Below are 55,463 nucleotides of genomic sequence, written 5' to 3'. Positions count from 1 at the left end.
CTAAAATCTAAAATCGATTGACCGAAAGCATCCAGGATACAAGCCCCCGGATTCATCCGTGGGGTCAATGCTTCAATCTAAAATCTAAAATCTAAAATCTAAAATCGATTGACCGAAAGCATCCAGGATACAAGCCCCCGGATTCATCCGTGGGGTCAATGCTTCAATTCTAAAATCTAAAATCTAAAATCTAAAATCGATTGACCGCCTCCTTTGCTATAATTTGTGAGCATCTTTCGGCTCGCCCGCAGCGAGGGGCAAGACCCCTCACCCAGACAGCGACCGAAAAGCCGAGGATAGATATCAGTTTTCAGAGGAGATTGCAATGGGCGAATTTGTGACAGTCGATGTGTTGGCGAACACGATAGCGGTACTCGGCGCTTTGGGTTTTTTCTTTTTGGGATATCAAGCTTTGCAGATGTTGAAAAAATAAAGTATGTCAGAACTGAGATGTTGCACCATTGTCAAGAACGGGCAAGATGCCCGTTCCACAAAGAATGAGTTTTCTTGTGGAACAGGCATCTTGCCTGTTCCTAAACAATTAATTGAGAATGGTGCAATATCTCAGTCAGAAGTCAGAAGTCAGAAGTCATATCAATTCCGGTTACACCGGAATGATGGGGACTGGGGAGTGGTCCGTGGGGAGTGGGGGAATGTGGAATTGCGCGACCTTGACTTTATCATTCCCATGCAACCGGAAACAATATCAGAAGGAAAGAAGGAAGAGGGAAGAAGGAAGAGGGAAGAAGGAAGAGAGAAAGAAAGAAGAAGGAAAGAAGTCAGAAGGAAAGAAAGAAGAAGGAAAGAAACAACTATTCAGAATACCAAATGCCCAGTTTTGCCCATGCCCAATGCCCAGTTTTGCCCATGCCCAGTTTTGCCCATGCCCAATGTCCTGTTTTGCCAATACCCAGGAACACCTAATTTACCTGAAAAAGTCTATACCACTGACTCAACATTGCGACTGTTTCTTGCGAAAATCAACAAAAAAAAGGCTGGGTTATTATCATGGTGAGCCAACTTTTAGATGGACGCTATCAAATCATTGAAGTCATAGAAACAGGAGAATTTGGGCAAACCTATCTGGCCAAAGATATTCGCCGTCCCGGAGAACCGCAGTGCTTTGTCAAGCACCTGCGTCCCGGTACGACCGAACCGAAATTAATTAATACTACGCGCCGTCTTTTCCAAAAAGAAGCAGAAGTTCTAGAAAGGCTAGGTCAACACGACCAAATTCCTCAGCTATTCGCTTATTTTGAAGAAAACGAAGAATTTTTCTTAGTTGAATCCTTTGTTGCCGGTCACTCGCTATCAACCGAGATTGTACCGGGCAAGCCTCTAACTGAAGAAAAAATGATTCCTTTGCTGAAGGAACTGTTAGAAATTTTAGTGTTTGTACACGGACAGGGAGTAATTCACCGAGATATTAAACCAGGGAATTTAATCCGCCGCTATTCAGACAACAAGTTAGTTTTGATCGACTTTGGCTCGGTGAAAGAAATTCACATCGCTCAAAGACAAGCGCCGGTAACGGTGCGGATTGGCACTCTGGAATATATGCCGATCGAACAATTTCAATACAACCCGCAACTCAACAGCGATATCTACGCTTTGGGAATGATTGGCATCCAAGCAATGACGGGTTTGCCGGCTTACGATTTGCCGAAATTGCGGGATTTGAAAAATTCTAATAAAGGCGAAATTGTTTGGCGGCATTTAGCCACCTGTTCCCAAGCGCTGGCTGATGTTTTAGATAATATGGTGCGCTACGATTTTCGGGAGAGGTACCAGTCGGCGGCGGAAGCTTTAGCCGATTTGAGGAAAATTGGCGATCGCTCGCGGGCGCGGATTCCCAAGCTAACAATATATCGCGAAGAAGTCGATCGGCGTAGCAGCAGCCGGGGTGATATTACCGTCGTCGGTCGGAGAATATTAGATGAACTGCGCGTCAGTTTGGAATTGCTGCCAGAAGAAGCAGAGGCGATCGAAGATGAGGTATTGAACCCTTACCGGAAATACAGGCAAAAAGGCGAACGCTACGAACAATCACTGCAAGAAGCAATGCAGCAAGAATATCCCTTTTCTGTGGAAACTCGCGACGAGTTAAAACGCTTGCAGCAAGTTTTAGGGCTTACCGACGAAGATGCCGCGAAAATCGAAGAATTAGTCATTCCTAAATCTTTATTTGCTAAATTGTACAAGGCGATATCCACAGTTTTGGAGGGACACCGCAACCCCAATCTGCCACCAGCGAGTAGCGCCCCTCACCTCGAATTGCAGGCAAGTCCGGCGGTATCCCCGCAGGTAAATCTGAACGGAAAAACCGATTTTTCGTTAGCGCAGCCCGCCCCTACGGGGGCTACGCCAACGGAGAGGATCGCCAGCCCAGCAGCACTTGTCCCCAAAGAAACTCGCAAATTCAATCCTTATCTCGCCGGGGCAACTATTGCGGCTATCTTAGCTGCGATCGGCGGAATTTACGGATATCTCAAATGGCAAGAATGGCAGCAGCTAGCCCAGAAAGAATCCCAACAGCTCAATCAAATTGAAGCTCTTTATACAGCCAGCAATTATGAAGGCTGCATCAGCCAAATACCAACAATTGCCGACACTTCCAGCACCTATGCGTCAGCTCAGGAGTTACAAGAACAGTGCCAAGCAGGTCTGCGTTGGAAGAACGCCAAAGTCAAAAATTTCGCTCAGCATTCCGATGCAGTTGGGTCTGTTGCTTTCAGTCCAGACGGCTTAATGTTGGCCAGCGGTTCTAAAGACAAAACCATCCAAATTTGGGATTTAGCTACAGGCAAGTCGATCCGCACTTTTCCAGGAGATTCCTCCACTATTTGGTCGGTTGCTTTTGACTCAAACGGTACGAAACTGGCGACTGGCACCGGTTTTTGGCGAGTCATGCTGTGGGATTTGAAAACAGGGCAAGTGATTCGCAGTCTCGACCACACTGCTTCTGTTTGGTCTGTCGCTCTCAGTCCCGACGGACAGCTTGTGGCTAGCGGCAGCGGAGACAAAACCACAAAGATTTCGGATGCAGCAACTGGTCGTTTGATTCAGAGTTTTCCAGACCATACAGATTTTGTTTATTCTGTTGCTTTCACTCCAGATGGAAAAAGTTTGGTTAGCGCTTCTAAGGATAAAAAAATTACAGTTGTTGATGTCACAACAGGGGCGTTGCTCAAAACTATTGAGGGACATGGCGACGCGGTGAGGTCGGTTGCTGTTAGCCCGGACGGCAAGACAATTGTTAGCGGTTCCTACGATGAAAGTATTAAAATTTGGAATATCGAAACAGGCGATTTAATTCGCTCTATCAAGGGACATTCTGACGATATTGTCTCGGTTGCTATCAGCCCGGACGGGAAGTTTATTGCCAGCGGGAGCAAGGATAAAACTATTAAAATTTGGGATTTTGCTACCGGAGAATTGCTGAATACTTTGACGGGACATTCCGATGAGGTTTATGTGGTGACTTTTAGTCCCGATGGCAAAACTATTGCTAGCGGTTCTAAAGACAATACTATTAAGTTGTGGCTGAGATAATTGTCACCTGTCATTTAATTGCTATAATTCAGCTCGTTTTTTAAGGTTTGGGGAAAGTGCCAATAAGGCGTTTCTAATTCGTCCTCAGTTGGAGAATTTTCAGTTGAGTCCTCTCTGATTTGAAAAAAGTGGTAGAGGTTAGCGACAGTTAAATCGGATATTTCTTGCCAATTCGAGGCAGCTAAACCTTGATAGCCAGTAGCGATAGCCTGCTGGCTGACATAAAATTCGTATCTCCGGCGAATTTCCGGCGACACAGCGAAGGTTAGCTGGTCGCGCAAGGATAGAAAGTGAGACTTTTGCTTTAAACTTTCATAAAGTGAAGGTTCCGCAGCTAATACCGTGAATGTAGTGTACACGCTGCTTTTTAAACTCTCGCCGCTGAGTTTATCTAAACTAGCTAACTGGTGCTGCTCTTTTGGAGACAAAGTTTGCATCCAATCAACCTCATTTTGCCAAAATTCTATTACACTTAAATCATGACCGAGAATCCTAGTAACTTCGGGAAATAAAAAATCTAGTTCGGGTTCGGATTGACATCCTTTAACAACAGTTAGAAGATTTTGACAAATTTTTGATTGGAGTTCCAGCAGGCGATCGCTCACCATATCGTAGGCCCGCTGCAAGTGAAACGTGACGCCGATCGCCTGCTCGATCGCCCAGACACATTCCATTTGCCTGAGCTTTCCTGCAGAAGACAGCCCCTCCAACAAACTAGAATTATCATAAATTTTTAAAGCCTCAAACAGCATATCCCGCCCCCTATTAATTTCGGAATTCCGAAGTTTAAGATCGGGAACTGTCAGGGCTGACTGACAGCGTTTTATAGCTTTAGAAAAAATCTCGTAACCGTTAACCAATTTCTGGCGGTGCATTTCAAAACTAGAGTCGTGAGCCACCTTAAAAATCTGCTGGATCACCTCTACTCCCCTATCTTTGAGGATGTGTCTGAGATCGATAAATCCGTCTTTAATTTTTAGCTTTTGGTGCTTTGCCTCTTCTCGGATTTTTAATACTTGGTTGAGGTTTACTGCTGACAAAACTGTGCTCGATACAGTGCCAATACCAATGACAGCAGCAGTCGCTTGCATAACTGCCAAATTAATTTTCAGACAGTTAAGCATTCTGTATATTTTTTGAAACCCCTGATGAGTTTGAGCCACCTGCAACGGCGCCACTGTCACGTACACGGGAGCTACCAGCGGCTGTATGGGGCCACCTGCGGCTAACTGTGCGAGCAATCCTAGAACTCCGCGCGAGGAGCTAGTTCCAGTTGTTGATTGATAAAAGATTTTTGCAAGCTCCACAAACTCCCCTGTCACCGGATCTCTAGCGGCAGGGAGCAATTTTCCTGTTTTGGTAGTAGGCTGTACCAGTTTGCCAGTATTGAGTAGAGCCTGAGTTGCAGGGGTGAATAGATAATCCATGTTGTGACACCAGTTTTAAAAAAATGCAACTGTAGGCCCGTACTCCAAACCACGATAGTCACCAGTCATTCCCAATTCTTCAATTCTTTAATCTAAAATCTAAAATGGTATGACTCAGCTCGTATTCAAAAAGGCAGATGTTTTGTATTGTATGCTATTTAGGGGAACGAGGGATGAAAGGAAATGAATGAGTATCTCAAGGTATTCCAGGCTCTTACCCAGTTTAGCGATCGATTGTTGGCAGACGAATATCAATCCGTGGAGATTAAACAGTCAGCTACCCAACTCAGTTTAGATGTGGAACCTTGTATTGACGAAATTAAGCAATCTGCCATCAGACTCAAGGGGCTACTTCAGGTATGTTTCAAAGATGTATCTCAGGCTGAGGATGTCTGGAATAGCAAGCCGAGAATTGCGCGAGCATCTCCTGTTGATGTCTGGGAGCAAATTGGCGAACTAAGCGGATGCGATGTGAGAATTCGCAGTTTAGGAAAACAGGGCAAATCTGATGCTGTTGCTAAAGTTCGCCAATCTTGGAGCGACAAGGCGACCAAGTTAAAACATCAGTGGTTTTTGTGGGATAAAAACCCTCAAGTCTTTCAAAGAGATACTATTGGTTTTTTTGAAAAAGATAATTTGCACAAAGAGTTGCGGAATGAAGTTGATGCCCAAGCCGAGCGAGTGATGTTAATTATGGAGAATGAACTAAGTTTAATTTTTAAAGAATTACAATCTATTGATATAGAAAAGATTGAATTTTGTATTGAATGCTTCGACCTAAACAGTCAGTCGAAATTTAGAGAGCGACTGCAATCAATAGGCGGGGAGATTGTATCGAAGTTTACGGAGCCACTGAAATATTTGCCTGATTGTTATATGAAGACTTTTAAAGAAACGCTGAAACAACCTGTAGAAAGTTTGGTTCATAAAAGCAAGATGGGAATCAGTTTGGTCGATTTTGAAGAGTCCTGCAAAGGGATTGGACTCATCCTGGATAAGATGATTATAGCAATTTTTGAGGAGCGCATGAAACTGGCAACTCACACAGTGGAAAAAGCGATAAAGTTCTACAATAATTTTTTAGAGAAGCAGGCGCGGTATCAGCAAGAGGCGCCCCAACAGCGAGCGGCGGAAAAAGATTGGATCGAATACCAGCGGCAGCAACTCAGGGAAGTTCAGCAGTATATTGATGCAGTCATTAGTCATTAGTTATTGGTCATTAGTCATTAGTCATTAGTTATTGGTCACTGGTTATTGGTTATTGGTTAGTAGTTATTGGTTATTGGTTATTAGAACGAACAACTAACAATTAACAAATAACCACTGACCACTAAAAACAGTCAACAGTCAACAGTCAACAGTCAACAGATTATTGATATTGACCGCTGATTTCGTAAACTATCGCGCCCAAAGACGCTAAGCTAGCTAAAATTAGCATTCCGGCAGGCATGAATTTTTGAGTTTTAACAAGGCGCACAATAAAGACTATTACTAAAACAGCGGAGATGGCTGCTGCTAATGTTAAACCCCAACTTTGTCCCATGAGTTGTGCGGTGCCGGCAAAAATTAGCAGGGAACCGCTAATCAAGCCCGAAATGAGCGAGGCTTGGCTTTTGGCCTTGATATAACCCATGATGCCGCCAACCAGTGTTAAAATGCCGTAGCCGATCGCCGCTGCTGTACCTAAATTCATTTTTAATCCTCCCGATTTCACTCTTTGCATCTAAATTTATACAGCGCAGCCTGCAATTAATGTCACGAATTGTTAGAAAATTTATTAAAGCCAGTCAGGATATCTAACTGTTATACAATTGCCATTATGTCAGCCCTAACTTCTGGTGCGATCGCCCAAATCCGTTACCTCCAGCGCCTCGCAGCATCCCTGCTGCTGTATCAATCTGTTCTCAAAAGCCCTGCGGGTCAAGCTTTTCTCGACTTGCTGCAAGCCCTCCACCACAGCGAAGTCAGCGGTTTGGAATGTCAGGTAGCTTACGGGAACTGGTTCAAAGTTCAGGCTGCTAAAAATTTAAGCTGGAAAGATTCTCTGATTTCCGAAATTCTCAAAGACGAAAACCCCTTTTCACGCCGAGCACAGCAAACAGATTTTGCAAGTTTGCCCCCCGCTTTGGTGGAGGCAGCCCGACATGATTTAGAAGTGCTGCAAAATATTTACGAATGCAGCAGCGAACAGTTGAGCAAGTGGGTGCGGGTAGCGGGTCAACTTGACGCAGTGCCTCCGATTTGGCATTCAGAAACTGTAGCAGAACAGGAAGATTTGCCGCTGCACGGAAAACTGGAAAAATGGTCGAGCGCGGCGGAATCTTTGGCAGTTTATTACAGACAGTTTGGTACTGGTTTGTTTGCCGAATATCGCGCTTTTGCGTGGCGGGGAAGGCAGTTGGCGAGTATTTCGCATCCCGATGGCATAACTTTAAAAGAGTTGGTTTGCTGCGATTGGCAGCGGGATGCTCTGGTGAAAAATACGGAGTTTTTGCTGGCAGGTTATCCGGCTTTGCACGTCTTGCTGTACGGCAGCCGCGGTTCGGGTAAGTCTTCTTTGGTGAAGTCGCTATTAAATGAGTTTGGATCTCGCAATCTGCGCTTGATTGAAGTATCTAAATCGGATTTGCAAGATTTGCCGCTAATTGTCGAGCAGTTGCGGGGAGTTCCTCAAAAGTTTATTATTTTTGTGGATGACCTTTCCTTTGAGGAAGATGACGATGCTTTTAAAGCTCTGAAAGTTGTCTTGGAGGGGAATGTCACTGCTCGCTCTCAAAATGTGGTAGTTTACGCCACATCTAACAGACGGCATTTAATTCGAGAGTTTTTTGACGACAGACCTCGCCCCCGCGATGGAGATGAAGTTCACGCTTGGGATACTGTGCAGGAAAAACTTTCATTTAGCGATCGATTTGGCTTGACTTTAACTTTTGAACCGGCCGATCAAAACACTTATTTAACAATTGTCCGACATCTGGCAGAACTTGCTGAAATCAAACTCGCTGCTGATGATTTGGAACACCGCGCTAAAGAATGGGCAACTCGTCGCAACGGGCGATCGGGCAGGACTGCGCGGCAGTTTGTTGATTTCCTGAAAGCAGATTTAGCCCTGTTTGACAAGTAGATCGTCTGCGCTGGGAGGGCGGGTTTTACCTGAAATATGGGAAGGCAATTCATGAGCTGATTAAACCCGCCATTGCAGCGCCAAAGGGCGAAATAAAAATTCTTAAGTTTTTCATAATTTTATTGATAATAAATAACTAACAAAATTTGATATAATTATCAAAATCTCCCAAGAAACCTCCAGAGCCAGAACCCATCCTGACTCCATAAATCGACCACTAAATAATGAGGAAAATATCATGGGTTTATTTGATAAAGTATCGCAGACTCGCCAAGAAACAGAAGTAACGTTAGGGCCTGCCGAATCATTTGCGGCGATCGCCCTAATTGCCGTAGCAGCCGACGGTTACATCAATGACAGCGAAAGTAAAGCGATTAGCATGACGCTATCTCGGATGCAACTGTTCCGCAGTTATCCTGATGACGTGATGAGAAAAATGCTCGATCGCCTGCTGATGATTATGCAACGGCAAGGAGTTGAGGTACTGTTTAATGCCGCTTTAGCAACGCTTCCCGACGAACTTAAAGAAACAGTCTTTGCTGTGACAACTGATATCGCTTTAGCAGATGGCGAGGTTTCAGAAGAAGAAGAACAACTTTTGAACGATCTTTACAGTGCATTGGGGATTTCCGAAGATATTGCCCTCAAGATTATAGACGTGATGTTGATTAAGAACAAAGGTTAAGAAAGAAGGGGGAGGAGTGAGGAGGGCGAGTTTTACAATAGAAAAAATTAGTGCCTACTTACTTAGCTGACAACTTCTCCAAAAGTGCGGTTTTACCGATATGATGGTTGGTAAAAGTGCGATCTAATTTGCGATCGCCAGCTACTACCTCAAATGCCTTTCACTTACACCCGTACTGTTCGCTTTCAAGATACCGATGCTGCTGGAGTCGTTTACTTTGCTAACGTTTTGGCGATGTGCCACGAAGCTTACGAGGCATCTCTAGCAGCATCGGGAATCAATCTCAAAGCATTTTTCAGCAATCCCGAGGTTGCTTTTCCCATAATTCATGCTAGTGTAGATTTTTATCGCCCAATGTTTGCGGGCGATCGGCTGATAATTCAATTGACGCCTAAACAAGTTACTGGCGATGAATTTGAAATTGCCTATCAAGTATTTTCTGAGGAAGTTGCAGGAAGAAGCGCTGCTAAAGCTCTTACTAAGCACGTTTGCATTGATGCAGTTAGCCGAACTCGAAAACAGCTATCGGAAGACTTGATGGAGTGGATGAGGAAATTTGAGAGTTGATATCTGTGATTAGCTCTATCTTTAAATAATAGCAGGGTATGACAGTTAAATTTCTGTTTTGTTGATATTATTTCTGACTTTTTGATAGTATGTCAAATCGCAATTATGCCATTGTGGGCACGGGAGCTTTAGGCGGATTCTACGGTGCTAGACTGCAACAAGCAGGTTTAGAAGTCAATTTTTTGCTACGCAGCGATTACGATCACGTCAAAAAACACGGTTTGATTGTCGAGTCTCCCGAAGGCGACTTCACCCTCCCCCAAGTCCGCGCCTACCACGACGCGCACAAAATGCCTCAGTGCGACGTAGTAATTCTAGCGCTGAAAACAACTCAAAATCACTTGTTGCCTAAAATTTTGCCTCCTTTATTAAAGGATAACGGGGCGGTTTTAGTATTGCAAAACGGATTGAATGCCGAACCGGAAGTAGCTAAAATTGTTGGTGCAGAACGAGTGGTTGGCGGGCTGTGTTTTCTCTGCTCTTATAAAGTTGGGCCCGGTCATATCTGCCACTTAGATTACGGCACTATCACCCTGGGAGAATATGCCCAGGACTACAAAGCAATCGGTATTACTGATAGATTGCACCAAATTTCTAAGGATTTTAAACGTGCTCATATTCCTATTAAGATGAGCGAAGATTTGCTATTGTCAAGGTGGAAAAAGCTGGTTTGGAATATTCCTTATAACGGGCTGTCTGTAGTGTTGGATGCGAGAACTGACGAACTGATGACTAATCCTGATACTCTGATTTTAGTGGAGGAAATCATGGGGGAAGTGGTAGCGGGAGCCAAAAGTTGCGATCGCATTATTCCCGATGACTTTATCCCACAAATGCTTGAATACACTCAGAAAATGAAGCCTTACCGCACCAGCATGAAAATCGATTATGATGAATCGCGGCCCCTGGAAGTTGAGGCGATTTTTGGTAATCCGATACGGGTGGCGCAGCAAGCAGGTATTAAGTTGCCCCAAATAGAGGTACTTTACCGAATGTTGAAGTTTGTGGATTTTCAAAGACAAGAAGCGGAGAGGACGAGAAGGCTATTAGGTTTGTCGTAATTAGTCAGTTGACTGTTGACTGTTGACAGTTGACAGTTGACAGTTGACAGTTGACAGTTGACAGGAGTCGGAAATAAGCCTGAGAAATTCTGCCTTCTGCATTGATTGCGATCGCCTAATAATTATTGATATTTTATCGCCATTTCTTGCAATTGTTCTCGATTGACTTTGCCTTGAGAATTGCGCGGCAATTGTTCGACGACTACCCAATATTTCGGTCGCTTAAACTTGCTCAACTTATCTTCTATTGCCGCTTGCATATTTTTGACAGTAACTTCGGAATTAGCGGGAACGTAGATAGCCGTAACGACTTGACCCCAATCTTTGTCTGGCAAGCCAATTACAGCAATATCCGCAACTAAATTAGTCGATCGCAAAACGGCTTCGACTTCCGCCGGAAAAACATTTTCTCCGCCTGTGATAATTTTGTCGCTGCTGCGTCCGACGATATTTAAGTAGTTATTTTTATCAAAAAATCCCAAATCGTCTAATTGAAAGTATTGGTCATCGGCAAAATTTTTCGGATAATAACCCAACGCCAAAGATTTAGCATTTACCACAATATTTCCGATTTGATTGTCGCACAAAATCTCGCCATTGGTACTGCGAATAGTTATTTTAGCGTGCGGTAAAATCTCACCCGAACTGTTATTGCCAGCGAGAAAATCTTGGGGTTTTAGTGTAGCAATTTGCGAGGCAGTTTCGGTCATGCCGTAACTAGGCGCTAATTTAATTTGATAGTTTCTAGCTGTTTCTAAAAGTTCCGGCCAAGCGGGAGCACCGCCCAAAAGTACGGCACGAAAGCGTCCAAGCCAATTAGCTGTATCTGGATTTTGCAGCAGCCGTTGCAGTTGAGTTGGAACTAAAGAAATGAAAAATTCTTCGGACTCAATCTGACATATTTTACCATTTTCTAATTCTTTAAAGGGCTGAATAGCCAGTTTTCCTCCGGTAGTAAAGGAACGCATGAATTGCATTAAACCGCTGACGTGGTATAATGGTAAAACGCAAAATGAGTTGATTTGGTCAACTTGAAAATATTGTTGAAAACCTTGTACTGATGCGGTTAGCGTTTCCCAAGTGTGGATGGCAAAACGAATTTTTCCCGACGAACCGCCGGTGGGAATCATAATCTTATCAGCACCGTTTTTAGTCGGCGAATGGAATTCGCGGCTATACAAACGAAGTCCGCCTTCGCCGACTGGGATATGGGGAGTGATGGCAAGCGGGCATTGTCCCAAAATTAAGTCGGGTTGAACTAAATCAAAGACTTGTTGCCATTCTTGTTTTACCCAGTTGGGATTGCACAGAAAAATCGGGCATTTGGCGGCGCGGGCGGCGATGAAACTGGCCAGAAATTGCACGGGTTCTGGTTCGGCGATGCAAATTTTTGGGGGTGTTTTTTGTGCGGGATTTTGGGTGAATTGTTGAAATAGCCGATCGACAATTTGGGCAAATTCGCGACTGTCACAACCGATAAGCCAATTATCGGGCAAGCTAGCCGCGATATCCAGGATATTTACTGTTAGATTTGTTGCCATAGATGCTTTCACCAAGTTTCTCGATCCAAAACAATTACAGGAGTTACTCACTCCGACAAAGAAACCGGGTTTTTTACCGAATTTGTCGGCTGCAACGCGTCTTTTCGTAAAAAACCCGGTTTCTGAGCCCCAGGAGTAATCTAAAATCTAAAATCTAAAATCGAATGATTGTCGTCGAACCAGCAATCGGTGCCGAAGCCCTGTGCTCTCTTATTTACAGATAATTCGGTTGCTAAATTTAATGCTGCTTCTCGGCCGATTTCGGTTTCAAATACTGATGAAAAAACAGCGTCTATATTGTGAGTTTGACAAAATTTTCGCAGTTGAGATGGAGAACCAGCAATCGCAGGTTTAATGACGAAAATTCCCCGCCAGCCTTGGCTGTAGCACTCTTGGATGCGATCGAGGTTGGCGGCAGATTCATCAAGGGCGATCGGAGTTGCATAAATAGCATTCAATTCTACCATTTCCTGAAACTGTGTTACTGGCAGCGGCTGTTCCAAAAATTCAATGCTTGCGGAAAAGTCACTTGCTTTTACCTTGTCGCAAGCTTCCAGCCATGTTTTAGCCTGCGAGTAACTGAGTCCCCCGTTGGCATCTAACCGCAAAAATGCTTTTTCGCGATCGCACAAATTGTGCATTGCTTCGATTAGCTGCTGAAAAATCTTTAATTCTTGTTCAATTGCAGCCACCCCAATTTTCCATTTAAACGTGCGATATCCCTCTAACCAAAGTATTGGTAAAGCCTGCAAAGCTGTTTCTCCTGCTGGCAATAAACCGCTGAACCGATTTTTTTCTTCCTCATTCCCAGCCTCTATCGATTGTTGACTGCTTAATACTGAACCCGCAATCAATGTCGATTTTAGGCGAAGTCTAGATCCCCCTAAATCCCCCTTAATAAGGGGGACTTTGAGACTATTTCTTGTCCCCCCCTTAGTAGGGGCGGTGCCCCCGTGCCCGTCCTTGGTTAGGGGGGATCTAGAGTTTGATAGTGCCGACTCAAAGCCAAATTGACAAGCCGGCAATTCAGCCGAAATAGCAAAAATCATCTCTGATGAAATATTACCTGGCAACTGGCGACAAAAATCTAAAGATTGCTCAAAACTTTCGGAACCAAACCAACTCAAAGGCGCAATTTCTCCCCAACCAATTTGATTGTTTTCGTCCACAATTCGCAGGATAATTCCTTCGCGAATATCCCAAATGCCGTGACTTGTTTGCAGTGGACGCTTAAATTTTCGCTGATAAGTGCGAAACTGGAATTGATAAAGCATTGGTTTTTTAATTAATCATAAAATTCTCTCACAACTGATCCAAAATGATCAATATTTTCAAAATGAATATTGTGACCAGCTTTTGGTACAATTTCCAGACGGGCGGCTGGACACAAGCTGGCAATTTCGGTATTTATAGTTGTAAATTTATCATCATATTCTCCCGCTAGCAAGAGGATGGGGATTTGATTTTGTGCGATTTTTTCCCAGAGAGAGGGCTGGTTGCCGGTTCCCATGTTGCGGAGGGATTTGGCTAATTCTAAGGGATTGTTTGCTAAGCGGGTTTCTATGAGTTTGTCGAAGTTGGGAGAGTTTTTTAAAGATTTGAATAAAGGGCGATCGTACCAGTTGAATAAAAAATCTTTAATGTTGCTATTTTCCAGCTTTTGTGCTAGCTGTAAATCGGCTTCCCGGCGGTGCGATCGCTCTTTTTCTGTCTTCAATCCCGGAGAAGCTGACTCTACCACTACTTTCTCGAATCTTTCAGGAAAATGTAATGTCATGTAAAGTGCCAATCGCCCACCCATTGAATAGCCCAACAACAAACATTTGTCTATTTGTAAATCATCTAATAACTCTATCAATGCTTGGGCTGTATTTGATATATTGTAGCAACTTTCGTCGCCGCTGACTCTGGTTTTTCCGTGCCCCGGAAGGTCAACTGCTAGACAGCAATAACTGTTAGAAAGTAAGGGAATGACATTGCTAAAGTCTTGACTGCTGCCCGTGAATCCATGCAAAAATAGAATTGTCTGCTGATTATTGTTGCCCGTTAAGGAATAGTGAAAGTTATAGTTATTAACTTTGTCCATATACAAATATATGATTCAATATGAGGTACGGATTGCTGAATTAAAGAAGATTGTGAGAAGTCGCCCAACTCTGCCAACTCCACCAACTCCCTCAACTTAGCAAACCATACCTCAATTTTACCGGAATTATCGATCGCCCGCTCTACAAAACAAACCCCAACGCCAGCAGCAATCCGCTCGAAAAATGCAGCGTGACTGCGATAAACTTAGAGTTGCTGACCTTTCCCGGTTGGTCGTGATAGTCTGTGACATGGCGGCAAAGGTCGATCGCAAATGGCAAACTCCCAAAAATTAACAACGTCCAACTTGGGAACATTCCCAAAGCCACAAATAGCACAGTCAAAGCATAAACGCTGCCGCATAACCACTGCAACGACTGAGCACCTTTTTTCGTACCGAGTCGCACAATTGGCGACTTTTTCCCCGCCGCCAAATCATCCTCAACTTGGTGAAAGTGAGAACAAAATAAAATGATACTCGTAGTAATTCCCACGATTACCGAAGCCGCAAAATTAGTGGCAGACCAAGTTTGAGTCTGACTGTAATAAGCAGCGGCTAAGGCTAGCGGCCCGAAGGTGAAAAAGCAGATTATTTCCCCCAAACCTTGATAGCCAAGACGAAACGGAGGCCCTTGATAAGTGTAGCCCAGAGCACAGCACAAAACTACTAGCAAAATTACTGTTGGGTCTTTTTGCCACCAGCTTATGGCAAAGATTCCCGACACTCCGACTGCTAAAAACAGGTTTGCCAGCCCGAAAATTAAAGCTTTATTTCCGGTTAAATTAACTAGGGAATGCGCTTTGTTTTTATCGATGCCTGTTTCCGAGTCAAATACATCATTGCTGAGATTCAGCCATGCTATAATCAAAATGGCTGACATTAAAAATGTCGAAAAGATTGACGAATTAATCGTTTGAGTTTCGGCAAAAGCAACTGCTGTTCCTACTGAAATAGGAATCACCGCAACGCTGTACATGGGCGGCTTGATTGCCGCCAGCCACAATTTACTATTTGGACGTTCAATTAACTTTGTTGTCATCACACAAACTTGATTCAATTGATAGCAGTTTAGTAATTTTACAATTTTATTGGTGAACAACGTCTACTCTGTATCGGGTTGAGTGCGCGGCTGACATCCACACAGAGGCTGTGGCGGCACTCAAACAGCGCAAGTAGCCCGTCTGTAAACCTCTGCGGGGGGCGATCGACTTTTGGGAAATTTAGCCGATCGATCTTAAAGTTTTGTGTCTAAATGTTTCGATCAATCGCCCGACGGTCGGTTTTTTTCCCCAACCGAGCCCAAACAGGGAGGGAAACTCAAAAGGTCGTGTTTTGCGATCGCCCTCCCGTGCTTAGATCGAAATAGGGGTTTTAGCCGGACAAACCCACACTCTATCTGACAAATCTGCTATTCTCGCTTTCATGACAGTAATACCGCACCGCGCTAATCTCTTGCAAGACCGCAATCAACTGCATCAGTTTCTGTTAAATTGCCAGCAGTCTTTAACCGAGAAAGAACGCACAAAAATAGTTAGTATTTCTCAGGAAATTTATCCCCTCGATCCGCTAGCTGTACTGCAAGAGATTTCCGAACCTTGTCAGCGGCACTTTTACTTTGAAAAAAGAGACCCCATTGCCGGCAAAAGTTTTGCAATTGCCGCCCTTGATTCGGCAATCCATCTCACCGTAGCAGGAACAGATCGCTTTGCTAAAGCTCAAAACTTTATTCGCTCAACACTTGCGAGTACAATTACCATTGGTGCGGAACGCTTGCCCTTCAGCGGGCCTCACTTTTTTTGTAGCTTTGCTTTTTTTGATGAGAACATTGCCACTAATTCTTACTTTCCGCCCGCCACCATATTTTTACCAAAATGGCAAATTACTAGACAAAAAGATAGCTGCATTCTCGTCGCAAACACTATAATAGAAAAAGAGCTAAACGTTAAAAACATAGCAGAAAATATTTGGCAAACCTTCGATAAAATTGCAGCTCGTAAATACCCTAAATTAACTACTGCGATCGACAGTTCAATATCTTTGAAACAAATCCCCGTCAATGATGCCAATCAATTCAAAGCATCAGTCAAGTCTGCTTTAGAATTGATCGCATCTAAATATTTTAGTAAAATTGTTTTATCTCAAGCAATTAATGTGATTGCTCAAACCCCTTTCAGTTTAATAGATTCATTAAACAACTTGCGCCTCAGCTATCCAGATTGCTATGTATTTTCAACCAGTAACGGCAAAGGACAAAATTTTATCGGTGCCAGTCCAGAACGCTTAATTAGCATTCACAACAATCAGTTATTAACAGATGCTTTAGCAGGTTCGGCACCGAGGGGAAAAACTGAGGCGGGAGATGCGAAATTAGCCCAAGGATTGCTAGAGAGTGAGAAGGATATTCGCGAACATCAAGTTGTCATTGACTTTATTGTCGATCGCCTGTCTAAACTCGGCATAACTCCCAAATTTTCCCCAGTGCCCAGACTGCTGCAACTATCAAACATTCAGCATTTGTGGACACCCATCACAGCTCAAATTCCCCCTGATATTCATTTATTAAAGATTTTAGCTCAACTGCATCCAACCCCAGCGGTAGCGGGCGTGCCGAGAGATATTGCCCTAGAACAAATTCGCCGCTGCGAAAGCTGCGATCGCTCTTTGTACGCAGCACCCCTCGGCTGGATCGATCGCAGTGGCAACGGCGAATTTGCTGTGGGAATTCGATCGGCTTTAATCGACGGCGATCGGGCTATACTTTATGCTGGTGCTGGTATTGTTGCCGGTTCGGAACCGGAAAAAGAACTAGCAGAAATTCAGCTCAAATTACAACCACTTTTAAATGCTTTAGTTTAATTCAGCTAATGTGCAGAATGTAGAGTTTTCTGGCTAATTGATTGAGTCTGTGTTAATGTTTAATTTTCACCTCCTCAAAATGTTCTACTATGGGAAAAGGATCGTAAAAATGGTGAAGCATTCTTTTCCACTCTTGATATTCAGCGGAATTCCTAAATCTAATTGTATGAGCTTCTAAATTTTCCCATCTCACCAATAATAAATATTTTCCTTGAACTTCTGTGCAGCGATGAAGTTCATGAGATAAATATCCATCTATAGACGATATCAAACTGGATGCTTCTGTAAAAGCTATCTCAAAATCACCCTCACAGCCAGATTTTACATTAAGCACAACCGCCTCAAGAATCATAAAAATGTATCCTGACAATTATTTGGGTATAATATCCTAGCACAATACAGAGTTGAGCTACTCAGATTTAGCAATGCCAATAGATTTTCGCAACACAAATACCGTCTGGGCTTCCGTATTAGCAGAAACTTTGCAGCGGTTGGGATTAACTACAGCCGTGATTTGTCCCGGTTCGCGATCGGCACCCTTAACAATAGCTTTTGCCCAGAACAACAAAATAGAAACTATTCCCATACTTGACGAACGCTCAGCCAGCTTTTTTGCATTAGGAATTGCCAAAAAATCCGGTTTCCCAACCGCACTAATTTGCACATCGGGAACCGCCGCCGCCAACTTTTATCCTGCAATAATAGAAGCCAGAGAAAGTCGAATTCCCCTGCTAATATTCACCGCCGATCGACCTCCAGAATTGCGGGACTGTCACGCCGGACAAGCGATCGACCAAGTGAAAATATACGGCAATTATCCGCACTGGCAAGCCGAATTAGCGATACCTTCTGCGTCCAGAGGACTGCTAGAGTATCTGCGGCAGACGGTAATGTATGCTATTGAGCGATCGCAATTTCCAACTCCCGGCCCCGTCCACCTCAACATCCCCTTTCGCGACCCGCTTGTACCCGTTCCCGATCCTGCTGTAGAAGCTTTAGAAACCGAATTTAATTCAGAAGATTTCTTTGCAGGATTAGAACCGATTGTTGTAGCAGAAACTTCTACCCCCCCCAGCCCCCCCTTGCTAAGGGGGGGAGTAGGAAGTGCAATGGAACAATGGCAGAAGTGCAGCAGAGGGATAATTATTGCAGGTGTAGCCCAGCCTCAAGATGCAGAAAAGTATTGTAGTGCGATCGGCCAAATTTCCAAATCCTTAAACTGGCCAGTTTTAGCAGAAGGACTATCTCCAGCTAGAAACTATGCCCAACTAAACCCCCATCTAATTTCCACCTACGATTTAATCCTGCGAAACCGCGAACTAGCAGATAAATTAACCCCAGAAATCGCCATTCAAATCGGAGACTTACCCACAAGCAAAGAACTGCGAAACTGGCTAAACAAAACCCAACCAAAACGCTACATAATCGACCCCAGCCACCACAACTTCGATCCCCTACACGGCCAAACAATTCACCTGCGAACCTCCGTAGAAAACCTCGCAACTATATTAACTCTCGTCCCCCCCCTTATTAAGGGGGGGTTAGGGGGGGATCGAGCCCCTGCTACCACTGCTATTTCCCCTCAAATCCCCCCCCTGACCAATGGGGAATCAACTCAAGTCCCCCCCCTTAGCAAGGGGGGGTTAGGGGGGGTTCTAACCTCTCCCTCAAACGAATACCTCGAACTTTGGCGCAACACAGAAATCCAAGTCAGACAAACAATAGACCACAAAATATCAGAAATTAACAACATCATCGAACCCAAAGTTTCCTGGCTGCTTTCCCAAATTTTGCCGCCAGCAACACCGATATTTATTGCCAACAGTATGCCCGTCCGAGATGTAGAGTTTTTCTGGAAGCCGAACAACTTAGAAATAAAACCGTTTTTCAATCGTGGCGCTAACGGCATAGACGGCACATTATCAACAGCTTTGGGAGTTGCTCACCGCAATCAAAGCAGCATCATGCTAACAGGCGATTTAACACTTTTGCACGATACAAACGGTTTTTTAATTAAAAATAAATTTGTTGGTTCTCTGACAATCATATTAATTAATAACAACGGCGGCGGAATTTTTGAAATGTTGCCCGTTGCCAAATTTGACCCGCCCTTTGAAGAGTTTTTTGCCACGCCGCAGCAGATAAATTTTGCTCAGTTGTGTGCAACTTACGGCGTGGAACACGAGGTAATTGAGGATTGGGAACAGTTAAAACAAAAATTAAGTTTTTTGCCAAATAGCGGGATTCGCGTCTTAGAATTGCAAACAAACAGGCGATCGGATGCTAAATGGCGGCAAGATAATCTAAGTAAATTTGCCAAAGATTTGTAGTCAAGACGTTTGTCAATAAGCCTTTCGGGGGCGGGCAAGATGCCCAACCCCTACTCCCCACAAGCAGAAAATTCACACTTTGTGGAACAGGCATCTTGCCTGTTCTTGGGAAGGCTGCAATATCTCAGTTTAAACTGCTGGTTGAGCTAGCAGCGAATCTAACTCTCCTTCTGCATCAAGTTTGTGAATGTCATCGCAGCCGCCTACGTGTTGGTTATTAATGAAAATTTGGGGTACGCTGCGGCGTCCGTTAGCGCGATCGGCCATTGCTTTTCTAGCCGCTTCGTCGCCATCAATTTTGTATTCCGTGAAATTTACGCCTTTCCACCACAGCAAAGTTTTGGCGCGGATGCAGTAGGGACAGGTTTGCCAAGTATAGATTTCCACATTGGCTTTGATGCGATCGGGCTTGCGGCCCAAGATGGGATTTAGAAAATCAAGCATTTTCGGTACAGGGGTAAAAATTAAACTGGTTGAGGGATTAACGATCATTTTAGCGAAACGCCGTCAGTCCACGCCCTACCCAAAGGTTAGGGTGGGATGGAATTACCCGCCGCACCTGTGGGACTGTGACCCAAGTCACACATTTACTCTACTCCGATCACTTGCTTTCACCCCTGACAATCACCTTCGCGGCCTCATTAATATCACCGATCTTTTGAGGAAATCAGAAGATGATAAATATATCGAATTCAACCGCACTGCCATGCACCCCGTACAACTCCTCCCCGGCGCTATCTCTGAAATCCTCGCTTCTGTAACCGATACAGGCGTTTTGACTCTGGCGGATCGCTACGGTTTGATGGCCGCCACCTTCGACGACTCTCTGAATGACGAAGACAGAGGCTGTGTCAACCGCTTGTTGCGGGCGGTGCTCAGAGGCCGAGTGAAAGTAGTCAACGAACTTTCAGCAGCATTCTAATCGGGATTTGAAGTTTTGTTCTGAAGGCAAGGTGAGTCAGCGGTAGATAAAAATAGTGGAAACTCAGGCAGGAGTGGAAACAGCGGTAATTTGAATTCGATTTAAAAGTTTTCTCCTCTAACTCAACAACGGTTTTTTTGTCAAAGCAGCCTTTACCGGCTGCTTTTTTTTTTGATTTAATCGCGGATTTCCAGGTTGTACTGGCGGCAGAGGTCGATCAGTTCTTGTTGGAAGCGATCGCGCACATTCTGGGGCGAGACAATCACGCAGTCTTTGCCGTACCGCAGGACATCTCGGAACAGCCAGAATCGGCTGGATACCCGCTTCACTACATGGCGCACGTCTCCCACCATTTCATTTGCCACATCTTCATCCGGTTTGGATTCATAGTTTCCAGCCAATCCCCTTAAAAAGTGTAAGTGTACTTCTAGATAGTCTATGGTTTCGCGCCAATTTTCACTGGCAGGTAGCAAGTTAACAATCTTGTCCAAACGCAAACACCGATTGTGAGCTAATTCCGGGATTTCTCTGTGGTCAGCATCGTCGCACCAGATTTCTAGGTACAGGCGCTTGTCGTAGAGGCGAATTTTGGCACTGCGGGCAGTAAATTCGCTCACTTTGTCTTTGCCTGACTGGTAAAACAGCCTGAACGGTTGGCGATCGTCAATCAGTTGATTGAGTCGAAGCCGCCACGCTTCGGCAGTTTGGTTGACTTGTTCGAGCAACTTTTGCCGGAAAGGGGTTTCCAGATTGGCTTTGTCCAAAAGTAATGCCATGACGATCTGGGCGGCTTCGACTTCGCCAGAGTCGTTGAGGAATTTGACGGCTTTGTTCAAGGATTGTACCTGCACTGAATTGAGGGTAAAGGGTTCGCCCACTTCGATTTTTTGTTGGGCGATCGCGACCAGTAACCCAGACACACTGGGACTTTTGCCCCATAAGATACCGAGGCGAAGGGCGATCGCCTCTAGCTGTTCCTTGGTTCCGGTCGGAATTGAAAGTGTAATTGTCTCTTTTTTGCGGGGCATTAAACAAATTGTAATTGCACACTTGACAGATTGGGTTTTCAATGTAAATATAATTTTAGTGCAAGTACAAACATCCCAGAGATAACGAAGGCTATAAATTTCAGTCCTGGACGCATGGTAGTCAGAAACCGGGTTTTTTTACGAAAAGACGCGTTCTACCCGACAGTTAGAGTATAAAAACCCGGTTTCTTTGGTTTTATGCGTTCAGGACTGAATTTGAGAAACGTCGCCTGAGCCTGCAGTAGCACGAAACCGATTGTTGCTGAACGTCAATAATAGGGTGTAAGGCTATTTTGTCAGGGGATTGGAGGGAATTTTTCTCTTTCTACCCCTGTAAAGATAGAGTGCTAGAGACAATTTATTATGACTAGAAAAATTTATCTGTCCTAGTCGTCGAATTTGTTTACCCTACAAAAGTTAACCATGCTCCAAATTTACCCAACGCTGACTGAACTTCAGGAAATTGCTTCACAACTTCCCGAACAAATTCCTTACCTCAAAATGCTCGTTCTCTTTGGTTCTCGTGCCAGAGGTGATACTCACGCAAAAAGTGATTGGGATTTTGCCGCACTTTACGATGAAAAGCTTAGGGAAGAATATTGCCAAAACCGGGGATTTTCTTGGTTTGAAGTTCCAGGAATTTTGGGTGAAGCTTTTAGAATAAATAGTGACGAGATTGATGTGGTGGAATTACATCGCTGTTCGTCGCTAATTGCTCATTTTGTAGCGCGAGATGGAATTTTAGTATACGAAAGAGAATCAGATCAATTTGAAGCTTTTAAACAACGATGTTTGATGACTGATGCAGCACTAGAAGTGCTGCGCCAGAATCTGCGACAAAAAATCGAGGTTGCGTTGCAAAGGAGGGGAGTATGAAGGAGATTGAGCCTGCCATCGTACTAGCTAAGCTGGATTTTATGACAGACTATCTAGAGAGTTTAAGTTCTTTTGAGTCAATTTCTTTAGAAGAATATCTCAGAAATCGAGGAAACCAGTTAATTGTAGAACGATTGTTGCAACTGATTATTCAAGTTGCGATTGATGTCAATAGATATTTGCTCAAGCGCTTAGAAGTCCAGCAACCGAATAGCAACTTTGATGTTTTTATAGAAGTTAGCAACTGTGGCATTATAACAGCGGAGTTAGCTAGCATCTTATCTCAATCAGGTGTTTTGCGTAACCGCCTGGTACATCTGTATGACGAAATCGATCCTGTCAAAGTGCATCAAGCCATCGATCTTGTATTGCAGAAATACCCGATTTATCAACGGCAAGTCACTAATTATCTAGATTCTCTTCGAGACAATAATAGATAAATAGTAATTAATCTAAAAAATGATGAACTTATGAGGGCGAATTATGTCACTAAAAAGTCTGCTTTTTGACGAAGAACCTCAAACTTTAGACCACCGCTACTTTAGGGAAGTTCGTCCCAAACTTTACCAACTGCATACCAATCACGGACAGTACGGCACTCGCCAAGGACGCACCCTTGCCGAACACCTCGATTCGGCTTGTCAGTTCGTTTTAACGGTTAGCAAAATTGCCGGAGTTCCCGATGACAAACGCGCTTGTATTCTGGCCGCGACTGCCGTTCACGATTTGAATAAGCTGGCAGACGACGGACGCAATGTTAAGGCGTTGGCACGCGATCGCCCTTTTTTGCTACAACAACTTGATCGCGCCTGCGTTGCCCAATTCGCCCAAACCGACGAAGAACTCGAACTCGTCCGCCGCCTAATAGAACGCCATTCCGGCCACAGCGCCAGCGATGGAATGCGTTTTTTGCCGGAAGACCCCAATATTAAACGTTGGGCCGCGATGTTGATTGGGGGTGACTTATTCGACTTGGGAATTGAAGAACACAAACGCATTGCCAAAGTCGAAACCGAGTTAACAGTTGCCTTACAGCGTCCCAGTAAGTTATTTAATGTCACTCTTTCCGAAGACCGAGGTTATTTAACTTCGCTGTTGCTGTCAGCTTGTGAAGAGGTTTTGCACGATCGCCATTTGCATACTCTCGCGATCGATCCCAACGGTCAAATTTTTGTCGGAGAAGCCTTTCCCGACGGTGATTTAAGCTTAATCATCGCTCAAAAATGGCAAAAAAAGATCGATCGCGTCTTTAGCAGCAACGTCGAACAACTCGTGAACGCCACCAAAGACGGCATCAAAATCGACGCGCAAGCCATCCAACAAAACCCCGAAGCAACTTTAGACGAAGTAGATAAATTACTGGTAAAAAAAGCCAGCGGTTACAAAGTAGAAAAAGTCGCCAAGGATATTGAAAAATATGGCGGCGATGCTGGAGAAACCGCCGTTAATGCTGCCGCTGCTGTCGGCTTGCATCCAGTTTCCAATGCCGATGAATTTGCCATTTCTGAAGGGCTAAAAACCGCTTACCTCAGCTATCGGGCCGCCGAACTCAGCCCCAAGGAGGTTTGGGATCGAATTGCAACGCAAGTCGGATTATCCCCAGAACAGCGATCGGCATTGGAACCGTTTAACGCGCAGTACGGACGCTGTTTGTTTGCGGCTAAATCCATCGAGGGCGATCGCGAACAGAAGCTAGAAAAGGTATTTGCCGCCTTAGAAGACTCATTTCAACTGCGTGGCAAAGCCGAAGAGATAGACGTATCTGAAGAATTGGTAAATGCCGTTCGGCAACTACTCAACTTTTCTACACCTGCGAACTGGCAAGGCTTTAACGAACTCACAGCCTACATTGAAGCCAACCCGCGCCAGCGCTGTTCCTTGGGGACGACATCGCTACAAATCGGCGAATTGAGTTCCCCGAAAATGCCACCGGGAACCAAAGTCCAAGCTTTTTCCAATCGTCTTCCCGGCGGCATGATTGCTGAACCCAAACGGCGGGCAGATAACTTATCGGCATTGGGTTATCAGTTGATGGCGGTTGGTGCAAATTTCCCGAACTCTGTCAAACAAGACCCCCTATATCTTCACTTTGCCCTGCCAAAAGGATCGAGTATTGAACTCAGAACAATTTGGCAAAATTTTCTGAAAAATACCGCAACCCACAATGAAGATGGGACAGTAACAGTTGACGAAATTAAACTTTACCGCGAAAACGAGATGGTTTTTCAATCCAACAAAATGGTTGGATTTGCACTGCCAAAACGTCCTGATTTTGTCAACTCAACGGTGACAATTCCCGTGCTGTGGGGAGAAGTTAATAACTCCGTGGCGTTGCTAAAATCGCTCAGATTGGCATTGGAAATGAGTTTGGCATTTGAGTTGGGATTTCCCTTTGTTTTGGGTGCAAATCTGGAAGTCGAACCAACTTGGGATTTTTTCGGAAAAGTTGAGGGAATCCCGTCATCTTTGCAGCCACTATTAGGCAGCGGCCAGTATCGGCGAAACGGTCATTTATCCAAGGAAGAACGGCGCACGACAGTCACGGCAGAGCAAGTTTTAGAACGGCTGCGCTGTATCGGAAAGCTAGCTATTTCGGTGGCAAGTATTCAGAAAAAAGATGACTGTTTGTATGACTTAGCGCGGGCAGCAACTCGTCCGCTGAGTTTCTATTACGTCCTGCTGCGCTGGCTGCTGCGGGAACAAGATGACCCCAATTTGGAGGCAGTTTGGTCGCGCATACAAGAACCTTTGAATACTTTACTGAGGAGTCTCATGTCAGAAGAACACGATCGCGTTTCTAGCTATCTCAAGCAAGCCGCACACATTGCACAAGTTGCAAATTTGTGTGGTCGTTCCTCTCGCCGCACTGCCCAAACTGAACCGTTTTCAGCATTTATCAAAGCCGTGCGATCGCGAAAATCTCATATGGATTGGGACACGGTATTTGCCGCCCTAGTGCAGCAATATCACAACCGTCTCGATCGCATTCGAGAACACGGAGTTGGTAGACCGAAACACGAACAAATTAAGCAGTTTTATCAAGCTTTACAACAACTATTTGAGCAGGTTTATCACTCGCGTGCTGAACGACTGCTAACTGATAGTAAAACCCTTGAAGCTGCCTACTTGTTCTTTTTTAAAGAAGCGGGTCAAGAACTCAAGTCTAAAACCGAATCTGCAACCACGTCTAAAACCGAATCTGAATCCACATCTGCAAACAACTAGGAGAATACAAAATGTCGATCGCAAAATTGCAACCCTTCCTCGCACCTAGCTACGAAAACTTCCCCAAAGGCCGCACCATTGGGATTGTTGTCCTTCGTACCACGCAATCGGAAACCATTTTTCGGACAGAGGGAACAGGCGAACCGATGTGTAGTGAATACGTGCAAGCTGGCATTGAAGATACCGAATCAATTCCTCGGTTGGTGATGACAAAACGCAAACAAGTTGCACCGGAAAGGCGCAAAGGACGAGAGTTTTTGCGATCGCACAATCTCCTTCATACCGCGAAAACAAATGAAATCTGTGCTCTCAATACCAATGCGCCTTGCGAAATGTGCGTTGATTGCTTCCTCTACGGCTTCGCAGCGGGGGGAGAAGGGGCGCAAAAAAGCCGGGTGTGGACAGAGGATGCGTTTAGCGTGTTGCATTCGACAGAACTGATTGGCGATCGCACGATCAATGCTATTTTTGAAACCGGAACTATGCGCGACGAAAAAGGTAACGCTTCCACCGCCCTGAACACCAGCGAATACATCAAGCCTGGGGTTCATTTCCTCGATATTCTCACCCTCAAAGATGTCACCGCCGACGAACTGCGCTACACCCTCGGCAACATTTTGTTAACGACTCGTTACGGTGCTGTTTCCAGCCGCGTGGGACGCATGGACAATCAAATTCTTGGTGTATTTGGTGGTATTGCTGAACTGCCGAGTTCTCTGGAATTAGTACAAGGGGTTTATGACAAGCTGAAAGCCCAAAATACCGCCCTCGAACATCCTTTAAAAACCGCATCTTTAGTAGATGCAACTCAGGAAATAATCGGCAGTTGGACAAATAAACGAGGTATTTCTATGCAGTTGTCCGCCGCCGAACGTGACGCGCTGATTGCGGATGTCGATCGCCATTGGTCATTACCCGAACAAGAAACCTTCCTCAAACGCCTCGATGAATCCTATGCCCCGTGGCGCAAGGTGAAGAGTGAAAACAAGAAAAAGGGAAAAAATAAGGATTAAAGAAGAGTAATTCCTATAGTCCTGGACGCAAGGGTGGCCAGAAACCGGGTTTTTTCACGAGAATTATTCGCTGTACCTACGAGATTAGGTAAAAAACCCGGTTTCTTTGGTATTTATGCCTCTAGGAATGTTGAAATCATCTGCGTTCATCTGCGTTAATCTGCGGTTTCCCTTTTCTATCAAAGATTGATGGAATTCAAGTCTACTCTTCAATCCGCAAGCTACGTTCCTCAATGAATCTCAACCATGACGCAATTAGAACTTGCTTTAAATTTTTCCACTGACAAGATTTCCTATTCAACTGCACGCTTAATCGAACTTTGGTGCGCGGAACCCGTGTTCTTTGCCTCGCGGGAATTGTCCGATACTTACTATACCGAAGGGGCGATCGGCAATTATGCACTAGCCTATGCTTTAGGTTGGGCGCGATCGCCCTATCGCCTCACCGGACAAGACACCAGCAGACCTCGGTATATAGAAGATTTAACGCCCCTTTCCGGTAATAGCTACATCCTCCCCGCATGGCCGGCTGGCGGCACTTTATCGTTCCGATTTGAGCGGTTTAACGCCCTTTCTGACTCCTATTGGTATGCGATGACAAATAACCGAGTAGCAACGGCGCGCGAAGATTTACCCCTCAGTAGAACGGGGAAAAAACCAAGTACCTATCGCCCTAGCAACTTCCCCCAAACCGGGCGATTGCGAGTAATTGAACGGGGAAATCGGTTTCAAACTTTGGTATTTGGCGATCGCGAATTGCCCGAATACATTCGCGTCGGCAAATTTACCAGCAAAGTCCGCGTTGAAATCGTGAAAAAACTCGATGTTGTGCAACTTCCGAGGGGCGATTATCGCTGCAATACCTATCTCAGTGCCGCCGACTTACCTGCAAATATTGAACTCCTCGCTTTCGACTTAATTTCGATGCCTCCCGCATCGTTATTGAAAAATCTTTTGTTTCGTAGTGAGGCGCTGCAAGCCGGCGATTTTATTCTCCCAGCTAACCTTGAATTTTGTGGTGGAAATAACAATGGATAATCTGAAAATTAAACTCGAACCAGCAAGCATTTCTGCCTGTCCCCAATTGCCTCAACCATTGGAATTTATGGGACAAGCCTTGCAGCATCAAGTCGATGTTTATGCAGCATCAGAAAATCATGACATCATTCTCGATACCGCGCCGACGGGAACGGGGAAAACGCAAGCAGGATTGAATGTTTTGCTGCACAATCCTGACCGAAATGCGATTTATATTGCGCCGACAAATGCTTTGATTGACCAACAAACAAAAACTGCAAAACAGTTTATTTTGGATACAAATTTGCCGCATCTCGTCAAAGCAGCTTCTGCTAAGGAAGTGAATTTGTGGCCGGACGATCGCGTTGGAAAACGTTCTGGGGAAAAAATTTATAATGTTTTGCGAGAACCTGCGACAATCTTTCCCGAATGTGGCGGCGGTAGACCGATTTTGTTGGTGACGAACCCGGATATTTTCTACTACGCTGCATTTTTTCAATACAATCCACTCGATCGCAGCAACATTGCTAGCGAATTTTACAGCAGTTTTTCGACGGTAATTTTCGATGAATTTCACCTTTACGATGCCAAACAGTTAGTCAGCTTGTTTTTCTATCTCGCTTTATCCAAAGAATTTGGTTATTTCCAGCACAACCGCAAAATTGTTTTGTTGACAGCAACGCCGGAACCTGCTTGCGATGAAGCCTTAAATGTTTTGGGAAAAAATGGTGTCAGAATTTATCGAACCGACACCAAAAATCAAATAGAACGCCTGCTTCCTTCTCAAACTCAAGTCAATCTCGAAATTCGGAAACAACCAGAAAAAGAAAATCTAATTACAGAAATCGTCGAAGAAGTTGTGCGGCGGCTGCGCGAATTTCCTGACGAAAACGGGGCGGTGATTCTCGATGCTAAGGATACATTAGGGCGGATTTCCAATCGACTGGGCGATCGCGGATTTGCCGATTTCTGCGGGCGGATTACAGGCGATACACGCAAGGAAGAACGCCCGCAGGCGGCCCAAAAACAAGTGATTCTGGCTACGAGTACCGTCGATGTGGGCTTCAACTTTGAACGGGATAATCCGCCACCCAGACAGAATCTCGATTGGTTGATTTTTTCAACGCGCGATCGCTTTTCATTTTGGCAGCGGATCGGGCGTGTGGGGCGGGTTTTGGGGAAAACGCAAACCGAAATTCCTTCAGAGGCGATCGCCTATTTGCCAGATCGGGCGTGGGAACAAGGAATCGCACAACTTGACTGTAGCGGCGGGCGCAATTCCCTAACAGAAATGTTAGCAAGTTTAGACTGCATGAAACGTCCGTTTCTAGAAATTTATTGGCGGTCTGAAGCATTTCTAGAAATTGCCAAACCCTTACTCGAACTAGAAATTTTGCTAGACAAATTGCCCGAAGCCACTTTAGTCACGCAGTTGTATCAAACCCTGCAAATTGTGTTAGGAGGTAAGCGAGATTGGAGTTATTACCGCCAGCGGATGAAAGTATTACAAGGTGCGGAAAATGTAGCTAAATCTACAATCAAACAAATTCAAAAAGAGTGGCAGTATGTTAAAGGCGGTCAAAACTGCGTCAAGAGTTTTATGCAAGCCAACTATCCCGAAGATTGGGAAGAAATTCATGCTGGGAGAAGTGCGATCGCATCGATAGAGGAAAAAATTTGCAAAAACCCAAAAATCGCCGAACAGTTGAAAGAGTATGCAACGATTCTCAAAGCCAGCTATGCGCCGCTGTTTAAATTCCGAGAAAGCTTGTTTGAAAATGTCAAAATTTACGATCCGCACAACTTCTTACTCGATGAAGTCGGCGAAACCAATCTCGATCCGATTCACCTGCTGAGATTTTATGAATTTGCCTCCGATGACAATGGAATTGTACTCACCCATCGCGCCACCCAAACCTACGGACTCAAATTCGCCTTGCAAGTTCCAAATTTAGAAGAATTTGCCAACAACTATCTCTGCAAACTCTATGCGTTTAAAAATTGTACGATCGAACGGACGATCGACAACTGCGTTCGTCCCACAGCGCTAATTTCTCAACTTTCACCGCCATTAATGCCCGGTGTGATTGTCCAAGAACATCGCAAAAATCGCTGGGCAATTCTCAAACTCCGAAAACAAGGAATCGAATGCTATCCGATTACGGTCAAAGATAGCTTTGCTAACGAACAAGAATATACATTTTTTCCAAGTTTATCCGGCATTTTGGCGATCGCCTCCGCTGGCGTTACCTTAAGATGTCCTGACAATCAAGAATTCTGGGTAGTTTAAATTATGCCACACAGCCTAGTCCTGAACATCCTTCCCCTGGCCCCAATTCCCCCCGGATACCTCACCGGCAGACACCTGCACGCCCTCTTCCTCACCCTCGTGAGCTCCGTTGACAAAAAACTCGGCGACTACCTCCACGATGCCACCGCCCAAAAATCCTTCACCCTCAGCCCTTTGCAAACTAAAAAATGCCCTTTCAAAAAACACCATTCCCTGCAATGGGAACACACAGAACCGATTCCAGAACACACCCTCTGTTGGTGGCGGATTACTCTGCTTGATGACACTTTATTCGGCAAGTTAACTAATCTTTGGCTGAACCTAAATCCGTCGAAACCGTGGCATCTGGGGCCCGCCGATTTGATGATTACTAAGATTCTCGGAACGCCCCAAGTAGATCAGCCTTGGGCTAATGCTTGCGATTACTCTCAATTGTACGATCGCGCTTCGGAAACTAATCGCTTAATTGCCTTCAGTTTTGCGACTCCTACTACCTTTCGACAGGGAAAATTTGATTCGGTGATTCCTACTAGAGATTGCGTTTTTAATAGTCTCCTCAGTCGCTGGAATAAATACAGCCCGATCGCACTTCCCGATCTTTCCTTCGATCCACTTTTTTCGACATTTGTCAATATCCGAAGTGAAAGATTGACTAACTATGAAAGCGATTTTGTTGGCATGGTTGGGGAGGTTAGTTATCGGATTTTGGGAGACGTGGAGCCTTTAGCGATTAAGCAAGTTAATGCTTTAGCTGATTTTGCTGTTTACTGCGGGGTGGGGAGAAAAACTCCGATGGGGATGGGAATGACTAGGCGAATAATTGTTAATAAGAGTTCTTGATAACTTAACGTAAAACCCATAGTCCGGCAGGGGTTGAAACCCCTGCCTAATAGCTAAAGTCCTCTGAAGAGGACTGCAAGTATGAATGATTAAATTACTTCTTCAGTCGGTTTTAACCGACTTTAGCTATGAGACAGGGGTTTCAACCCCTGGCGGACTGGGGCATCACTAATTAATTACCATTACAAATCTCTTACAAACCCTCAAAATTATGAACAATTCTGAGTACATTTCCATTGCATCTCTCAACCAATATTCCTATTGCGCTCACCGCTGCTGGCGGATGTTTTGTGCGGGGGAATTTGCGGATAATCAGTATACCATAGAAGGCACGAGTTTGCACGATCGCGTTCACACGATGGGCGAGATTAACCGCGATGAAACTTGGCAGGTTCGGGCGATTTGGCTGAAGTCTGAGAAGTATAAACTTATCGGTAAATCGGATTTGATTGAGTCGGCTGAGGGTGAGATTTATCCGGTGGAATACAAGCGGGGACGGAAGGGGGAATGGGATAATGATGAGTTGCAGGTTTGCGCTCAAGCGCTTTGTTTGGAGGAGATGACGGGGAAAACTATTGCGACTGGATATGTGTATTACGCGCAATCGCATCAGCGGCAATTAGTGGATATTTCTGATGGGTTGAGACAGGAGGCGATCGCAACTATCACCGCTATCCAATTTTTGCTGCAAACTGGCCAAATGCCTCCAGCCCATTATAGCAAACGCTGTCAAGGTTGCAGCCTTTATCAGCAATGTTTGCCGCAAGCTGCTGAGAAAGTCATGCGCTATCAAGAAGTTAGCTGATCCCAAATTGCCAGGGGTTTCAACCCCTGTCTCACAGCGAAAGTCCTCGCTATGAGGATTGAATATTTTACCGATCAAGCTTGCGAAAATTAACCGGGTTTTTGCGATAACTTTTGGGCGAGTAGACAGAAAATTCATGAAGAAAACGGGTTTTCATGCTTCCGCCTGTAACTGCTGATTAACTTACTTATTCAGTCGGTTTCAACCGACTTTAGCTTTGAGACAGGGGTTTTAACCCCTGGCGGACTGGCGGACAAATCGAAACACAATCAATACATAAATTTAGGAGTCAATCATGGGAACACTTTATATCAATCAAGATGATGTGTTTATTGGCAAAACAGATGAACGCCTCAATGTCAAGGCAAAGAATCAAATGTTACAAGATGTGCCTTTAATTCATTTAGATGGAGTGGTGATTTTGGGACGGGCGACTATTTCTCCGGCGGCGATCGCAGAATTGCTACAACGAAAAATTCCTCTGACTTTTATCACCGATACGGGTCACTATTTGGGTAAGCTGGAACCGGAATTAAGTAAAAACATTTTCGTTCGCAATGCTCAGTGGAAAGCGGCGGGGGAAACTCCCCAAGCTATTCATGTTGTCCGGGGTTTTATTCGCGGGAAATTGAAGAATTATCGCACGAGTTTATCTCAAACTCAGCGGGAACATTCGGAAATCAATTTAGCTGCTGCTATTATGCAGATTTCCAATGCGATCGCCAAACTTGACAAAACTGACAATATTGACTCTTTGCGCGCACAGGAAGGTGCTGGAAGTGCGGCATATTTCAGGGTTTTCAACCAATTAATTCGCGCGGAAGGCTTTGTGTTTCAACCGCGACACCGCCCTGCTACCGATCCGGTGAATTCTTTGATGAATTTTGCTTACACGCTGCTGCGTCACGATGTGCAAAGCGCGATTAATATTGTGGGATTTGACCCTTATTTAGGATACCTTCATATGCAGCGCTACGGCCGCGTGGGTTTAGCGTTTGATTTGATGGAAGAGTTCCGCCCTTTGGTAGCAGACAGTATCATTTTGAACGCGATTAACCGCCGGATTCTGACGCCGAATGATTTTACTGTGGAACCTCTGAGTAATGTGGTGCGACTGTCGGAAGCGGGACGGAAAGAGTTTCTGAAGTTGTATGAAAAGAAAAAGCAGTCTGAGTTTAAGCATCCAGTTTTGAAACGCAAGTGCACTTATCAAGAAGCTTTTGAAATTCAAGGGCGGCTGTTGGCGAAATATTTGATGGGCGAAATTGACAAATATCCACCTTTAGTTTTGTACTAGATATGCACATTCTGATTTCTTACGATATTTCCGAAGACAAGCGCCGGACAAAGATTCACAAAATGCTGAAATCCTATGGGCAGTGGATGCAGTACAGTGTGTTTGAGTGTGCTGATTTGACTGAGACTCAGTACGCTAAGTTGCGATCGCGCCTGAACAAAGTCATCAAACCAAACGAAGACAGTATTTTGTTTTTCCCGCTGTGCGCCTGCTGTCAGGGTAAGATCGAACGCATTGGTGGGGTAGAGCCAGTCGATCGCACAATATTTTTTGCTTAGTTTCCGTGAATGGGTAGGTGTTAAAATCGGGGTATCAAATTTTTCGGCTCAAACTCATGTTCCGCAAGAGTTTGATGCCCCTCTTCTGAAAAAACGATTCACGGAAAGTCTGAAAGCTTTACAGGATAAGGTTTGGGGGTGAATATGGAAAATTGGGTATTGACAAGTCAAAGGCTGGGATGGTACTTTTGTTTTAGATTCACGGAACTGCACCTTGAAAACCAAATACAGCAAGGCTTCTGGAACGGGCTGCCGGAAACAACCTAAAACCCTATCAGGGATTGAAACATTTGAGATTGAATCAAGCCGTTGCCGTTCCATAATTGGCCGGAAACAACCTAAAACCCTATCAGGGATTGAAACTTCTGATGGCGGTTGGTTTCTTAGCTTAGGTCGGCGGCCGGAAACAACCTAAAACCCTATCAGGGATTGAAACAGAAAACTCAGAGATTCCCCAAGGATAAGAATAAGGCCGGAAACAACCTAAAACCCTATCAGGGATTGAAACGTGAAAAGTGACAGCAAAACCTACGCACCTAAATGCCGGAAACAACCTAAAACCCTATCAGGGATTGAAACATGACAAAGTATCGCTTGATAAGAGTTTTGGCTATCGCCGGAAACAACCTAAAACCCTATCAGGGATTGAAACTGATAAGAAGTTCCTTGAAAGGGTTTATGCCGCTGCGCCGGAAACAACCTAAAACCCTATCAGGGATTGAAACTTGCCAGCATCCTGGCGGCGGTTGACTTGAGAATGCCGGAAACAACCTAAAACCCTATCAGGGATTGAAACGCGGATAGAAGTAATAAAAAAACTTTTTTTCTACAGCCGGAAACAACCTAAAACCCTATCAGGGATTGAAACTGACTTATGCTCTACAGCTCGCTCAGTGCATTTTTGGCCGGAAACAACCTAAAACCCTATCAGGGATTGAAACTGATTTGGAATAAATTAGACAAACAGATTAAAGAGCCGGAAACAACCTAAAACCCTATCAGGGATTGAAACTTGTGTTCGAGCTCTACGGCAGTGTAGGTGTACAGCCGGAAACAACCTAAAACCCTATCAGGGATTGAAACGAAGGAAAAATTGATGACACCGGAAACAAGAATGATTACGCCGGAAACAACCTAAAACCCTATCAGGGATTGAAACGCGACTGATTCTGCTTGATGATAGTTTCTGCGATCGAGCGCCGGAAACAACCTAAAACCCTATCAGGGATTGAAACTTGATTCATTGTGGTTTTAGTAAAAATTGCTGAGCTTCGAGCCGGAAACAACCTAAAACCCTATCAGGGATTGAAACAAGGCGATCGCTTCTATCTTTAAGTGCGATCGCCGCCGGAAACAACCTAAAACCCTATCAGGGATTGAAACATTCGGAGCCCTTACGATGGCACAGTACGACGTATCAAAGCCGGAAACAACCTAAAACCCTATCAGGGATTGAAACTCCTCCCAAATCACTTCTTCGCTTTCATTGAGTGCCGGAAACAACCTAAAACCCTATCAGGGATTGAAACGACAAAAAACCTGATCAATTCGGGTTTAATGTGGTAGGCCGGAAACAACCTAAAACCCTATCAGGGATTGAAACAACCCGTGGTACTGGGGGAGTCTCTAAAGCTTCTGCGCCGGAAACAACCTAAAACCCTATCAGGGATTGAAACCAATAAATTATTTTCTTTTCTTCAAAAAATGCTCATCGCCGGAAACAACCTAAAACCCTATCAGGGATTGAAACAAGCTGGTTGATGAGCATTTTTTGAAGAAAAGAAAAGCCGGAAACAACCTAAAACCCTATCAGGGATTGAAACCAGATTTCCCAAAATTTCAATCTCTAAAAGCGCTTCGCCGGAAACAACCTAAAACCCTATCAGGGATTGAAACGCGGGCGATTGGGGCTATTTAGCAGATGAACGCCTAGCCGGAAACAACCTAAAACCCTATCAGGGATTGAAACTGAATGTTGCTAAGCAACATACTTTCCCGGTAATCACGCCGGAAACAACCTAAAACCCTATCAGGGATTGAAACTTTTATTCTTTATGTTTGGTTCAGATATTTGCTTTTGCCGGAAACAACCTAAAACCCTATCAGGGATTGAAACTAAACTGCTAAGCGTAATGCCGTTGTTAACGGTTCGGCCGGAAACAACCTAAAACCCTATCAGGGATTGAAACTTACAAGGAATAGGCGAATTAATACCGGAAACCATTTTAAGCCGGAAACAACCTAAAACCCTATCAGGGATTGAAACTTCAAGCGGGAGTGGTTTGAAGTTGTCGATCACGTGCCGGAAACAACCTAAAACCCTATCAGGGATTGAAACAATTGTTGGCAAAAAAGGGGTGCGCCGTTACTTGCCGGAAACAACCTAAAACCCTATCAGGGATTGAAACCTTTTGAGTTAACTCTTCTAGTGTTAGAATATGAGCCGGAAACAACCTAAAACCCTATCAGGGATTGAAACAAAAAGCCACGCTCGATCGGATAATTGATTCTAGAGTTGCGCCGGAAACAACCTAAAACCCTATCAGGGATTGAAACTACCCTCTATCCGGCAGACCGGGCAATATGTCGGTGCCGGAAACAACCTAAAACCCTATCAGGGATTGAAACCAGCCACAGTTGCCCTTCAGGAGCCATGACCGCGCCGGAAACAACCTAAAACCCTATCAGGGATTGAAACACACCAGCCAATTACCGTAGCCACCACCCATCGAGCCGGAAACAACCTAAAACCCTATCAGGGATTGAAACTGTCTCCAAAATCTCCGATCACAAAAGCTAGAGAGCCGGAAACAACCTAAAACCCTATCAGGGATTGAAACCGAGTTACAGGCAGAGAATCGACAATTAAGGCAAGCCGGAAACAACCTAAAACCCTATCAGGGATTGAAACCCGATGGCTTGGAACGCACAAGAGAGCTAAAACCCCAAGCCGGAAACAACCTAAAACCCTATCAGGGATTGAAACTTAAGATATCTCTGAGAGAATATATGCACCGCTTCCGCCGGAAACAACCTAAAACCCTATCAGGGATTGAAACTGAACTATTAGGAGTGAAATCTATAGATTCTTGTAATGCCGGAAACAACCTAAAACCCTATCAGGGATTGAAACGTTATTAATCAATTCATCACATCTTTCATTCGAGCCGGAAACAACCTAAAACCCTATCAGGGATTGAAACCAGTGATGTTGATGGTGTCGGGGTTAGGTAATACTACCGCCGGAAACAACCTAAAACCCTATCAGGGATTGAAACCTATTTGAGCGATAGCAGAGGGTGCGAACTTGGCTGCGCCGGAAACAACCTAAAACCCTATCAGGGATTGAAACTATCAGTGTCGTAACCGACTAGGCACACGATGTGGCCACCAGAGGCCGGAAACAACCTAAAACCCTATCAGGGATTGAAACATAAAATCGTGATTGATCGTGAATTAGCAGAAAAAGCCGGAAACAACCTAAAACCCTATCAGGGATTGAAACTCAATCAACCAGGAAGAATGTATGGCTCAATCTTACAGCCGGAAACAACCTAAAACCCTATCAGGGATTGAAACATTAATCTACTCATCAGTGGAATCGACAAAACCACCTTAGAGCCGGAAACAACCTAAAACCCTATCAGGGATTGAAACTTTTCGTTTCACTTAGAGACTTCTCATCTTTGTTGCGCCGGAAACAACCTAAAACCCTATCAGGGATTGAAACGAAACTCTTAGAGTTGTAGGTGGTGGCAGTTTTTCGCCTGGGCCGGAAACAACCTAAAACCCTATCAGGGATTGAAACGATTTGCCACAGAGTCTCCCGATTGATTTGGGCCGCCGGAAACAACCTAAAACCCTATCAGGGATTGAAACTGAGCAAGTCAGTCACGCGAGAAATTGCATTAGGGTCAATCAAGCCGGAAACAACCTAAAACCCTATCAGGGATTGAAACCAAACGGCAATATGCGGACTTTGCCGAATACTGCGCCGGAAACAACCTAAAACCCTATCAGGGATTGAAACAAAGGCTCGGTTAGCGTAGCGGGAGCTAAAACCGAGGTAGGCCGGAAACAACCTAAAACCCTATCAGGGATTGAAACAGCCGCCATCTTTCTAATTCATATAGATTAGCCGCCGGAAACAACCTAAAACCCTATCAGGGATTGAAACTCCTCTAACCAAATTTATCAATGTACTAATGTAAAGGCTGGGCCGGAAACAACCTAAAACCCTATCAGGGATTGAAACAGCAAAGGCTTCTTTCAAGTTGACGACTTAGAAGACGCCGGAAACAACCTAAAACCCTATCAGGGATTGAAACTGCTTTAACTAATCTCAGCGCTCAGTGCCAGCGGGAGCTTGCCGGAAACAACCTAAAACCCTATCAGGGATTGAAACGCACAGAAAGAGCCAACCAAACTGCAACAACTGCTAAGCCGGAAACAACCTAAAACCCTATCAGGGATTGAAACCGGTGTGTGATACTATTAGTTAATAAGAGCAAGTGCCGGAAACAACCTAAAACCCTATCAGGGATTGAAACTTTGTTCCATATTCCCAAAAGAGCCTCGCCGCTCGCCGGAAACAACCTAAAACCCTATCAGGGATTGAAACATTTTTGGGGCTTTCGCAACGATTCCTCTCGCTGGCCGGAAACAACCTAAAACCCTATCAGGGATTGAAACCCACTTACGTGAGAAGTTAATCCTATTTTTCCATAACGCCGGAAACAACCTAAAACCCTATCAGGGATTGAAACCTCCAGTCTCGATCGCCTATCTCGGCTTTTATCAGCGATTTAGGCCGGAAACAACCTAAAACCCTATCAGGGATTGAAACTGAATACTCAATCAAGGATTTTGCCGTTCCCGATCGCCGGAAACAACCTAAAACCCTATCAGGGATTGAAACAGCAATCATCATCAGCCACACTCGCACTCTAGCAGGGCCGGAAACAACCTAAAACCCTATCAGGGATTGAAACTAGATGCGATCGTAACAATCGGCAGAATTGAAGTCACCGCCGGAAACAACCTAAAACCCTATCAGGGATTGAAACTAGCGGTGACTTTTTACCATCAACTATCTGAGCTTTTTTGCCGGAAACAACCTAAAACCCTATCAGGGATTGAAACTGGCAAGAGCCGATAGATCCAACCGCTCCGACCGCACCGCCGGAAACAACCTAAAACCCTATCAGGGATTGAAACGTTGAACCCCCGGCTGGCGCTTGCCAATCTTGAGCGCCGGAAACAACCTAAAACCCTATCAGGGATTGAAACTCGATATTGCCTCAGATGCCAACAGAAACTAAAGATTGCCGGAAACAACCTAAAACCCTATCAGGGATTGAAACGTAGTTGAAAGCAAGATTTCGATCGAGGGGTTGCGCCGGAAACAACCTAAAACCCTATCAGGGATTGAAACGGCAAGACAAAGCAAGCGATGCACAAAGCGCAAGCAGCCGGAAACAACCTAAAACCCTATCAGGGATTGAAACCTAGATTTTTAATCGGTTTGAGCTGGCGCTGTGAGCCGGAAACAACCTAAAACCCTATCAGGGATTGAAACTAGATTTTGCAGTTCCTATTGATTCAATTTTTGTAGCCGGAAACAACCTAAAACCCTATCAGGGATTGAAACGAAGCAACATACAGTTTATCCTTTGATTTATATACGCCGGAAACAACCTAAAACCCTATCAGGGATTGAAACAAAGACTCACAATTGACAGAGGAAGAAACAGCAGCAGGCCGGAAACAACCTAAAACCCTATCAGGGATTGAAACGCCAAAGACTCATTGCCAGAGCAAACGCTCCCGCGCCGGAAACAACCTAAAACCCTATCAGGGATTGAAACAGCCAAAAACCCGACCTTAACCCTCGGAATTTTACGCCGGAAACAACCTAAAACCCTATCAGGGATTGAAACAAGGTTCCCTCATAGGAATACTCTCCCATCTCCGCCGGAAACAACCTAAAACCCTATCAGGGATTGAAACGCAATCTCACATACCTAGTCGAGAAGGGCGGCCCTTTAGCCGGAAACAACCTAAAACCCTATCAGGGATTGAAACTTCTGCAATATTAACACTAGACCTTGGGTTCAAATGGCCGGAAACAACCTAAAACCCTATCAGGGATTGAAACATAGCTATTTAGCTTCATTACTTTTGTCAACAATTTTCGCCGGAAACAACCTAAAACCCTATCAGGGATTGAAACTTCAATGGTTGCGATCGTCCCGCGTCCTCCAAAAGGCCGGAAACAACCTAAAACCCTATCAGGGATTGAAACGAGCGTTCCCCTCGATATCGATCGCCCAGCCACGAGCCGGAAACAACCTAAAACCCTATCAGGGATTGAAACGAGCAAGCTTGCCAGAGTGCATTAAGCCAAATTGAGCCGGAAACAACCTAAAACCCTATCAGGGATTGAAACTTACCCAAGACACCGAAAAACTGACTATTTTCAGCCGGAAACAACCTAAAACCCTATCAGGGATTGAAACATGATTATGGCTTACGAAATCCAGGTGATGTATTTCGCCGGAAACAACCTAAAACCCTATCAGGGATTGAAACCAGAATCACTAGCCCAGGGCTGCCATGCTCGCGCTCGCCGGAAACAACCTAAAACCCTATCAGGGATTGAAACTGTGAAAAATTGCCTTAAGCCAGTTTTAGAAGAAAAGCTCAAGCCGGAAACAACCTAAAACCCTATCAGGGATTGAAACTTGTTCACCGCGCCCAAGCCAATCATTCCGGCACTGAGCCGGAAACAACCTAAAACCCTATCAGGGATTGAAACAATGATGGCTAGAATCTTAAGCATTTTCTTGGCGCTGGCCGGAAACAACCTAAAACCCTATCAGGGATTGAAACTGAGTAACTAAACTATCGGGTATGGTGAGAGCGATCGCAAGCCGGAAACAACCTAAAACCCTATCAGGGATTGAAACTCACCTACGAAAATCGGTTTGTTGCTGCATATCAAGCCGGAAACAACCTAAAACCCTATCAGGGATTGAAACTTTGCGTGGCTCCTGGACTACTCTTTGAGCCAGTTTCTGAGCCGGAAACAACCTAAAACCCTATCAGGGATTGAAACAATTTGCAATCCCGGTGTACCTTCATCGTCATAAAGCCGGAAACAACCTAAAACCCTATCAGGGATTGAAACTGATTCCAATGAGCGATTGAACCTCAGAGCTCGGCCGGAAACAACCTAAAACCCTATCAGGGATTGAAACACGAATCCCGGAGCTTGACATCCATCCCCAACGCCGGAAACAACCTAAAACCCTATCAGGGATTGAAACTCTATCCGTAGTAAATTTGCAAGAAGCATTACCAAAGGAATGTAAAGCCGGAAACAACCTAAAACCCTATCAGGGATTGAAACATGATGGCAAAATTCACGCCAGGGATAACTGAGATTGCCGCCGGAAACAACCTAAAACCCTATCAGGGATTGAAACTTTAAAAGCTTTTGGCTCTAAACCAAGATTGGTAGAGCCGGAAACAACCTAAAACCCTATCAGGGATTGAAACTCGTCATCATCACGAGCATAGATAATCACCTTTGAGCCGGAAACAACCTAAAACCCTATCAGGGATTGAAACTGAGGAGTTAGAGAGCGATCGAATTCGCCTGCTTGCCGGAAACAACCTAAAACCCTATCAGGGATTGAAACCTATGGCAATAGCTGCTGCATTCGGAATCGCTATTAGGCCGGAAACAACCTAAAACCCTATCAGGGATTGAAACCGAACGGCTGCATCTCGCGGCGCTGTTGATGTTGCCGGAAACAACCTAAAACCCTATCAGGGATTGAAACGTCTCAGACGAGGGAGCAATAGGACGATGGTGTCACAGCCGGAAACAACCTAAAACCCTATCAGGGATTGAAACCCCTAGCAGGCATGGCTAGCTTTGTGAGCTATAGCCGGAAACAACCTAAAACCCTATCAGGGATTGAAACTAGCTAACTGATTGTAGATCCGTATAGAGACATCTGTCAACGCCGGAAACAACCTAAAACCCTATCAGGGATTGAAACGCAATGAATATGTCCTCTGGTAAATCCTTTCTAAGCCGGAAACAACCTAAAACCCTATCAGGGATTGAAACGTGAATGCTTGTAGCTTTAGCAGGGATGGTTAATGTGCCGGAAACAACCTAAAACCCTATCAGGGATTGAAACAACCAGGGAAACCTTGAAAGTTTTACTGTTAAAGGGCCGGAAACAACCTAAAACCCTATCAGGGATTGAAACTACACTGACCGAAATAACTATCGGACTGGATGCGCCGGAAACAACCTAAAACCCTATCAGGGATTGAAACCAGTATTGCCAAAGCTACTTATAAGGGTTCGGGTAGCCGGAAACAACCTAAAACCCTATCAGGGATTGAAACTTTATGCGGAGCTGTAAAACTAGCAGCTTGCCCGATCGCAGGCCGGAAACAACCTAAAACCCTATCAGGGATTGAAACTTGGTAGTAGGTTATTAATCACCAGTCGTCAGTCCGCCGGAAACAACCTAAAACCCTATCAGGGATTGAAACTGTGTGCTTCTTTGTACTGTTGCGCGTCAGCATGCCGGAAACAACCTAAAACCCTATCAGGGATTGAAACAGCCACTGCTTCGGTAGTATAAAGCACTTCTATTTGCCGGAAACAACCTAAAACCCTATCAGGGATTGAAACATAGGACTGTTTAAAGCGCTGTGAGTGTTGAGTGCGGCCGGAAACAACCTAAAACCCTATCAGGGATTGAAACGAAATGGGCCCTTGAAGCTGTACGGGATGAGAAGAAAGCCGGAAACAACCTAAAACCCTATCAGGGATTGAAACGAAAGTGAAGCGGGCGATCGAATTTTGGAGACGAGCGCCGGAAACAACCTAAAACCCTATCAGGGATTGAAACCGATATCCCAACAACTTGCCCAAAGCTGAATGCTGACGCCGGAAACAACCTAAAACCCTATCAGGGATTGAAACTGGGTACTGGTAAATTGTAGCTTTGATTGATCCGCCGGAAACAACCTAAAACCCTATCAGGGATTGAAACATCAGAGAGTGTGAGTATCCCCTGCCGCTCGCCGCCGGAAACAACCTAAAACCCTATCAGGGATTGAAACGAAAAAAGCAAAGCTCTTAATCATTCTTACCAGAGCCGGAAACAACCTAAAACCCTATCAGGGATTGAAACGGTGACGCTCAAATCATTAAGTCTTGTAATCCTTTGCCGGAAACAACCTAAAACCCTATCAGGGATTGAAACCTGCGTGTACTCTACCGCTTGATGGGTGCGCTCAACGCCGGAAACAACCTAAAACCCTATCAGGGATTGAAACATGCTTGACCACGATGACATCTTACATCCAGACGCTTTGTGCCGGAAACAACCTAAAACCCTATCAGGGATTGAAACTTAGCGATGCTCCAAATCTGCCTTTACGCAGTTCGAGCCGGAAACAACCTAAAACCCTATCAGGGATTGAAACAAATTGACACCACGATCGACACCACAACCGCGCAAAGCCGGAAACAACCTAAAACCCTATCAGGGATTGAAACTCGCTTTCTGTAACCGAATCGATTCTAACGAATGCTCCTTTGCCGGAAACAACCTAAAACCCTATCAGGGATTGAAACAGAGTACCGCGCTAGACCGACTTCTAGAAGGCTGTTCACGCCGGAAACAACCTAAAACCCTATCAGGGATTGAAACTTAAAATTATTTTATCACTATCTTTCATTTTCTCTGGGCCGGAAACAACCTAAAACCCTATCAGGGATTGAAACGACCGTTAAAGATGGCTATGCCTATCTTGTCGGAATTAGCCGGAAACAACCTAAAACCCTATCAGGGATTGAAACCTGAAATCGATAATGCAATTGACAATGCAATCAAGCCGGAAACAACCTAAAACCCTATCAGGGATTGAAACTTCACAATTGCGCTTGGGAGATTGGAATTCACGGGCCGGAAACAACCTAAAACCCTATCAGGGATTGAAACAGTGGCGAAAAATCAAGGGAGAGGAAATTAGAAGCTTGCAGCCGGAAACAACCTAAAACCCTATCAGGGATTGAAACTGCAGAGGGCGGTATGTGCAGGAGCGTGGCAGAGGGGCCGGAAACAACCTAAAACCCTATCAGGGATTGAAACAATCATCAAGCACCCCTGCAAACTAGATCAAAAGCCGGAAACAACCTAAAACCCTATCAGGGATTGAAACACAAAGGAACCTTATATAAGCCTTTATGAAAAAGCCGGAAACAACCTAAAACCCTATCAGGGATTGAAACGTCAGATATGGACAAAGCTGTCCAATCGCGGACAAGCCGGAAACAACCTAAAACCCTATCAGGGATTGAAACAGTGCCACACCCGCCACCACTGCCATCTGATTCATCTTGCCGGAAACAACCTAAAACCCTATCAGGGATTGAAACAATCATTCAAGAGTTTACCGTACTGATTGACAATCACAGCCGGAAACAACCTAAAACCCTATCAGGGATTGAAACGTAATTAAAACCCATCCAGATATTTGTACCAGAAGTGAAGCCGGAAACAACCTAAAACCCTATCAGGGATTGAAACGATGTACTGTACGAAGATTTCTTGAAACATAATGCCGGAAACAACCTAAAACCCTATCAGGGATTGAAACCGAGGTATCGCTTATCGAGTATACTTGCCCAATAATGCCGGAAACAACCTAAAACCCTATCAGGGATTGAAACTAAGCCTCCCGTTAAAGCGCCTAAAATAGGAATTATACCGCCGGAAACAACCTAAAACCCTATCAGGGATTGAAACTTGGAATTTGAGCGGAAATAGAAAAACTCCGTCGGCCGGAAACAACCTAAAACCCTATCAGGGATTGAAACTTTGGGATGTTGATGAATTAGCTAAAACTTTTGAGCCGGAAACAACCTAAAACCCTATCAGGGATTGAAACCATCGAAATGATGGCTGACATCAGGCAATATCAAGCCGGAAACAACCTAAAACCCTATCAGGGATTGAAACTTCGCTCAATCAACGTCAAACACCCTTTCTCCGAAAGGATTGCCGGAAACAACCTAAAACCCTATCAGGGATTGAAACGTTTCAGGTTTCCAACCAAAAGCTGCTGGGGATTTAGGCCGGAAACAACCTAAAACCCTATCAGGGATTGAAACATGGGTAGGACTCCCCCACATTCCAACACCGAGAGTGGGCCGGAAACAACCTAAAACCCTATCAGGGATTGAAACTTAATAATTTCTTCCCGCCTTTCGGCGAAAATTTTGCCGGAAACAACCTAAAACCCTATCAGGGATTGAAACTGCTGAAAAAGCAATGCACGCAGAAAGTCCCCATTTATGCCGGAAACAACCTAAAACCCTATCAGGGATTGAAACGCTAACAATGATAGTTTATTCACTCTTTCACCGGCCGGAAACAACCTAAAACCCTATCAGGGATTGAAACCATTTACTCGCCATCTAGTACCGATCGCACAGACGCCGGAAACAACCTAAAACCCTATCAGGGATTGAAACGCAAAATACAGGCGAGACTACTGTACGAAAGTAAGCCGGAAACAACCTAAAACCCTATCAGGGATTGAAACGCGCAATTAGATGATAGATTCCTAGCCTATCCTTATGCCGGAAACAACCTAAAACCCTATCAGGGATTGAAACGGCCCTGAATCTGGGTACCAGGGTAAAGCAACAGCCGGAAACAACCTAAAACCCTATCAGGGATTGAAACTTACATACTCAATCGGGTTTTGTAAGACATCTTAAGCCGGAAACAACCTAAAACCCTATCAGGGATTGAAACTTACAGCCAATAATTCTTATTTTAATTCTTGGCTAAAGCCGGAAACAACCTAAAACCCTATCAGGGATTGAAACCCAATCCATATTACCCCTGATGTTGCTGTTGTTGAGGCCGGAAACAACCTAAAACCCTATCAGGGATTGAAACTATCCACCTTGACAGATAAGGTAATTTGCTAGCAGGCCGGAAACAACCTAAAACCCTATCAGGGATTGAAACATTACTCCGGGCGCGGTTGCTGCGAGTACCTTTGATGCCGGAAACAACCTAAAACCCTATCAGGGATTGAAACTATCCCCTTAAAAAAGGGCATTTGAGGCACTTTTGAGCCGGAAACAACCTAAAACCCTATCAGGGATTGAAACTTTACTTCGCACTTGAAAGCGATCGCAAAATGCCGAGCCGGAAACAACCTAAAACCCTATCAGGGATTGAAACTCTAAGTGGGGGGATTATAAAATATTAAGTAAGCGCCGGAAACAACCTAAAACCCTATCAGGGATTGAAACCCCCAATCTGGGAGGTAGTTATTGCCTCGAAATGTAAGCCGGAAACAACCTAAAACCCTATCAGGGATTGAAACAAAAAAATACCCGCCGATTTCTCAGCGAGTAACAAAAGCCGGAAACAACCTAAAACCCTATCAGGGATTGAAACAAGGAGTACCCTTGGCGCAAGGTGCCTGGGGCGACACCTAGCCGGAAACAACCTAAAACCCTATCAGGGATTGAAACTGGAGAAATTTTTGGATTCCAGCAAGGACTGGAGCCGGAAACAACCTAAAACCCTATCAGGGATTGAAACAATATTCGGGCGCGCCTCGGCTGAGGGCTGTCGGGCCGGAAACAACCTAAAACCCTATCAGGGATTGAAACGGTGTACCAACTACCCGGCTCGCAAGTTGCCTGCCAGCCGGAAACAACCTAAAACCCTATCAGGGATTGAAACGCGGCGGCTAACCCGCACCCTACTTATTTAACTCAGCCGGAAACAACCTAAAACCCTATCAGGGATTGAAACCCTAAAAACATAATATCGGTGTCTGTGTCGATTTTGCGCCGGAAACAACCTAAAACCCTATCAGGGATTGAAACGAATCATTACTCGCCATTCGTGACACTGGGAAAACCAACACAAGCCGGAAACAACCTAAAACCCTATCAGGGATTGAAACGTATCAGAAAAATCAGCCAAAAATTGCGGTGGGGCGAGCCGGAAACAACCTAAAACCCTATCAGGGATTGAAACAATAGGGGCGGTTTTAGTGCCATATTCATCATTGCCGGAAACAACCTAAAACCCTATCAGGGATTGAAACTGAGCTAGCTGCACAACAGGGGATAAGTGACTGGGCCGGAAACAACCTAAAACCCTATCAGGGATTGAAACCTTCATCCTTCGCAATGATGGCTAATTCAGTCAGTGAGCCGGAAACAACCTAAAACCCTATCAGGGATTGAAACTTAGGAAGTTCTACCTCTCTGAGTTCACCATCAGGCCGGAAACAACCTAAAACCCTATCAGGGATTGAAACGTGTTTCAGATGATGATGATGTAGATTCTTTAATCGCCGGAAACAACCTAAAACCCTATCAGGGATTGAAACTGTTAAACTCCCATTTTGGCTCGGTTCCGTGCAGTGCGCCGGAAACAACCTAAAACCCTATCAGGGATTGAAACATCCCCCCAGTGCCACATGGGGGATTGCTTCTTAGCCGCCGGAAACAACCTAAAACCCTATCAGGGATTGAAACAGTGCTTTGATTAATTTCTGCATTTTGTTTGCGCCGGAAACAACCTAAAACCCTATCAGGGATTGAAACGCTGCGCTACCAGCAGAAGTGGAACCGGGACAACAGGCCGGAAACAACCTAAAACCCTATCAGGGATTGAAACTCACCGACGGAAGGTTTATTTAGAGAGCATCGATCAAGGCCGGAAACAACCTAAAACCCTATCAGGGATTGAAACTCAATTTTGCTAAGATTGCCAAAATGCCTAACAGCCGGAAACAACCTAAAACCCTATCAGGGATTGAAACATTTCAGTCTAAAACTCCATAGAATTCCACAACACGCGCCGGAAACAACCTAAAACCCTATCAGGGATTGAAACTTATTTTAAGAGGGAGTCGTCGAAAACCGCCGCTAAAGCCGGAAACAACCTAAAACCCTATCAGGGATTGAAACGATCCTGGCTATGGAATTGCCGAGCTTTGCAATTATGGCCGGAAACAACCTAAAACCCTATCAGGGATTGAAACTTTGCGAGGGTGGCTTCTGCGGTGGAGCCGCCTTTTTGCCGGAAACAACCTAAAACCCTATCAGGGATTGAAACTAACCTCATCGTATTGAAGATAACGTGATTGAGCATCAAGCCGGAAACAACCTAAAACCCTATCAGGGATTGAAACGTTTCTTAAGCACTATAGAATTAACCCTCTAAGCCGGAAACAACCTAAAACCCTATCAGGGATTGAAACTTTCCCATTGACTCCACTGTGCCGGATGCCTCCTCCAGGCATGCCGGAAACAACCTAAAACCCTATCAGGGATTGAAACTTGGGCGGCCGCGCGATTGGCATCCCTGCCAAAGCCGGAAACAACCTAAAACCCTATCAGGGATTGAAACAGCGTACCCTTCATCTAAATCCCCTCCCGATAATGAGCCGGAAACAACCTAAAACCCTATCAGGGATTGAAACTGGGTATGTAGTCTAATCGAGTGTTGTGAGAGTCATGCCGGAAACAACCTAAAACCCTATCAGGGATTGAAACTAAACAATACAGCCAATACCATCGCCAACACCCGGCCGGAAACAACCTAAAACCCTATCAGGGATTGAAACTATGGAATCATCACACGGTGTCAATATGCTTGCGCCGGAAACAACCTAAAACCCTATCAGGGATTGAAACTTACTTAGTATGTTACCAACAGTGTCAGGTATGTTACCAGCCGGAAACAACCTAAAACCCTATCAGGGATTGAAACTTACTTAGTATGTTACCAACAGTGTCAGGTATGTTACCAGCCGGAAACAACCTAAAACCCTATCAGGGATTGAAACTGCATAATCATAGACCCGCGCAAAATTTACCCCGATGCCGGAAACAACCTAAAACCCTATCAGGGATTGAAACAAGCAAAATTATGCGACTAGCAGAACTTAGGAGCCGTGTGGCCGGAAACAACCTAAAACCCTATCAGGGATTGAAACAAACTTGTAAAAGCCCAAACTCAGAAAAAAGGTCGCCGGAAACAACCTAAAACCCTATCAGGGATTGAAACTCCAATGAAGCTTACATTCAAAGATTTGATTGTAAGCCGGAAACAACCTAAAACCCTATCAGGGATTGAAACACAGCTCGGACAAATATCTCTACCAGAATACTGAGGCCGGAAACAACCTAAAACCCTATCAGGGATTGAAACTTGAATTATACCAGAAAGAAGCTCAAGAATCGCCGGAAACAACCTAAAACCCTATCAGGGATTGAAACCAGATGTGTTTGCACAGTCGGCTCCAAGATGGAGCGTCCGGCCGGAAACAACCTAAAACCCTATCAGGGATTGAAACTTACGGATTCAGCTTTATTCCAGAGTGGCTGCCGGCCGGAAACAACCTAAAACCCTATCAGGGATTGAAACGGGATGCGGTAGGGCGATCGCATCGTAGGGATGCCCCTTGCCGGAAACAACCTAAAACCCTATCAGGGATTGAAACGCGAGAGTAAAGGCTTGATATCCAAGAAAGGCCGGAAACAACCTAAAACCCTATCAGGGATTGAAACTCACTTAATTTAATCTGTAACTCGCTAACCTCTTGGCTAGGGCCGGAAACAACCTAAAACCCTATCAGGGATTGAAACAATAAATTCATCGGGCTTAACTGAATATTTTGCGCCGGAAACAACCTAAAACCCTATCAGGGATTGAAACTAAAAATTACCATAGTTTTGATAAGTGGCGAGCTGTGGCCGGAAACAACCTAAAACCCTATCAGGGATTGAAACAAACCACCCCACGAATTCACTCCCCGACTAAGCGCGCCGGAAACAACCTAAAACCCTATCAGGGATTGAAACAAGCCTTACACCCACTTCTGAGCCTGCCGATGATGGGTGTGCCGGAAACAACCTAAAACCCTATCAGGGATTGAAACTAGCAGCGCCGACATAAACGCTCGGATAGTTGAGCCGGAAACAACCTAAAACCCTATCAGGGATTGAAACAGGCAAAGCACGAGATACTAAAAAAGATTGAGGCAATTTAAGCCGGAAACAACCTAAAACCCTATCAGGGATTGAAACCAAGATACTGGTCCTCAAATTATTAATACAATGCAAGCGCCGGAAACAACCTAAAACCCTATCAGGGATTGAAACAAGCTTTTAGTAGAATTCCCAAAATTCTTAGGGACAGCCGGAAACAACCTAAAACCCTATCAGGGATTGAAACTTACACTGTCTACACTTTGTCTTACACTGTCTAAGCCGGAAACAACCTAAAACCCTATCAGGGATTGAAACCTATCCCGTACCAGCACCGGGGGAATGATGAAGCCAGGCCGGAAACAACCTAAAACCCTATCAGGGATTGAAACTCGGTACACCCGCGCTGGGCCTCTGCCTTCTTCCTGGGCCACAAGCCGGAAACAACCTAAAACCCTATCAGGGATTGAAACACTAACCCTGATAGTCGTCACGATATCCCTGATAACGCCGGAAACAACCTAAAACCCTATCAGGGATTGAAACTTACACTTGTGCCTGCACAAAAAATTATTGAGGCACAGCCGGAAACAACCTAAAACCCTATCAGGGATTGAAACTTCTAAAATGCGGGCTAAGCTTTTTAAGGCATTTGGCCGGAAACAACCTAAAACCCTATCAGGGATTGAAACGTAGATTCATAATCCCTCCTCCTGAACCACAGCGCCGGAAACAACCTAAAACCCTATCAGGGATTGAAACACTGGAAGGGTGAGCGGCAAGGCATAATTACCCTTAGCGCCGGAAACAACCTAAAACCCTATCAGGGATTGAAACCTTTTTGATGAAGCTGCTATATTTCTTGGTGATGCGCCGGAAACAACCTAAAACCCTATCAGGGATTGAAACATTGATATGGTTGAGTTTGCTATCACTTTTGCTATCACTGCCGGAAACAACCTAAAACCCTATCAGGGATTGAAACAGTTAATTCGCCATTTTCATCATATTTTGAAATATGGCGCCGGAAACAACCTAAAACCCTATCAGGGATTGAAACCGGAGTAATGCTGGACTGGCGAAAAAACTACACGGGAGCCGGAAACAACCTAAAACCCTATCAGGGATTGAAACCGGATAGTTGCCGAATGTTTCAATGTTGGGGAGCGGAGCCGGAAACAACCTAAAACCCTATCAGGGATTGAAACTCAATGTTGGGGAGCGGAATGTTCGCACCTGGTTTGGCCGGAAACAACCTAAAACCCTATCAGGGATTGAAACCCAAACCATGTCGTTACCACGGTCTAGGGGCTTTATGCCGGAAACAACCTAAAACCCTATCAGGGATTGAAACATTTGCTAGCAGTGTGCCTGAATCAAATCATATCTGGCCGGAAACAACCTAAAACCCTATCAGGGATTGAAACAAACTCTAGACTGTTTTGAGTTAGTGTTCGTCTGGCCGGAAACAACCTAAAACCCTATCAGGGATTGAAACCTTTATAGGTTGATGGGGGCGTTAAATTTTAATGTAAAGCCGGAAACAACCTAAAACCCTATCAGGGATTGAAACTTGAAGCTCGACGTTATGCCCTAAAAGTAGCCAAAGGCCGGAAACAACCTAAAACCCTATCAGGGATTGAAACGAGAAAATTGACGGCACAAAATACCCAAAAGCAACGGGCCGGAAACAACCTAAAACCCTATCAGGGATTGAAACGAAATATTTTGCCCGCTAGTGACTGTGCGAGTATGGGCCGGAAACAACCTAAAACCCTATCAGGGATTGAAACTTTATTTCCTAATAATTACTTAGGATTAAACACGGCTGAGGCCGGAAACAACCTAAAACCCTATCAGGGATTGAAACTCGGGATGCAAACTTGGCGGCAGAACACTCTGGCGAGCCGGAAACAACCTAAAACCCTATCAGGGATTGAAACCTTTTTTGGATTAATGGCAATCTGAGAACCTACGCCGGAAACAACCTAAAACCCTATCAGGGATTGAAACTGGTAGACCGCAAGAATAGGCACGTAACCTATTACGCCGGAAACAACCTAAAACCCTATCAGGGATTGAAACACTAAGATATCATTCATTTGTTGGTAATGTCAAGCCGGAAACAACCTAAAACCCTATCAGGGATTGAAACGGCAAGGAGTATTGGTTTGCATACACTTCTGAGCCGGAAACAACCTAAAACCCTATCAGGGATTGAAACGAACCATTTTAGTCCAGGCATGATTCATGTGAGGCCGGAAACAACCTAAAACCCTATCAGGGATTGAAACTTTGCTCTTCCTGAGTGTTACCAAACTCTGGGATTTCGGCCGGAAACAACCTAAAACCCTATCAGGGATTGAAACGCTGGCACAACTACTTAACCTACAGCTTTTTTAGCCGGAAACAACCTAAAACCCTATCAGGGATTGAAACATAGTGGTTTCCATTGCCTGATAAAGTGCTTCTCGTGCCGGAAACAACCTAAAACCCTATCAGGGATTGAAACTCAACAGAACCAGAATCGGATGCAGAGATAAACTGCCGGAAACAACCTAAAACCCTATCAGGGATTGAAACGATTACCTGGTAATGATTGCCTTCCCAGAGGCTATGGCCGGAAACAACCTAAAACCCTATCAGGGATTGAAACAAAGAAGCCTACGACAAAGGTGCAGGTAGAGCAAGACGCCGGAAACAACCTAAAACCCTATCAGGGATTGAAACTAATCACTTCCCATTGTAGAGGTATCTAGACCGCAGTAATGCCGGAAACAACCTAAAACCCTATCAGGGATTGAAACTCAACTTTCACATCGTAGCTAGTCAACCAATCTCGCAAGCCGGAAACAACCTAAAACCCTATCAGGGATTGAAACTTAATTCTTGCAATTGACTCTCTAATCTGGTTTGGCCGGAAACAACCTAAAACCCTATCAGGGATTGAAACAATCTTCAGGCTTTGATTGAATATCTAAAGCTTGCGCCGGAAACAACCTAAAACCCTATCAGGGATTGAAACAAGCCACACGGCGATCGATTCCAGCGCGGCAGTTTCAGCCGGAAACAACCTAAAACCCTATCAGGGATTGAAACTTGACTTGGGTAATGATTTCCTCCATCCAGTCAGCCGGAAACAACCTAAAACCCTATCAGGGATTGAAACGAAGAAATTGGAATTGATGCAAGATGGGGAAGTAGTGCCGGAAACAACCTAAAACCCTATCAGGGATTGAAACTCCCCGACGTATTCCGAGCAATCCGAGAACTCCGCCGGAAACAACCTAAAACCCTATCAGGGATTGAAACCTTCGGAAGTATTCACCAGAGGAGGAGACAGGAGGAAAGAGCGTATTCTTCTCCTGACTCCTGACTCCTGACTCCTTCTTCGCCGGAAACAAGTTTACGTCCAACACTTGCCACAGCACAGGTAGTGGTGATGGAGAATCTCACATTTGATAAAAGTCGTCAGATTCAGGAATTGATTCAAACAGCAGGGTGTAGACTATTATATTTACCGCAATACTCTCCAGAGTTTAACAAAATTGAACAAAGAAGAGTCTTGGCTAAAAAGTCAAATTCGTAAACAGCTTGATGAGTTTGATTGCTGACGTTTTGGCGACCCTTGGATATCTTGCACCTTGCATCCTAACACGGGCAGTTGCTATATGTGATTTCCCAGATTATTCAGTTGAAAAAATACCAAAATTATGACCAATCAAACAACTTCTCCACTCCTACTCAGTCCCTTCAAAATCGGAGATTTACCCTTAAAAAACCGGGTAGTCATGGCACCCCTAACGAGAGCCAGAGCCGGTGAAGCGCGGATGCCCAACGCCTTGATGGCAGAGTATTACACTCAGCGATCCTCCGCTGGTTTAATCATTACAGAAGCCACAGTGGTTTCTACTCAAGCTAATGGTTGGCTCAATACACCCGGTATTTATTCAGACGAGCAAGGCGCAGCTTGGAAACAAATTGTAACTGCGGTTCATGCTCACGAAACACCGATTTTCATGCAGCTTTGGCACACCGGGCGAGCTTCCCACAGCAGTTTTCATCAAAACAACCAATTGCCAGTTGCACCCTCTGCCATCAAAATAAACGGAGAAGGCATTCATACCCCTATAGGCAAACAACCTTACGAAACTCCCCGTGCTTTAGAAACCGATGAAATCTCCCTGGTTGTAGAAGATTATCGCAAGGCGGCCGAACGGGCAAAAATGGCAGGTTTTGACGGTGTAGAAATTCACGCGGCAAACGGCTATCTCATTGACACATTTCTGCAAACCAAAACCAACCACCGCACTGATTCCTATGGCGGATCAGTTGAAAATCGCTACCGTTTTCTTAAGGAAATTGTCGAGGCGATTCTCACAGTATTTCCCGCCAACAGAGTGGGAGTTAGGCTTTCTCCCAACGGTGTTTACAATGACATGGGTTCTCCAGAATATCGAGGAGATTTTCTGTATTTCGCAGGGCAGTTAAATGCCTATGATTTAGCTTACCTTCACTTGGTAGACGGTTTGGCTTTTGGCTTTCATGAATTGGGAACGCCGATGATGATAGGAGAGTTTCGCGATGTGTTTTCAGGGCCACTGGTCGGCAACTGCGGATATACTCAAGAACAGGCTGAAACGGCCCTCAACAGCAAAGTTGCGGATTTAATAGCTTTTGGTCGAGATTTTATCAGCAATCCCGATTTGGTAGAGCGTTTTACTAATGGTTGGCCACTCAATCCGCCTGCTGAAGTCGGCGTCTGGTATTCTTTTGGGCCTGAAGGTTATATCGATTTCCCTACGTATCAGGAACCTGCAGCTATTTCTTAGTTGAGTTGGTTGGGGCGGGTTTATCAATAAATACCGAGTATGTGCATCATAGATAATGGTGAACCCGCCCCTAAAAGATGTATGGTTAATTTCTCAAAATAGGAGGAGGAGGAGTTAGAGTCATATTTAATTTTCATCGTCAGTTGAGATGGAGCATCTCCTATTTGTAAAAACACTTCTTCTGCCTCCTTCCTTCTTCCTCCTGTCTCCTGCCTCCTGCCTCCCGTCTCGGGCCTCCAATTTCTAGCTTGGCTGCAAAAGTGAGAGGCTCCCAGTTGAGATCGAGAACGTTTCCCCATATCCTAATAACCATAGGGTACTTGAAAACATCCAAGCTGCTAGCTCAGCGTTTGAGTGCCTGAAAAAAATCAATAGCGGAAGCGCTTTTAACAAGATGGCACAAAATCACAAATCAACGGTTATCATTACCGGCGCTTCCTCCGGCGTCGGTTTGTACGGCGCGAAAGCTCTCGCAGACAAGGGATGGCACGTAGTCATGGCCTGTCGGGACGTGCGGAAAGCCGGAGATGCCGCCCGAGAGTTGGGTATACCTGAAGGCAGTTTCTCCATCATGGAGATTGACTTGGGCGATTTGGAGAGTGTGCGCCGATTTGCTCGCGCATTTAAGGCCAGCGGCAGGCCTCTGGACGCTTTGGTGTGTAACGCTGCCATTTATATGCCTTTGATTAAGGAACCGCTGCGAAGCCCGGAGGGTTACGAGTTGACAATGACTACCAATCACCTGGGTCATTTCCTGCTGTGCAACCTGATGATGGAAAATATGAAGCCTTCCTATTATTCCGATGCGAGAATCGTGATTTTGGGAACTGTGACTCACAATCCAGACGAGTTGGGCGGGAAGATTCCGCCGCGCCCGGATTTAGGCAAGTTTGAGGGTTTTGAAGCGGGTTTCAAAGACCCGATTTCGATGGTTGATGGCAAGAAGTTTGAACCTGTCAAGGCTTATAAAGATAGCAAAGTTTGCAACGTGCTGACGATGCGGGAGTTGCACCGGCGCTTTCACGAATCCACCGGGATTACTTTCACTTCGCTTTATCCGGGATGCGTTGCGGATACGCCGCTTTTCCGCAATCACTATCCCCTATTTCAGAAGCTGTTCCCGCTGTTTCAGAAGAATATCACCGGGGGTTACGTGTCGCAGGAGTTGGCGGGGGAAAGGCTGGCGATGGTGGTTGCTGATCCAGAGTACAAGCAATCTGGGGCTTATTGGAGTTGGGGAAATCGCCAGAAAAAAGATGGTAAGTCTTTTGTGCAGAAGGTTTCTCCGCAGGCCCGCGATGATGAAAAAGGCGAGCGGATGTGGGAGTTGAGTGCTAAGTTGGTGGGATTGACTGACGGGGCTCAAATGGGTGCTGCGGCTGGTGCGGGCCGGTCTGCATAATTCAGAGTTACAAATCCCCTTGATCAGGCTTGGCTGTTGAAACGGCGTCTACGCACAGGATGTGGGTAGACGCTGACTCAATAATAAAGGGGTTATTAAACTCGGATTTTGTATGATGCACCAAAATCAAAGAAACCGGGTTTTTTAGTGGCTCTGCGGGTTGTAACTCACATTTTGCACTATTCTTCAGAACAGGCAAGATGCCTGTTCCACAAGAAAATTTATCTCTTGTGGAACAGGCGTAACTCACATCTTCCACCATTCTTCAGAACAGGCAAGATGCCTGTTCCACAAGAAAATTTATCTCTTGTGGAACAGGCGTAACTCACATCTTCCA

The 55,463-nt window shown here is 45.0% G+C and carries 32 protein-coding genes and 1 CRISPR repeat array; of the genes, 23 read left to right on the top strand and 9 right to left on the bottom strand.

Going from position 1 to position 55,463, the window contains the following annotated elements; genetic code table 11:
• Positions 1 to 436: 436 nt before the first annotated feature.
• Together QUB08_RS00785 and QUB08_RS00780 are read left to right on the top strand one after the other, a co-directional pair.
• Positions 437 to 1,015, top strand: a complete 579-nt coding sequence (locus QUB08_RS00785) for a hypothetical protein (RefSeq protein ID WP_333222609.1) — start codon at positions 437 to 439, stop codon at positions 1,013 to 1,015.
• Positions 1,009 to 3,552 (top strand): protein kinase domain-containing protein, encoded by a 2,544-nt coding sequence (locus tag QUB08_RS00780; protein ID WP_333222606.1) that lies wholly within the window; start codon positions 1,009 to 1,011, stop codon positions 3,550 to 3,552. Before QUB08_RS00785 ends, QUB08_RS00780 begins: the two co-directional genes overlap by 7 nt.
• 14 nt (positions 3,553 to 3,566) lie before the next feature.
• Here QUB08_RS00780 and QUB08_RS00775 read toward each other — a convergent pair whose 3' ends face one another.
• Positions 3,567 to 4,979, bottom strand: a complete 1,413-nt coding sequence (locus tag QUB08_RS00775) for a hypothetical protein (RefSeq protein ID WP_333222604.1) — start codon at positions 4,977 to 4,979, stop codon at positions 3,567 to 3,569.
• A gap of 183 nt (positions 4,980 to 5,162) precedes the next feature.
• Here QUB08_RS00775 and QUB08_RS00770 point away from each other — a divergent pair, with 183 nt between their 5' ends.
• Positions 5,163 to 6,188, top strand: coding sequence for a hypothetical protein (locus QUB08_RS00770; protein ID WP_333222602.1), 1,026 nt, complete (start codon positions 5,163 to 5,165; stop codon positions 6,186 to 6,188).
• A gap of 160 nt (positions 6,189 to 6,348) precedes the next feature.
• Here the strand turns inward: QUB08_RS00770 and QUB08_RS00765 are convergent, their stop codons facing one another.
• Positions 6,349 to 6,672, bottom strand: a complete 324-nt coding sequence (locus QUB08_RS00765; protein WP_190735279.1) for a TMEM14 family protein — start codon at positions 6,670 to 6,672, stop codon at positions 6,349 to 6,351.
• Positions 6,673 to 6,798: 126 nt separating this feature from the next.
• Between QUB08_RS00765 and QUB08_RS00760 the strand changes: the two genes are divergently transcribed.
• The 4 genes from QUB08_RS00760 to QUB08_RS00745 all read left to right on the top strand — a co-directional run bounded on the left by QUB08_RS00760 (position 6,799) and on the right by QUB08_RS00745 (position 10,416).
• Positions 6,799 to 8,103: an ATP-binding protein gene (locus QUB08_RS00760; protein ID WP_333222600.1), complete on the top strand. Its 1,305-nt coding sequence runs from the start codon at positions 6,799 to 6,801 to the stop codon at positions 8,101 to 8,103.
• Between the two features lie 238 nt (positions 8,104 to 8,341).
• Entirely contained in the window at positions 8,342 to 8,788 is a 447-nt protein-coding gene (locus QUB08_RS00755) for a tellurite resistance TerB family protein (protein ID WP_015178926.1), read from the top strand.
• Between the two features lie 153 nt (positions 8,789 to 8,941).
• Positions 8,942 to 9,355 (top strand): thioesterase family protein, encoded by a 414-nt coding sequence (locus QUB08_RS00750; protein ID WP_333222597.1) that lies wholly within the window; start codon positions 8,942 to 8,944, stop codon positions 9,353 to 9,355.
• A gap of 89 nt (positions 9,356 to 9,444) precedes the next feature.
• Positions 9,445 to 10,416 carry a putative 2-dehydropantoate 2-reductase gene (locus tag QUB08_RS00745; protein WP_333222595.1) on the top strand — a complete coding sequence of 324 codons (972 nt, stop codon included), beginning with the start codon at positions 9,445 to 9,447 and terminating at the stop codon, positions 10,414 to 10,416.
• Positions 10,417 to 10,538: 122 nt separating this feature from the next.
• On the opposite strand, the gene QUB08_RS00740 is transcribed toward QUB08_RS00745, so the two are convergent.
• The 4 genes from QUB08_RS00740 to menA form a co-directional block, all read right to left on the bottom strand.
• The gene (locus QUB08_RS00740; protein ID WP_333222593.1) at positions 10,539 to 11,957 is read right to left on the bottom strand and encodes a 2-succinylbenzoate--CoA ligase; all 1,419 of its coding nucleotides are present in this window, start codon (positions 11,955 to 11,957) and stop codon (positions 10,539 to 10,541) included.
• A gap of 140 nt (positions 11,958 to 12,097) precedes the next feature.
• Positions 12,098 to 13,231: an o-succinylbenzoate synthase gene (locus QUB08_RS00735; RefSeq protein WP_333222591.1), complete on the bottom strand. Its 1,134-nt coding sequence runs from the start codon at positions 13,229 to 13,231 to the stop codon at positions 12,098 to 12,100.
• Positions 13,232 to 13,242: 11 nt separating this feature from the next.
• A complete protein-coding gene (gene menH, locus QUB08_RS00730) occupies positions 13,243 to 14,043 on the bottom strand; it encodes a 2-succinyl-6-hydroxy-2,4-cyclohexadiene-1-carboxylate synthase (RefSeq protein ID WP_333222589.1) in 801 nt (266 codons plus the stop codon).
• Between the two features lie 142 nt (positions 14,044 to 14,185).
• On the bottom strand, positions 14,186 to 15,082 hold the full coding sequence (gene menA, locus QUB08_RS00725) for a 2-carboxy-1,4-naphthoquinone phytyltransferase (RefSeq protein WP_333222587.1): 897 nt from the start codon (positions 15,080 to 15,082) through the stop codon (positions 14,186 to 14,188).
• A gap of 383 nt (positions 15,083 to 15,465) precedes the next feature.
• Between menA and QUB08_RS00720 the strand changes: the two genes are divergently transcribed.
• On the top strand, positions 15,466 to 16,899 hold the full coding sequence (locus QUB08_RS00720; protein WP_333222585.1) for an isochorismate synthase: 1,434 nt from the start codon (positions 15,466 to 15,468) through the stop codon (positions 16,897 to 16,899).
• Positions 16,900 to 16,951: 52 nt separating this feature from the next.
• Here the strand turns inward: QUB08_RS00720 and QUB08_RS00715 are convergent, their stop codons facing one another.
• Entirely contained in the window at positions 16,952 to 17,251 is a 300-nt protein-coding gene (locus QUB08_RS00715) for an antibiotic biosynthesis monooxygenase (protein WP_333222583.1), read from the bottom strand.
• Positions 17,252 to 17,324: 73 nt separating this feature from the next.
• On the opposite strand from QUB08_RS00715, the gene menD reads away from it, so the two are divergent.
• Positions 17,325 to 19,229 (top strand): 2-succinyl-5-enolpyruvyl-6-hydroxy-3-cyclohexene-1-carboxylic-acid synthase, encoded by a 1,905-nt coding sequence (gene menD, locus QUB08_RS00710; protein ID WP_333222581.1) that lies wholly within the window; start codon positions 17,325 to 17,327, stop codon positions 19,227 to 19,229.
• 129 nt (positions 19,230 to 19,358) lie between these two features.
• Here menD and grxC read toward each other — a convergent pair whose 3' ends face one another.
• Positions 19,359 to 19,673 (bottom strand): glutaredoxin 3, encoded by a 315-nt coding sequence (gene grxC, locus QUB08_RS00705; RefSeq protein ID WP_333048639.1) that lies wholly within the window; start codon positions 19,671 to 19,673, stop codon positions 19,359 to 19,361.
• A gap of 262 nt (positions 19,674 to 19,935) precedes the next feature.
• On the opposite strand from grxC, the gene QUB08_RS00700 reads away from it, so the two are divergent.
• Complete coding sequence (locus tag QUB08_RS00700) at positions 19,936 to 20,151, top strand: hypothetical protein (RefSeq protein ID WP_190731630.1); 216 nt, start codon at positions 19,936 to 19,938, stop codon at positions 20,149 to 20,151.
• Between the two features lie 176 nt (positions 20,152 to 20,327).
• On the opposite strand, the gene QUB08_RS00695 is transcribed toward QUB08_RS00700, so the two are convergent.
• Positions 20,328 to 21,179 (bottom strand): WYL domain-containing protein, encoded by an 852-nt coding sequence (locus QUB08_RS00695; protein ID WP_333222578.1) that lies wholly within the window; start codon positions 21,177 to 21,179, stop codon positions 20,328 to 20,330.
• Between the two features lie 423 nt (positions 21,180 to 21,602).
• Here QUB08_RS00695 and mntA point away from each other — a divergent pair, with 423 nt between their 5' ends.
• The 13 genes from mntA to QUB08_RS00635 all read left to right on the top strand — a co-directional run bounded on the left by mntA (position 21,603) and on the right by QUB08_RS00635 (position 55,126).
• Positions 21,603 to 22,055 carry a type VII toxin-antitoxin system MntA family adenylyltransferase antitoxin gene (gene mntA / locus QUB08_RS00690; RefSeq protein WP_333222576.1) on the top strand — a complete coding sequence of 151 codons (453 nt, stop codon included), beginning with the start codon at positions 21,603 to 21,605 and terminating at the stop codon, positions 22,053 to 22,055.
• The gene (gene hepT, locus QUB08_RS00685; protein ID WP_333222574.1) at positions 22,052 to 22,495 is read left to right on the top strand and encodes a type VII toxin-antitoxin system HepT family RNase toxin; all 444 of its coding nucleotides are present in this window, start codon (positions 22,052 to 22,054) and stop codon (positions 22,493 to 22,495) included. The genes mntA and hepT overlap by 4 nt, the downstream gene beginning before the upstream one ends.
• 43 nt (positions 22,496 to 22,538) lie before the next feature.
• Positions 22,539 to 25,280 (top strand): CRISPR-associated protein Csc3, encoded by a 2,742-nt coding sequence (locus tag QUB08_RS00680; RefSeq protein ID WP_333222572.1) that lies wholly within the window; start codon positions 22,539 to 22,541, stop codon positions 25,278 to 25,280.
• A gap of 11 nt (positions 25,281 to 25,291) precedes the next feature.
• Positions 25,292 to 26,293: a type I-D CRISPR-associated protein Cas7/Csc2 gene (gene cas7d / locus QUB08_RS00675; protein WP_333222570.1), complete on the top strand. Its 1,002-nt coding sequence runs from the start codon at positions 25,292 to 25,294 to the stop codon at positions 26,291 to 26,293.
• A gap of 246 nt (positions 26,294 to 26,539) precedes the next feature.
• Positions 26,540 to 27,331 (top strand): type I-D CRISPR-associated protein Cas5/Csc1, encoded by a 792-nt coding sequence (gene cas5d / locus QUB08_RS00670; protein WP_333222568.1) that lies wholly within the window; start codon positions 26,540 to 26,542, stop codon positions 27,329 to 27,331.
• Complete coding sequence (cas3, locus tag QUB08_RS00665) at positions 27,324 to 29,600, top strand: type I-D CRISPR-associated helicase Cas3' (RefSeq protein ID WP_333222566.1); 2,277 nt, start codon at positions 27,324 to 27,326, stop codon at positions 29,598 to 29,600. Before cas5d ends, cas3 begins: the two co-directional genes overlap by 8 nt.
• Before the next feature lie 3 nt (positions 29,601 to 29,603).
• Positions 29,604 to 30,440, top strand: a complete 837-nt coding sequence (cas6, locus tag QUB08_RS00660) for a CRISPR-associated endoribonuclease Cas6 (RefSeq protein WP_333222564.1) — start codon at positions 29,604 to 29,606, stop codon at positions 30,438 to 30,440.
• Between the two features lie 211 nt (positions 30,441 to 30,651).
• The gene (gene cas4, locus QUB08_RS00655) at positions 30,652 to 31,245 is read left to right on the top strand and encodes a CRISPR-associated protein Cas4 (RefSeq protein WP_333222562.1); all 594 of its coding nucleotides are present in this window, start codon (positions 30,652 to 30,654) and stop codon (positions 31,243 to 31,245) included.
• Positions 31,246 to 31,540: 295 nt separating this feature from the next.
• Positions 31,541 to 32,542: a type I-D CRISPR-associated endonuclease Cas1d gene (gene cas1d / locus QUB08_RS00650; protein ID WP_333222560.1), complete on the top strand. Its 1,002-nt coding sequence runs from the start codon at positions 31,541 to 31,543 to the stop codon at positions 32,540 to 32,542.
• A 2-nt stretch (positions 32,543 to 32,544) separates the two neighbouring features.
• Entirely contained in the window at positions 32,545 to 32,820 is a 276-nt protein-coding gene (gene cas2, locus QUB08_RS00645; RefSeq protein ID WP_190745568.1) for a CRISPR-associated endonuclease Cas2, read from the top strand.
• Between the two features lie 251 nt (positions 32,821 to 33,071).
• Positions 33,072 to 52,204: direct repeats of the CRISPR family, unit length 37 nt; unit sequence GCCGGAAACAACCTAAAACCCTATCAGGGATTGAAAC.
• 67 nt (positions 52,205 to 52,271) lie between these two features.
• The gene (locus QUB08_RS32070) at positions 52,272 to 52,481 is read left to right on the top strand and encodes a transposase (RefSeq protein ID WP_445300875.1); all 210 of its coding nucleotides are present in this window, start codon (positions 52,272 to 52,274) and stop codon (positions 52,479 to 52,481) included.
• A gap of 124 nt (positions 52,482 to 52,605) precedes the next feature.
• Positions 52,606 to 53,724, top strand: coding sequence for an alkene reductase (locus QUB08_RS00640; RefSeq protein WP_333222557.1), 1,119 nt, complete (start codon positions 52,606 to 52,608; stop codon positions 53,722 to 53,724).
• Between the two features lie 394 nt (positions 53,725 to 54,118).
• Positions 54,119 to 55,126 (top strand): protochlorophyllide reductase, encoded by a 1,008-nt coding sequence (locus QUB08_RS00635; protein WP_333099251.1) that lies wholly within the window; start codon positions 54,119 to 54,121, stop codon positions 55,124 to 55,126.
• The last annotated feature ends 337 nt before the right edge of the window (positions 55,127 to 55,463 follow it).

Source organism: Microcoleus sp. BR0-C5, from assembly GCF_036705045.1.
In the GTDB taxonomy this organism is placed as follows: domain Bacteria; phylum Cyanobacteriota; class Cyanobacteriia; order Cyanobacteriales; family Microcoleaceae; genus Microcoleus.
The sequence above is the reverse complement of the archived record's forward strand: the minus strand, read 5'-3'. Positions and strand labels throughout refer to the sequence as shown.

What these genes read in the sequence shown, in the direction of transcription:
- QUB08_RS00785 (WP_333222609.1), top strand. Translation starts at nt 437, where the DNA reads ATGTCAGAACTGAGATGTTGCACCATTGTCAAGAACGGGCAAGATGCC.
- QUB08_RS00780 (WP_333222606.1), top strand. Translation starts at nt 1,009, where the DNA reads ATGGTGAGCCAACTTTTAGATGGACGCTATCAAATCATTGAAGTCATA.
- QUB08_RS00775 (WP_333222604.1), bottom strand. Translation starts at nt 4,979, where the DNA reads ATGGATTATCTATTCACCCCTGCAACTCAGGCTCTACTCAATACTGGC.
- QUB08_RS00770 (WP_333222602.1), top strand. Translation starts at nt 5,163, where the DNA reads ATGAATGAGTATCTCAAGGTATTCCAGGCTCTTACCCAGTTTAGCGAT.
- QUB08_RS00765 (WP_190735279.1), bottom strand. Translation starts at nt 6,672, where the DNA reads ATGAATTTAGGTACAGCAGCGGCGATCGGCTACGGCATTTTAACACTG.
- QUB08_RS00760 (WP_333222600.1), top strand. Translation starts at nt 6,799, where the DNA reads ATGTCAGCCCTAACTTCTGGTGCGATCGCCCAAATCCGTTACCTCCAG.
- QUB08_RS00755 (WP_015178926.1), top strand. Translation starts at nt 8,342, where the DNA reads ATGGGTTTATTTGATAAAGTATCGCAGACTCGCCAAGAAACAGAAGTA.
- QUB08_RS00750 (WP_333222597.1), top strand. Translation starts at nt 8,942, where the DNA reads ATGCCTTTCACTTACACCCGTACTGTTCGCTTTCAAGATACCGATGCT.
- QUB08_RS00745 (WP_333222595.1), top strand. Translation starts at nt 9,445, where the DNA reads ATGTCAAATCGCAATTATGCCATTGTGGGCACGGGAGCTTTAGGCGGA.
- QUB08_RS00740 (WP_333222593.1), bottom strand. Translation starts at nt 11,957, where the DNA reads ATGGCAACAAATCTAACAGTAAATATCCTGGATATCGCGGCTAGCTTG.
- QUB08_RS00735 (WP_333222591.1), bottom strand. Translation starts at nt 13,231, where the DNA reads ATGCTTTATCAATTCCAGTTTCGCACTTATCAGCGAAAATTTAAGCGT.
- menH (WP_333222589.1), bottom strand. Translation starts at nt 14,043, where the DNA reads ATGGACAAAGTTAATAACTATAACTTTCACTATTCCTTAACGGGCAAC.
- menA (WP_333222587.1), bottom strand. Translation starts at nt 15,082, where the DNA reads ATGACAACAAAGTTAATTGAACGTCCAAATAGTAAATTGTGGCTGGCG.
- QUB08_RS00720 (WP_333222585.1), top strand. Translation starts at nt 15,466, where the DNA reads ATGACAGTAATACCGCACCGCGCTAATCTCTTGCAAGACCGCAATCAA.
- QUB08_RS00715 (WP_333222583.1), bottom strand. Translation starts at nt 17,251, where the DNA reads ATGATTCTTGAGGCGGTTGTGCTTAATGTAAAATCTGGCTGTGAGGGT.
- menD (WP_333222581.1), top strand. Translation starts at nt 17,325, where the DNA reads ATGCCAATAGATTTTCGCAACACAAATACCGTCTGGGCTTCCGTATTA.
- grxC (WP_333048639.1), bottom strand. Translation starts at nt 19,673, where the DNA reads ATGCTTGATTTTCTAAATCCCATCTTGGGCCGCAAGCCCGATCGCATC.
- QUB08_RS00700 (WP_190731630.1), top strand. Translation starts at nt 19,936, where the DNA reads ATGCACCCCGTACAACTCCTCCCCGGCGCTATCTCTGAAATCCTCGCT.
- QUB08_RS00695 (WP_333222578.1), bottom strand. Translation starts at nt 21,179, where the DNA reads ATGCCCCGCAAAAAAGAGACAATTACACTTTCAATTCCGACCGGAACC.
- mntA (WP_333222576.1), top strand. Translation starts at nt 21,603, where the DNA reads ATGCTCCAAATTTACCCAACGCTGACTGAACTTCAGGAAATTGCTTCA.
- hepT (WP_333222574.1), top strand. Translation starts at nt 22,052, where the DNA reads ATGAAGGAGATTGAGCCTGCCATCGTACTAGCTAAGCTGGATTTTATG.
- QUB08_RS00680 (WP_333222572.1), top strand. Translation starts at nt 22,539, where the DNA reads ATGTCACTAAAAAGTCTGCTTTTTGACGAAGAACCTCAAACTTTAGAC.
- cas7d (WP_333222570.1), top strand. Translation starts at nt 25,292, where the DNA reads ATGTCGATCGCAAAATTGCAACCCTTCCTCGCACCTAGCTACGAAAAC.
- cas5d (WP_333222568.1), top strand. Translation starts at nt 26,540, where the DNA reads ATGACGCAATTAGAACTTGCTTTAAATTTTTCCACTGACAAGATTTCC.
- cas3 (WP_333222566.1), top strand. Translation starts at nt 27,324, where the DNA reads ATGGATAATCTGAAAATTAAACTCGAACCAGCAAGCATTTCTGCCTGT.
- cas6 (WP_333222564.1), top strand. Translation starts at nt 29,604, where the DNA reads ATGCCACACAGCCTAGTCCTGAACATCCTTCCCCTGGCCCCAATTCCC.
- cas4 (WP_333222562.1), top strand. Translation starts at nt 30,652, where the DNA reads ATGAACAATTCTGAGTACATTTCCATTGCATCTCTCAACCAATATTCC.
- cas1d (WP_333222560.1), top strand. Translation starts at nt 31,541, where the DNA reads ATGGGAACACTTTATATCAATCAAGATGATGTGTTTATTGGCAAAACA.
- cas2 (WP_190745568.1), top strand. Translation starts at nt 32,545, where the DNA reads ATGCACATTCTGATTTCTTACGATATTTCCGAAGACAAGCGCCGGACA.
- QUB08_RS00640 (WP_333222557.1), top strand. Translation starts at nt 52,606, where the DNA reads ATGACCAATCAAACAACTTCTCCACTCCTACTCAGTCCCTTCAAAATC.
- QUB08_RS00635 (WP_333099251.1), top strand. Translation starts at nt 54,119, where the DNA reads ATGGCACAAAATCACAAATCAACGGTTATCATTACCGGCGCTTCCTCC.